The following is a 55,526-nucleotide window of genomic DNA, read 5'->3' as shown; positions in this document are numbered from 1 at the left end:
AATTTCCACGATCATCTGGAGCCGCTGCGCGAGGCCGGCATCGATGTCGAGATTCTCGACACGGCGCGGCTGAAGGAGCTCGGCATGAATGCGATCCTGGTCGTCGGCTCCGGCTCGGCGCGACCGCCGCGCGTCGCCGTCCTGCGCTATCGCGGCAAGGGCGCCCCCGCGCAGCCGCTGGCTTTCGTCGGCAAGGGCGTCTGCTTCGATTCCGGCGGCCTGTGCATCAAGCGCGGCGAGCAGATGTTCGACATGAAGGCCGACATGGGCGGCGCGGCCGCAGTGGTCGGCCTGCTGATCGCGCTCGCCCGGCAAGGCAGCCCCGTGCATGCCGTCGGCGTGCTCGGCATTGCCGAGAACATGCCATCCGGCACCGCGCTCAAACCGCGCGATATCGTCACGACGGCGTCGGGCCAGACCGTGGAAGTGTTCGACACGGATGCGGAAGGTCGACTGATCCTGGCCGACTGCCTCTATTATGCCGCTTCGCGCTTCAATCCCTCGGTGATCGTCGATCTGGCGACGCTGACCTATTCGGTGATGCGGGGCCTCGGCTCGGTCTTCGCCGGACTTTTCAGCACCGACGACACCATCGCCTCGCGCATGATCGCGGCGGGGGAAAAGGTCGGCGAGCGGTTCTGGCAACTGCCGCTCGACCGTGCCTATGACGAGGGGCTGCAATCGCCCTTCGCCGACATCCGTCACCACGCCAAGGACATGGAAGACGGCGATGCGCCTTATGCCGCGGCCTTCCTGCGCAATTTCACCGAGGACCGCCCCTGGGTGCATCTCGACATAGCCGGCAAGGAAATGGCCGACAAGGACCGGCCGCTGGGCCGGGAGGGCGCCACGGCCTTCGGCGTGCAGATGCTGGAAGAATGGGTGCAGTCCGGCCGGACGGCGAACTAGGCGGCAACGAGATGTCTTCAACCACTGAGGGAGCCGGGATGCCGTCCGAGATCGTCAGCAAGGAAGGGCGGGCCGGGTTCGGCGCCTATGAAACCTGGTACCGGGTCAGCGGCGCGCTCGATGCCGGCAAGGCCCCAGTCGTGATCCTGCATGGCGGGCCGGGTGCTGCCCATAATTACGTCGATGCCTATAAGCTTCTTGCCCGAGGCGGCCGCGCCGTCATCCACTACGACCAGTTGGGCTGCGGCAATTCCACCTTGCTGCCGGAAAAAGGTGCCGATTTCTGGACGCCCCAACTCTTCATCGACGAACTGGAAAATCTCGTCGACCATCTCGGCATCCGCGGCGGCTTCCATGTGCTGGGGCAAAGTTGGGGCGGCATGCTGGGCGCCGAATACGGCGTGACCCGGCCGAAGGGCCTGAAGTCGCTGACCATCGCCAACTCGCCGGCGTCCATGAAGCTTTGGGTCGAGGAAGCCAACCGGCTGCGCGCCGGTCTGCCCAGGGAAGTCCAGGAGACGCTGACGAAGCACGAGCAGGCCGGCACGACGGACGATCCGGCCTACCAGGAAGCGACGATGCGGTTCTACGAACGGCATGTCTGCCGGGTCGTGCCTTTCCCGCCCGAGGTGACGGAGACTTTCGCCCAGATCGTGCGCAATCCGACCGTCTACAATGTGATGAACGGCCCGAACGAATTCCACGTCATCGGCACGCTGAAGAGCTGGAGCGTCATCAACCGCCTGCCGGCCATCGAGGTTCCGACACTCCTCATCTCCGGCCGGCACGACGAAGCCACACCCGCGACCGTGCAGCCCTTCAAAGACGGCATTAAGGGATCGCGCTGGCAGATATTCGAGCATTCCAGCCACATGCCGCATGTCGAGGAGCAGGAACTCTGCATGCGTGTGGTGGGAGACTTCCTGGACGACAATGACAACAGAAAAGGGGAATGACGATATGAAGAAACTGCTTTTGGCGGCATCGGCCGCGGCATTGCTGGCCGGCTCGTGGCTGGCTCCGGCGCATGCCGAATATCTCAAGGAACACCGCGGCGGCACCATTCGCCTTCTCGCCCGATCGGCGGCCGGAACGCTCGATCCGCATATCAACTACACGGACCAGGGCTGGCAGATGTACCAGCCGATCTATGACGGCCTGGTCGCCTTCCGCAAAGCCGAGGGCGTCGAGGGTTTCTCCATCGTTCCCGACTTGGCCGAGGCGCTGCCCACGGTTAGCAATGACGGCAAGGCTTTCACCTTCAAGCTGCGCAAGGGCATCAAGTTCTCCAACGGCCAGGACCTCGGTGTGAAGGACGTCGTCGCCTCCTTCCAGCGCATCTTCAAGATTTCCGGGCCGACCTCGGGCACCTTCTATGCCGGTATCGTCGGCGCCGACAAATGCCTGGCCGACACCAAGAGCTGCACGCTGGAAGGCGGTGTCGTCGCCGACGAGACGGCCGGCACGATCACTCTCAATCTCACCAAGCCGGACGCCGAGATCCTCTACAAGCTTGCCTTGCCGCACGCCGTGATCATGCCGGCCGACACGCCGGCCGAGGACATGGGCTCCAAGCCGATCCCCAGCACCGGCCCCTACATGATCTCGGCCTTCGATCCCAACAAGGGCATGACGGTTTCCCGCAACCCCAATTTCAAGCAGTGGAGCGAGGAAGCCCAGCCGGACGGCTATCCGGATGTCGTGCAGTATGATTTCGGCCTGTCGGAAGAGGCGGCCGTGACGGCGATCCAGAACGGCGAAGCCGACTGGATGTTCGACGCGCTGCCCAGCGACCGCCTCGGCGAGCTCGGCAGCAAATCCATGGACCAGCTGCACATCTCGCCGCTTTCGGCCTGGTGGTACGCGCCGCTGAACACCCGCATGGCTCCATTCGACAATGAAAAGGCGCGCCAGGCCGTCGCCTATGCGGTCGACCGCAACACGCTGGTCAAGCTGTTCGGCGGCAAGGTGCTGGCTTCGCCGGTCTGCCAGGTCCTGCCTCCGGACTTCCCCGGGCACGAGGACTATTGCCCCTTCACCAAGAACCCGGGCGCCAAATGGTCGGCTCCCGATGTCGACAAGGCCAAGCAACTCGTCGAGGAATCGGGCACCAAGGGCCAGAAGGTGACCATCATTGTCGAGGATACCGCCATCTCGCGGTCGATCGGGGTCTATCTGCAGAGCGTGCTGACCAACATCGGCTACGTCGCCGACGTCAAGCCGATCTCGTCCAACCTGCAGTTCACCTATATCCAGAACACCAACAACAAAGTGCAGATGTCCGTCACCCAATGGTACAAGGACTATCCGGCGGCGTCGGACTTCCTGAACATCCTGTTCAGCTGCGCTTCCTATCGCGAAGGTTCGGACGCCTCGATCAACATTTCCGGCTTCTGCGACAAGGATATCGACGCCCAGATGCAGAAGGCGCTGGACCTCGGCGTGACCGATCAGAAGGCGGCCGACAAATTGTGGGCGGCAATCGACAAGCAGGTCACCGACAAGGCGCCGGCGGTCGGCCTCTTCACGCCGAAGCGGCTTGATTTCGTCAGCAAGCGGATCGGCAATTTCAAGTTCAACCCGCAGTTCAACTGGATTATCACCCAGTCCTGGGTGCAGTAAGGGGCCTGGGTGCAGTAAGGGGCCTGGGTCCAGTAACGAACCGCGGAATCACATATCGTGTCCAGCCAAGTCGCCGCCATGCCGCGCAAGACGCGAGGGCCCTGGGCCGTCGCGTTTGCGAAGCTGGCAACGGACAGGGCCGCCATGGCGTCCCTGGCCGTGTTCCTCATCATCGTTCTCGCCTGTTTCAGCGCGCCGCTCTACGCGAAATGGGCGGGCACGGATCCGTTCGCCTCGACGCTCGACGCCGTCATCCAGATCGACGGCGCCGACGTTCCGGTGATGGAGCAGTCGACCGAGGGACTGGGGCTTGGCTACACGCCGATCGGTCCGACCTGGCGGCTCGGCAATTATTTCCTCGGCGCCGACAGCCAGGGGCGGGACGTCATGGCAAGGTTGCTCTATGGCGGCTTGAACTCGCTTTTGATCTCGGGCGCGGCCACCATCTTCACGCTGATTGTCGGCACGATGGCGGGACTGATCGCGGGTTATTTCGGCGGCATCACCGACACGGTGCTGTCGCGCTTGCTCGACGTGCTCTGGGCGTTTCCGATCTATCTGCTGGCGATCTCGCTTTCCATCGTCACAATCGCGCAAGGCATCGCGATCGGACCGATCGAGATCCAATCTGGCAGTCTATGGCTGCCGATCATCATCATAGGCATCGTCTATATACCCTATGTGGCGCGGCCGATCCGCGGCCAGGTCCTGGCGCTGCGCCACAGCGAGTTCGTGTTCGCCGCGATCAATCTCGGCGTGCCGGGCTGGCGCATCCTGTGGCGCGACATCCTGCCCAACATCACCACCACGCTGATCGTCTTCGTGCCGCTGATGATGGCGCTGAACATGCTGACGGAATCGGCACTTTCGTTCCTGTCGATCGGCGTGCAGCCGCCGGCCGCGAGCTGGGGCACCATCATCCAGGACGGGCAGGCGCTGCTCTATACGCGACCGCTGGTGGCGCTGGTGCCCGGGCTGGCGATCGCCCTTTCCGTCATGGCGCTCAACGTCTTCGGCGACGGCCTGCGCGATGCGCTCGACCCGCGCTCCAAGGTCCGGCTGGGGCGCGACTGATGTTTTACGCGATCCTTCGTCGTTTCGGTCAGATGCTGTTCGTGATGTTCGGCATCTCGGTCATCGTCTTCCTGATCTTCTTCGCCACGCCCGGCGCCGATCCCGCCGCGCGAATCGCCGGCCGCAACGCTTCTCCGGAAGTGCTGGCTGCGGTGCGCCACAGCTTTGGCTTCGACCAGCCGCTCTACGTGCAATACACGCGCATGATGGAGAAGATCTTCATCACCGGCGACCTGACCTCCTTCGTCAACCGCGGCTGGAAGGTTGTGCCGGCCGTCATGGATTCGATCCCGGTGACGCTCTCGCTGGTGTTCGGCGCCGCGGTCCTGTGGGTGGTCGTCTCCATCATCATCGGCATTGTCGCCGCGGCCACCCGCGACAGCTGGCTGGACAAGCTTCTGATGGCGCTGGGCCTGCTCGGCATTTCCATGCCGGTCTACTGGCTGGGCGAGGTAATGAACCTGATCACCCAGAGCCGCTATCACGACAGCTGGGCATTCTCCTGGGTGCCGCCGCTTGGCTACAAGAATTTTTCCGACGATCCCAAGGGCTGGTTCCTGACGCTGGTCATCCCATGGATCACGCTGGCCGTCCTCTATATCGGCATCTACGGACGCGTGCTGCGCGCGGCCATCATCGAATCCATGCAGGAGGATTATATCCGCACTGCCCGCGCCAAGGGCCTGTCGGAGACCCGTATCCTGTTTCGCCATGCGCTGCGCACGTCGCTCATCGCCTTCGTCACGCTGTTCGGTCTCGACTTCGGCGCGCTGGTGGGCGGCTCGGCCTTGCTGACCGAGGTCGTGTTCGGCCTGCACGGCATCGGCAAGCTCACCTATGACGCGCTGCAGAATCTCGATTTGCCGATGATCATGGCGACGGTCATGTATGCGTCCATGTTCGTGGTGATCGCCAGTGCGGTGGTCGATTTCGTCTACATCCTTCTCGATCCGCGCCTGAGGGCATCATGATACTGTCGGTGCGCGATCTCAAAGTCTCCTTCCGCACGCATGACGGGCCGGTGCGGGCCATCGACGGCGTTTCCTTCGACCTGGAGGAAAGCGAGATCCTCGGCGTCGTCGGCGAATCCGGCTCCGGCAAGACGGTGTCGCTGCTCGCCGTGATGGGGCTCATTACCGACCCGAACGCCACCATCGAAGGTTCGATCCGCTACAAGGGCCGCGAACTGGTGGGACTGCCGCCGCGCGAGTTGAGGCGCCTGCGCGGCAACGAGATCGCGATGATCTTCCAGGACCCGATGACAGCGCTGACGCCGGTCTACACGATCGGCTGGCAGATCGCCGAGCAGATCCGGGCGCATCGTGGTGTCAGCAAGTCCAAGGCGATGGAGCGCGTCGAAGAGCTGTTGGCGGAGGTGAATTTCCCCAACCCGCACGAGGCGATGTCGCGCTATCCGCACCAGCTTTCCGGCGGCATGCGGCAGCGGGCGGTGATCGCGATGGCCTTGTCCTGCGATCCGGCGCTGCTGGTGGCCGACGAGCCGACCACCGCGCTCGATGTCACCGTGCAGGCCGGCATTCTCGACCTTGTGCGCAAATTGCGGGCGAAGCACAAGTCGGCGGTGGTCTTCATAACGCATGACATGGGCGTGGTCTCCGAGCTCGCCGACCGGGTGATGGTCATGTATGCCGGCCGCGTTGTCGAGCGCGGCACCCGCACTGAGCTGTTTTCCGATCCGCGACATCCTTATACGCGCGCGCTGCTCGGCTCGATCCCGCCGCTGACCGGCGACAAACCGCGCCGCCTGCCGGCGATCCCCGGCTCGCCGCCTTCCTTGCTGCGGCTGCCGGAAGGCTGCGCCTTCGGCCCGCGCTGTCCGGTCCGCTACGAGCCTTGCGAGGCTGGCAAGCCAGGTCTCGGCGCGAGCGCGCACGCCGCTGCGTGCTTTCGGGTGGCACAGGCATGAGCGAGTTGATGACAGACACAGACCGACCGATCCTCGAGACGCGTTCGCTGGCAAAACGCTTTTCGATCGGCAGCCGCTTTTCCGCCGAGGGCAGGCGGACGGTCCATGCGGTGGACAACGTCTCGCTGAGCGTGCGGCGCGGCGAGACTGTCGGCCTTGTCGGCGAATCCGGATGCGGCAAGTCCACGCTGGCGCGCTGCCTGGTTCGGCTCTACGACATCACCGGCGGCAAGCTTCTGTTCGAAGGCGACGACATCACCTCGAAATCGCTGTCCGAGCTCAGGCCGCTGCGGCGGCGCTTGCAAATGGTCTTCCAGGATCCCTCGGCTTCGCTCAATCCGCGCCGGCGCGTCGGCGATCTCGTCGCCGAGCCGCTGCGTATCCATGGCAAGGTTTCGGCGCGTGAGATCACCGCGCGGGTGGCGGAGCTGTTTGAGCTGGTCGGGCTGTTGCCGGACCATATGATGCGCTATCCGCACGAATTCTCCGGCGGGCAGCGCCAGCGCGTCGGCATCGCGCGGGCGATCGCGTTGAACCCAGACCTTGTCGTGCTGGACGAGCCGGTCTCCGCGCTCGACGTGTCGGTGCAGGCCCAGATCGTCAACCTGCTCGCCGATCTGCAGGAGAAGCTGAGGCTCACCTATATCTTCATCGCCCACGATCTCTCCGTGGTGCGCCAGGTCTCGACCCGCATCGCGGTCATGTATCTGGGCTCGATCGTCGAGGAGGGCCCGGCGGAAGAGGTCTTTGCGAAACCCGCCCATCCCTACAGCCAGGCGTTGATCTCGGCGGTTCCCGTCGTCGAGACGACGCCTGCGGGCGCGCGCAAGCGCATCATCCTCACCGGCGACGTGCCGAGCCCGCTGGAGCCTCCGTCCGGATGCCGCTTCCATCCGCGATGCCCGATCGCGGCGGACCGGTGCCGTTCTGAGCGGCCGGAACTGAAGGAATATCGTCCGGGCCGCAAAGTGGCCTGCCACTTCCCGACTTTGACCTGAACCGTCTTGTAGCGGGTGGCGGACGCGGGCTGCCGGAACCGCGCCGGATCAGTTCTTGGCGATGGCGCCGACTTCGACCGAATCGACCCGCTTCAGGCTCATGCCGATCACCGGCACCAGCTGATTGTCGACGCGCACGGCCACCGTCACGGTCATCGAATTGCCGTCGGGCACGCGCGCCTGCATGACACCGTTCAACTGCTTGCGGTTGATGGTGAAAACGACCTTCTGGGCGTCGACGACATTGCCGCCGACAATGTCCATGCCACTTTCGGTCGAGCCGCCCATGAAGGTGCCCCGATAGCCATCGCGGCCCTTGCGCTCGACGCTGGCCGACATCTTCTGCGTGAACACGCCGACCCTGCAGCCGCCGTCAAGTGTCATGCCGAGCTTGCTGGCGGGCGTCGAGCCATTGAAGTCGCAGGTAAATTTGGTGCCTTTGTACTTGCCGGCGATGATTTCGCCGGGGCCGACCCATCTGCCTTCGACGGAGCGGAAAAACTGCTTGTCCGGCTCTGCGCCAAGAGCCTTTTCGACGAGGCCGAGCGGCGCGGCGATCGCAATGGCGGCAGGCAGGACGCAGGACAGGATCACGCTTCTCATCGACGACACCCGGCACGAAAGAGTCTATTCTTGGGACCGGACCGACCATGCAGAAGATTGGTTAATGCTTCGTCACCCGCGGCGGGTCACGCGTTTACCTTATCGATCGTCCTGGCTGTTCTTTCGTGCCGCGAACGACGTCAGCGCCGAGAGGAAATCACCGAGGCCCGGGCGCTTCACGGCGATGAACGGCAAGGGGCGTGCCGTTTCCATCGCCGCGATGCCGATGCGCGCCGTCATCATGCCGTTGACGACGCCTTCGCCGAGTTTTGCCGAGAGTTTTGCGGCAAGCCCATGGCCGACGATCTGCTGCACGAAACTGTCGCCAACCGCGATCGAGCCGGTCACCGCCAGATGCGCGAGCACGCCGCGCGCCAGCCGGAAGAAGCCGAGCGTGCCTGGGCGGCCGCCATAGAGCTCGGACAGGCGCCGGATCAGCCGCCCGGCCTCGAACACGACATAGGCAATGTCGACCAGCGCGCGCGGGCTGACCGCCGTTATAAGGGACACGCGTTTCGCCGCCTCCAGAATCATGACTTTGGCGCGGGCATCGAGAGGCGACAGGATCTCGGTCTCGGCCAGCCGCACCAGATTGGCGCCATCGATGATCTCGCCGCGCAATTCGGCCAGCGAACGGCGGCCGGCGGCGGTCTCGGGTTTTGCGGCGACGAAAGCCGAGAGCTCGTCGACCAAGGCGCGCGCCGCCTTGGGGTCGTCGCGCGCCACAGCATCCAGAGCCTGTTTCTGCATTTTTTCGACTTCGGCAAGGCGGGCGATGGCGAGGAATTCGCGGATGAGGATGACGAGCAGCGAGAGCAGCGCGATCGCCGCCATGCCGGCCGCCAGCCAGCCGAGCCATTCGGCGCGTGCGAACAGGTCGCGAATCAGCTGGTCGGCCCAAAGGCCGACCGCCAGCGAGACGAGCACACCGAGAGCGCCGAAGAACAGCCGGGACAATAGCGAGCGCTTTCTCGGCGCTGTCGCCGGCGGCGGGACCGCGGCCTCGATATCCGGCTCGTCGAAGACGTCGACTTCCGAGGGGATCACGACCGCTACATCAGCCCTCGCGGCACGTGGTCGGCGCGCCGGCGGCTCCTCGGCGGCGCTGTTTCGCTGTGGTTGCGGCGGCGCCTCGGTCTCAGGCTCGATGCGGAAGGCCGCCGGTTTGCGGGGCGCGGTCATGCCAGATGATCTCCGATCAGGAACTGCAGCGCGCGGTCGAGCCGGATATGCGGCAAGGACAGCGTGACGCCTTCGGCGGTGCGTTCAAGCTTCGGCGGGCGGAAACGCACGAAGCGGATCGCCGGTTCGGCGCTGTCCACCTGCGATCCGGAAACGTCGAAGACGGCATCCACCTTTTCCGGCAAATCGCCCGGGAAAATGGCGGTTTCGGCCTTTCCGTCGAATGTCTCGCCGTTGATCGTCTCGCTTTTCAGCGGCGTGCCGATGATGACGGGGAGTGTCTCTCGCCCCCGCTTCACCGTGCCTTCGCGGGTCGAGCGAACCGCCGCCATGGCGACGACATCGACGGCGGCACCGCTGAAATTCGCCCGCGCGGCGGCCCGGTCGGTCAGCCGGCGCACGATCGCCTGCAGCCGGTCATGGCTCTCGTGGTGCAAATGGTCCGCCTTGGTCGCGGCCACCAGGATGCGGTCGATGCGGCGCGAGAAGAAGTCGGTCAGGAAATTGCCCCGTCCGGGCCGGAAGCAGGACAGGATCTCAGTCACCGCGCGCTCCAGATCGGCCATCGCGGCCGGGCCGGCATTGAGCGCCTGCATGGCGTCGATCAGCACGATTTGCCGGTCGAGGCGGGCGATGTGCTCGCGAAAGAACGGTTTGACGACATGCGTCTTATAGGCCTCGTAGCGGCGCTCCATCATCGCCCGTAGCGATCCGGAGCGCGGCCGGCCTTGCGACAGCGTCATCAGCGGCGCGAAGGTGAGCGCCGGCGAGCCTTCGAGATCGCCCGGCATCAGGAAGCGGCCTGGCGGCAGCGTCGACAGCGCGCGGTCGTCGAGCTTGCACGCCTTGAGATAGGCGGCAAAGCTTTCGGCCAATCGCCGGGCGGTCATCTCGTCGGCTTCGGCATCTGGATCGATGGTGGAGGCCAACTCACGCCAGGCCTGCGACAGGTCGCAGCGGACGGGCAGGGCGGCCAACTCGACCGCCTCGCGCGAAAAATCGGCGAAAGATTTGCCGAGCAGCGGCAGGTCGAGCAGCCATTCGCCGGGATAATCGACGATGTCGACCGACAGTTTTCCGGCGGAAAACAGACGATTCCAGCCGGAAGCCGACTCATATTCGATGGTGAGCCGGAGCTCGGAGATAGCGCGGGTCGAGTCCGGCCAGACGCGCTCGTTCACCAAAGCCGCGACATGATCTTCATATTGGAACCGCGGAACGGCATCGTCCGGCTGCTCCTCGAGGAAGGCGCGGGCGATGCGGCCGGATTTCTGCGCCTCGAACAGCGGCAGGCGACCGCCATGGATGAGATTGTGGACGAGGGCGGAGATGAACACCGTCTTGCCGGCGCGCGACAGGCCGGTGACGCCAAGGCGCATTGACGGAGAGAAGAGCCCGGCGGCGCGGCCCGACAACGTGTCGAGCGCAATCCTCGCCTCGTCGGTAAAACTGGTCAGCGATGATGCCAAATCAGGCCTCTGGTTGCGCGTCAGCGCCCGATATAGGCCCTGGACCGCGCGTTTGAAATGGCTTCAGAGATCGGCCGGCGTGAGAAAAGCTTCGAGATAGCCATTGCCCTGGGCCGCTTCGGCAAGGTTGCCGGGAAAGCGCACCACGGCAAGGCCGGAGGTCGGAAAACCGTGATTCATCATGCCGCGCGCCGCCTGGTCGCCATTTCCGGACACCGCCATGGCCAGATCTTCGGTCATGGGGTTGTGGCCGATCACCAGAAGCTGGCCAGCGTCCCGATTTTTGCGGATGATCTCCAGATAGCCGGCCGCATCCTCGCTGTAGAGCGTGTCGAAGAACAGCACCCGGCCGGTGTCGGTGCGCCCCGCCAGGCCTTCCAGCGTCTGCCTAGCCCGCTTGGCGCTGGAGCAAAGGGTGACGTCCGGCACATAGTTGCGGGCCCGCATGGCCTCTCCGATCGCTTCGGCATCGGCCATGCCCGATTCGTCGAGCGGGCGGTCGAAATCGCGCATGCCGGGCAGCGCCCAGCCGGCTTTGGCATGCCGCAACAGATAAAGTCTGCTCAACCGGACCCCCATGGCGCTGCCTTCGTGACAAAGCGCGATTAGTCACCAGAACGATGTCATGCACAATGGTCGGCCGGCAACTGCAACGAATCATGTGCGAATTCGTTTTCTGCCGTTGAACAACGTTGTCGCCGGAGTTGCCGATGCAAGACTAACAATTGCGTGAAACTGTCGCCGATAGCGCTTGTGCAGGCTCTTTTCCCCGAATATATAGGCGCCAAATTTTGGGGTTGTTGGGTGAGTCGAATGAACGATATCGTTACCGCCAATTACGTACCCTCCGAAGACGAGCCGTTCATGAACGAACGGCAAAAATCGTACTTCCGTCAAAAGCTTATCACCTGGAAGAACGACATTCTGCGCGAAGCGCGCGAAACCCTAGAAATCCTGCAGCAGGAAAACGCCAATCATCCCGACCTAGCCGATCGCGCCTCCTCCGAAACAGACCGTGCCATCGAATTGCGCGCCCGTGATCGCCAACGCAAGCTCATCTCGAAAATCGACTCCGCGCTCCAGCGCATCGACGAAGGCACCTACGGCTATTGCGAGGAGACCGGGGAGCCGATCGCTCTGAAGCGGCTTGATGCGCGTCCGATCGCGACGTTGTCGATCGAGGCGCAGGAGCGCCATGAACGCCGCGAGAAGGTCTATCGCGACGACTGACGCGATCCAACAGGCAGGAACATCAAAAATGGCCGGAATTCCGGCCATTTTTGTTTTCAGCGCTCGCATTGTCTTTGCCGACAAAGGCGCGAAAGGCTCGTTTGCGCCGGTGGCCGGTCAGCGCTTGTGGCTGCCCAACTCGCCAAGCAGCTTGGTCATCTCGTCATCGAGCGAAGGCTTGGCCGCGGGCTTGCTGGGTGCCGGCTGGGAGTGCGTCTCGTCGAGAGAGGTCTCGAGCTCGTGCATCAGCGTGTCGTCGATGGAATCGTTCGGGGGCGGCGGCGCATATCGGGTGCTGCCGTTCGTCGTTCCGTAGCCCGGCAGCGGCATAACCTTCGCCGTCGGCTGGCTAGGCGCCGCCGGCTTGGGCGCGGGTGTGGGCGCCGGCGCGCGCGGACGTGCGACGGCAGGCTGGGCGGCAGGCGGCGGCGCCGGCCGGGCGGGGGCGGGTGCGGACGCCGGTTGCGGCGCGCGCGGGCGTTGCGCAACTCCTGTCTGCTGCTGACCGGCGTCGCCCGTCAATGCCGGGCGGCGCAGCGCCGCCAGCCTGATGTCGCGCTCGACCACGACATCGGTCGGCCCGCCGATCAGGATCAGATGCTCGATGTCGTCGCGGCGCACCAGGACAAGCCGGCGATGGCTGTCGACAGCGGTGGCATCCATCACGGCAAGCCGCGTCTTGCGGTTCCTGCCGCCGGCGACGAAGGTGCCGAACGTCAGGTTGCGGACCACCTTGATGGCGAGCAGGACGACAACCAGCATGATGAGAGCCGCTACCGTCCACAAGATTGCAGCGACATAACCCGGGCCCGCTACATTATCCAGCCACTGCATCGGTGCACCCCAATCGCCATCTTTGAAGTCAGGGAACACTAGACCGTTGGGACCAGCGACCGCAAGTTCACATCATCCATCGTGAACAGTTTGAAACATGAATCGTTGATTTTATCGGACATTTGCCGCCGAGGCCTTTTCCGCTACAGGAGAATGTGATTCAACCGGCCGTCCGTGTCCGTCGGACACCGGAATCACGAGCAGGGGGAACATGGCCAAGGAAGCGCGCGGCGATTTCTATCCGGTACCGATCGTCGACCAGAACACGCGTCCGGGCGCCGTCACTAGGCTCATCGTCTTCATCGTCGTCTTGACCGGCGCCGCGATCGTCTTCGGACTTTTCCGCGAGCGCCTCGGCGATCCTTTCCTGCTCGGCATGCTCGGCGTGCTCGCCATGATCGGCGTCGGCTTCCTGTTCGCGACCGCGATCGGCTTCGTGCAGATCGCACCGCGGTCGACCGGCGACGAATTGTCAAAAGCCTTCGTCGACTCCATGTCGCAGGGCCTGCTGGTCACCGACACCAAGGGCCGCGTCGTCTACGCCAACCGCGCCTATGCCGACATGACGGGTGCCGCCTCGGCCGCCGATCTCAAGACCGTCGAAGGGCTGTTGTCGGATGTTCCCGAGGCCTCGATGACGATCTACCGGCTGGCGTCGGGCCTGCGCGACGGCCAGGCTGGCGACGGCGAGTTCCGGCTGGCGCAGTCGATCAAACCAGGCGCTGAGCCGGGCGCGCGCTGGTACCGCGCTCGCGCACGCGCCTTCAGCATGCCCGGGCAAAGATTGCCGATGCTGGCCTGGCAGCTGGCTGACATCTCGCAGGAACGGGCGGAGCAGGAACGTTTCTTCCTCGACCTGCAGAAAGCCATAGACCATCTGGACCATGCCCCGGCCGGATTCTTCTCGGCCGACCAAGAAGGCCGCGTCACCTATATCAACGCCACGCTCGCCGAGTGGCTGGGCATCGATCTTGCCTCCTTCACGCCGGGCGCTATCACGCTGCCGGAAATCATCGCCGGCGACGGCATGGCGCTGGTCCGCTCGGTCAAGGCCGACCCCGGTACCACCCGCAACGCCGTCATCGACCTCGATCTCACCACGATGAGCGGCCAGGCGCTGCCGGTGCGCTTCATGCACCGGGTATCGGCAAGCCGCGAAGGCGTGAACGGCCCGACCCGCACGATCGTGCTCAACCGCACCCAGGGCGAGGACGCTTCCGCGGAGCTGCGGGCCTCCGAGGTTCGCTTCACCCGCTTCTTCAACTCGACGCCGATGGCCATTGCCGGCGTCGATGCGAACGGGCGCATCCTGCGCACCAACGCGCCGTTCCTGCAGCTGTTTTCGTCCGTGGTCGACCGCGACGCCGTCGACCGGCGGGTGCGCTTCGAAACGATCGTTCACGAACGCGACCGGCCGGCATTCGCTGCCGCCTTCGAGAAGGCGCGGCAGCGGCAGGCCAATATCGAGCCGATCGATTCCGTCCTGCCCGGCAATGAGGAGCGCCACATCCGCTTCTACGTCAATGCCGTCGCCGACAGCGCGGGCAGCGAAGGCGCCGAGGAGGCGGCGATCGTCTACGCGGTCGAGACCACCGAGCAGAAGGCGCTCGAGGGCCAGATGGCGCAGAGCCAGAAGATGCAGGCGGTCGGCCAGCTCGCCGGCGGTATCGCGCACGACTTCAACAACGTGCTGACCGCCATCATCATGGCGTCCGACCTTCTCTTGACCAACCACCGGCCGTCGGACCCGTCCTTCCCCGACATCATGAACATCAAGCAGAACGCCAACCGGGCGGCCTCGCTCGTGCGGCAATTGCTCGCCTTCTCGCGCAAGCAGACGCTGCGGCCGGAAGTGCTCAACCTGACCGATGTTCTGGCCGATCTCAGGATGCTGCTCGCGCGCCTCGTCGGCAACGACATCAAGCTGAAGATCGACCACGGCCGCGACCTGTGGCCGGTCAAGGTCGATATCGGCCAGTTCGAGCAGGTGGTGGTCAATCTCGCCGTCAATGCGCGCGATGCCATGCCGAGCGGCGGCGATCTCACCGTGCGCACCCGCAACGTCACCGCCGACGAGTGCAAATCCTTCGCCTACCGCGAATTGACGCCGGCCGACTATGTGCTCGTCGACGTCGAGGACACCGGCAGCGGCATTGAGCCCGAGGTGCTGAAAAAGATCTTCGAGCCCTTCTTCACAACCAAAGAGGTGGGCAAGGGCACCGGCCTCGGCCTGTCGATGGTCTACGGCATCATCAAGCAGACCGGCGGCTTCATCTTCTGCGATTCCGAAGTCGGCAAGGGCACGGTGTTCCGTATCTTCCTGCCGCGCCACATCGCCGAGGTGAAGAAGCAGGCCGAGCCTGGCGAGGCGCCGTCGACAGCGGCGACTGCTCCGGCCAAGACCGCCGATACCGCAAAAGATCTTTCCGGCTCCGCCACGGTGCTTCTGGTCGAGGACGAAGATGCCGTGCGCATGGGCGGCGTCAGGGCGCTGACCTCGCGCGGCTATACCGTGCACGAGGCGTCGTCCGGCGTCGAGGCGCTCGAAGTGTTCGAGGCGCTCGGCGGCAAGGTCGATATCGTGGTGTCCGACGTGGTGATGCCGGAGATGGACGGGCCGACATTGCTCGGCGAGCTGCGCAAACGCCAGCCGGACATCAAGTTCGTGTTCGTTTCGGGCTATGCCGAGGACGCGTTTGCGAAGAACCTGCCGGCCGAGGCGCATTTCGGTTTCCTGCCGAAACCGTTCTCGCTCAAGCAACTGGCGACGATCGTCAAGGACGTGCTGGAATCCTAGGGCGTTCAGCGCTTCCTTGGATTGCTCTAAATAAGCCAGAGCTTGCGCATTGCGGCAGTCCTGCCATGATGGTCGCCGGATGGGTCTATCAGGGGTGGTAGCGCGTGACGCCGCATATCGAGGCGGGCCGGGGGGACTATGCCGAAACGGTGCTGTTGCCGGGCGATCCCGAGCGCGCGCAATGGATGGCGGAGATGTTTCTCGAGGCGCCGCGCTGCGTGAACCGCCGAAGGGGCGCGCTGGGCTTCACCGGCCGGTTCCGCGGCAAGCCGGTCAGCATCCAGGCGACCGGGATAGGGGCGCCGTCTTTCCTGATTTATGCCTTTGAGCTGATGGAGTATTACGGCGTCAAAACGCTGATCCGCACCGGCACATGCGGCGGCTTGTCGGAAGACGTGCCTTTGCGCGGCGTCGCCATCTCCAGCGAGGTGCGGGCCGAGAGTGCAATCAGCGGGCAAGTGTTCGGGCTTTACCAGCCGGCGGGGCCGGACCCGGCGCTGCATGCGCGGGCGCTGCAATGCGCCGCCGATCTCGGTATCGCCTGCAGCGCCGGACTGACGATCTGCAGCGACGTCTTCCACCATCCCGATGGCCGCGCTCGGTTTGACCAGCCGATGGCGCTGGGGGCGTTGGCCGTCGATATGGAAACCAGCGCGCTCTATCGGATTGCGGCACAGTTCGGCGCTCGAGCGCTGTCGCTGCTGACCGTCGTCGACCATGTCGCCACCGGCGAGCTGATCGACGATTCGGAGCGCCAGGCGCTTTTCACCGACATGACCCGGCTGGCGCTCGAAGTCGCAGTCGAGAGCAGTTAGGCGGCTTCCTGCTTCAATGCGGCCTGGTCTTCGGCGCTGGGCCGATGGCCGCGCAAATAGAGCGCGCACGTCGTGCGCAGCATGGAAGCGAAGTTCGGGATCTGGCCGTTGATCTCGATCGCCTCGTCATACAGCTTCGAGATGAATTTCGGCGTCGTCAGTCCCTGGCTGTCGGCGATCTCGTCAAGCAGACCCCAGAACGTCGCCTCGAGCTGGATGCTGGTCGAATGGCCGTCGATGCGGATCGACCTGTTGATCTGCCGGTAGCCTTCCGGGTCCTGCCCGGCGAAGACTCTGCACATCGGTACCTCCCGTTGTTGTTTGTCTTGGGCGCCGATTCAGTTGGCTGGCGCCTTTTTGAACACTGCCTGCGTTGGTCATTTTCGATCCGATAGCCGCCGACGGCAATCGGACTTTCGTCCTTAGAATTGGAGCGACACTAGCCGTTTTCCTGCTCTACGCGTGGTAATCGGCTGCCACCACCATTTTTCGCCGGGGCGCATAATCGGCTTCGAAAGCATGAGAGCTCCCGGAGTCCGATTTGGCGAAGACGATCCATTCCATGATCAGGGTTCTCGACGAAGCGCGCTCCGTCGACTTCTACAACAAGGCCTTCGGCCTCGAGGTCGCCCAGCGGCTCGATTTCGAGACCTTCACGCTCGTCTATCTCAGCAATGCCAGTTCGCCCTTCGAGGTGGAGCTGACCGTCAACAAGGGACGTACCGAGCCCTACGCGCTTGGCGACGGCTACGGCCATCTCGCCGTCTCGGTCGCCGATCTCGACAGCGAACACGACCGGATCGGCGCGCTCGGTCTCAACCCGAAGAAGATCGTCGAGTTCAATCACGACGGGGCGCTGATCGCCCGCTTCTTCTTTATCGAGGATCCAGACGGCTACAAGATCGAGGTCCTGCAGCGGGGAGGGCGCTTCCAATAAGGGATACGCCGCGGAGAGGCGCGGCGCCAGCAACGGCACTCTCAGGGGTGCGAACAGCAAGCAGGGAGGAAATCATGGTTACAGTCTACGAGAAGAAACCGGGTTACGAGAGGAAAGCCGGACTATCTAGGCGCGAGCTTCTGAAACGTGGCGGCGCGGGCGCGCTGCTCATCATCTCCGGCAGCGCCGTCATCAGCCCCGAACACGCCTGGGGTCTCGAAACCTCGGCGCTGAAGCCCGCAACGATGGCGACGCTGATCCAGGTGGCGCGCGACATCTACCCGCACGACCAGGTGCCGGACAAATATTACGCCATTGCCGTCAAGGGCCATGACGAGACGGCCGCCAAGGATCCTGCCCACAAGGAGCTGATCGAGAAAGGCATCGCCGAGCTCGACAAGAAGGCTGGCAAGGGCGGCTATCGCGGGCTTGGCTGGGAAGAGCAGCGGGTGGCGCTCCTCACCGGTATCGAGAAGACGCCGTTCTTCCAGGCGGTGCGCGGCGGTCTTGTCGTCAGTCTCTACAACCAGAAGGAGGTGTGGCCGATCTTCGGCTACGAAGGCGAGTCCTACTCCAAGGGCGGCTATATCGCGCGCGGCTTCAACGACATCGAGTGGCTGTAGGCCGCTCTGTCACGAACCGCTTTTCGACAGATTTCATGGGAGGAAACCATGGCAGCACAATTTGATCTCAACAACGACGGCGTGGTCGTCATCATCGGCTCGGGCGCGGGCGGCGGCACGCTCGGCAACGAGCTCGCCCAGAAAGGCATCGACGTCGTCATCCTCGAGGCGGGCGCACGCCACGAATATGAGGACTTCATCAATGACGAGTGGGAGTCGTTCGCCCAGCTCGCCTGGAAGGACAAGCGCACCACTTCGGGCGACTGGCGCGTGGCCAAGGATTTTCCGAACCTGCCGGCCTGGATCGTCAAGTCGGTCGGCGGTTCGACCACGCACTGGGCCGGCGCCTCGCTGCGCTTCCAGGAGCACGAATTCAAGGCGGCCACGACCTACGGCAAGGTCAAGGACGCCAACCTCCTCGACTGGCCGGTGACGCTGGCCGAGATGGAGCCGTATTACGCCAAGGCCGAAGCCAAGATGGGTGTCACCGGCACCAACAATTGGCCGCGGCTGCCGGGCAACAACAATTTCAAGGTGCTCAAGGCCGGCGCCGACAAGCTCGGCTACAAGGAATGCCATACCGGCAACATGGCCATCAATTCGGTGGAGCGCGACGACCGCAATTCCTGCCAGCAAACCGGCTTCTGCTTCCAGGGCTGCAAATGGGGCGCCAAATGGTCGACGCTCTACACCGAGATCCCGAAAGGCGAGGCGACCGGGCATCTGGAGGTGCGGCCGAACTCGATGGCAATCAAGATCAATCATGACGCTTCAGGCAAGGTGACCGGCGTCGTCTATGCCGACAAGGACGGCAAGCTGCAGGAGCAGAAAGCCCGCATCGTCGCCGTCGCCGGCAATTCGATCGAGAGTCCGCGCCTGCTGCTCAACTCGGAATCATCGAAATTCCCGCACGGGCTCGCCAACTCGTCGGGACAGGTAGGCAAGAACTACATGCGCCACACCACCGGCTCGGTCTATGCCATTTTCGACAAGCCGGTGCATATGTATCGCGGCACCACCATGGCCGGCATCATCCGCGACGAGGCGCGCCACGATCCGTCGCGCGGCTTCGTCGGCGGCTATGAGATGGAGACGCTGTCGCTCGGCCTGCCATTCATGGCGGCCTTCCTTAATCCCGGCGGCTGGGGCCGCTCCTTCACCACGGCGCTCGACCATTACGACCATATGGCGGGCCTGTGGATCGTCGGCGAGGATATGCCGCGCGAAGAGAACCGCATCACGCTGCACAAGGACGAGACGGACGAGCACGGCATGCCGATCGCCGACGTCCATTTCGATGACCATCCGAACGACGAGGCCATGCGCAACCATGCCTACAGCCAGGGTCAGGCGCTCTATGCCGCGGTCGGCGCGACCAGGACCTTCCCGACGCCGCCTTATCCTTCGACCCACAATCTCGGCACCAACCGGATGAGCGAAAAGCCGGAGGACGGCGTCGTCAACAAGCACGGCCAGTCGCACGATATCAAGAACCTGTTCATCTCAGACGGCAGCCAGTTCACCACGGGTGCGGCGGAGAACCCGACGCTGACCATCGTGACGCTGGCGATCCGCCAGGCTGACTACATCGCCGCCCAGATGTCGGCGAAAACGATCTGACCTCCCGACTGCCTGCTGGCGCGGGACCCAAACGGGTTCCGCGCCTTTTTTATGCGGGCTATCTTTTGGTGCAGGTCGAGGCTGTGAAGGCGCCGTCCTGCTGTTTCATGATGATGTCGAACGAAGGACCGCTCGGGTCATCCAAGGTCGCCTGGGTCATCGAGATCGAATTGCCGCCGCTGGTGTAGCCGCCGAGCGGACCGAGCCAGGTGATCTCGCCATTGGGATTCATCTGGTAATTGTAAGGCGGCGGCGCGGCGCCGAAGGTAGCCGGGCCGCTGTAGAGGCTGCCTTTGATGGTGATGTCGCCGAGGTTGAAGAACAGGCCAAGCAGGTAGACCTCGCAGTGATAGATGCCGTCCGGCAGCTTGCCGTCGGCGAAATCGGCGCGGGCGCCGCCAGCGGCGGACACAAGAAGCAGGAAAGCCAGGATTGTTCGCAGGGCCATGACGTCGCTCGTTTGCACGGCGACATTGCCCCATTTCGCCATGAGCCCGCAACAGGGCCGACAAAGCTATCCTTGCCTACGTGGTGAAATCATAGGCATTTTTATAATTTGTGCAAAATCTAGGCAGAGGTGCGTAAACTTTTCTCAATCCTGCCGCGTTGCAGTAGAGGCGACAGTTGCACGGCTATCTATAACTGACTGTAATCACTGCATTATCCCGAAAAGCAGTTCAGCGCATTCCTATCTGGCACGTCGCTTGCACCGCTAATATTGCGATGCAAAACAACCAGCTTGGGAGTGTGTCATATGAGGGGTAACTTCGCGAAAATAACAAAAATCCTGTCCGCCGGCGTCGTCGCGGCTGGTCTGCTGGCGTCAGCTTCCGCCAAGGCGGCTGAAGACACGATCAAGGTCGGTATCCTCCATTCGCTGTCGGGGACCATGGCGATTTCGGAGACGACGCTGAAAGACGTCATGCTGATGCTGATCGACGAGCAAAACGCCAAGGGCGGCCTGCTCGGCAAGAAACTGGAAGCCGTGGTGGTCGATCCGGCGTCCAACTGGCCGCTCTTTGCCGAAAAGGCGCGCGAGCTGATCTCGAAGGACAAGGTCGCGGCCGTGTTCGGCTGCTGGACCTCGGTGTCGCGCAAATCGGTTCTGCCGGTGTTCTCGGAACTCGACAATATCCTGTTCTATCCCGTCCAGTATGAGGGCGAGGAGAGCGAGCGCAACGTCTTCTACACCGGTGCGGCGCCGAACCAGCAGGCCATTCCGGCCGTCGATTACCTGATGAGCGCCGATGGCGGCTCGGTGAAGCGCTGGGTGCTTGAAGGCACCGACTATGTCTATCCGCGCACCACCAACAAGATCCTCGAAGCCTATCTCAAGTCGAAGGGCGTGCCGGCCGAGGACATCATGGTCAACTACACGCCGTTCGGCTTCTCCGACTGGCAGACCGAGGTCTCGGCGATCAAGAAATTCGGCTCGGCCGGCAAGAAGACGGCCGTGGTGTCGACCGTCAACGGCGACGCCAACGTGCCGTTCTACAAGGAGCTCGGCAACCAGGGCGTCAAGGCCGAAGACATTCCGGTCATGGCCTTCTCGGTCGGCGAGGAAGAGCTGGCCGGCCTCGACACCGGCCCTCTGGTCGGCCATCTCGCCGCCTGGAACTACTTCGAAAGCGTCGACACGCCGGAGAACAAGAAGTTCATCGACAACTGGCACAAGTTCATCAAGAACGACAAGCGCACCACCAACGACCCGATGGAAGCCCATTATATCGGCTTCAACATGTGGGTGAAGGCTGTCGAGAAGGCCGGCACCACAGATCCGGACAAGGTCATCGACGCCATGGTCGGCGTTTCGGTGCCGAACCTGACCGGCGGCTATTCGACGATGATGCCCAACCACCACATCACCAAGCCGGTGCTGATCGGCGAGATCCAGGCCGACGGCCAATTCGAGACCGTTTCGCAAACGCCCGGCCTCGTCATGGGCGACGAATGGTCCGACTACCTGCCGGATTCCAAGGACCTGATCTCCGATTGGCGCGCGCCTCTGTCCTGCGGCAACTTCAACGTCGCCACCGGAAAGTGCGGCGGCAAGGGCACCAACTGATCCCGGTCCGTGATCCCAGGTCTCGGTCGCGGAGTGGCCCCGCGATCCGAGACCGCAGCCCGGGCAGGTTCCTGACCCGCCCGGGCAAGATCCCCGAAATCTAGTTTTGCGCAATTCCGGACGGAAAACCGCTTCACACTTTTCCTGGAATTGCTTGAGAAAGCTGCTTGAAGACGACAATGCTGCTGCTGCGCGCAATTGGTCTGATGTTGCTGCTGACGATGGCTGGACTGACGCCGTCGAAGGCGGCTGAGGCCGACCTTCGCGCATCGATCGGCAAATTCGCAGCTGCAACCGGCTTCTCGGCTACCGAGGCCGTCGTGCGCGAGCTTGCCGCGAGCGGCGATCCCGCCGTCGAGCGGCCGCTTTCGGCGCTGGCCGACGGCAATCTCTACATCCGCAAGGCCGATTCCCAGGTTTTTGTCGGCAAGGAGAGCGGCGACAGCATCGAGCTGCTCGATCCGCTGAGCGGCGAGAACGCCGCCGAAGCGGCCAAGGCCGACCTCACCAAGATCAAGGTCAATAACGGGCTGCGTCGTGTCATCCGCGACGCGCTGGGCACGCTGACCTTGCGCGCCAAGGACGCAAGCGTGCGTCTTGCCGCGGCAATGACGATGTTCAAGACGCCCGATACGGCCAACATCGAGCCGCTGGATGCCGCAATCGCTGCCGAAATCGATCCCGGCGTCAAGGCCTTGTTCGAGCAGGCGCGCGCGGCATCGGTTCTGGTTTCCGACAAGCCCGAAGCCGATAAGCTTGCGGCGATCTCGGTCGTCGCCGCTCGCGGCGACCGCGACGCGCTCTCGCTGCTCACCTTAGTTGAGGCGAACGCCCAGGGCGCGGTCAAGGAGGCGGCAGCCGCCGCGATCGGCAAGATCAACTCCAAGCTGGCTTTGTGGGATGCGGGTCAGAACATCTGGTACGGCATTTCGCTGGGATCGGTGCTGCTGCTTGCGGCGATCGGGCTTGCCATCACCTTCGGTGTCATGGGCGTCATCAACATGGCGCATGGCGAGATGGTGATGCTCGGCGCCTACACCACCTTCGTCGTCCAGCAAGTTATCCGCACCTCGTTTCCGGGCCTGTTCGACTGGTCGCTGGTGATCGCGCTGCCGCTCGCCTTCCTTGTCGCGGGGCTGGTCGGCCTTGCAATCGAACGCGGCATCATCCGCTTCCTCTATGGCCGCCCGCTGGAAACGCTTCTGGCCACCTGGGGCGTCTCGCTGGTCCTGCAGCAGGCGGTGCGCACCATCTTCGGGCCGACCAACCAGGAGGTCGGCAATCCGTCCTGGATGTCGGGTTCGTTCGATGTCGGCCAGCTGGCCATCACCTGGAACCGGCTGTGGATCTTGGTGTTCGCGCTCGCCGTGTTCGGTGTGCTGCTCTACGTCATGAAGCGCACGCCCTGGGGGCTGCAGATGCGCGCCGTCACCGCCAACCGCCGCATGGCCGCCTCGATGGGCATCAGGACGCCTTGGGTCGACGCGCTGACCTTTGCGTTGGGCTCGGGCATCGCCGGGATCGCGGGCGTGGCGCTCAGCCAGATCGACAATGTCTCGCCCAATCTCGGCCGCGGCTATATCATCGACAGTTTCATGGTCGTGGTCTTCGGCGGCGTCGGCAATCTGTGGGGGACGCTGGTCGGCGCCTTCTCGCTCGGCATCATCAACAAGTTCCTCGAGCCCTATGCCGGCGCGGTGCTCGGCAAGATCGTCGTTCTGGTGCTGATCATCCTGTTCATCCAGAAGCGTCCGCGCGGCCTGTTCGCGCTGAAGGGCAGGGCGGTGGAAGCATGATCGCGCAGCGCTTCCTTTCCGCCGATCGCCGCATCGGCATTGCCATCTTCGTCCTGCTGGCCGCCGCCATCATCGTGCCCCTGCTCGACCTGGCGGTCTCGCCGCAAAGCGCCTTCTACATCCCGCCTTACATCGTGGCGCTGATTGGCAAATATCTCTGCTACGCGCTGCTGGCGCTGGCGCTCGACCTGGTCTGGGGCTATTGCGGCATCCTTTCGCTCGGCCACGGCGCCTTCTTCGCGCTTGGCGGCTATGCGATGGGCATGTATCTGATGCGCCAGATCGGCTCGCGCGGCGTCTACGGCAATCCCATCCTGCCGGACTTCATGGTGTTCCTGAACTACAAGCAGCTGCCCTGGTTCTGGTACGGCTTCGATCATTTCTGGTTCGCGGCGCTCATGGTGCTGGCCGTGCCTGGCCTGCTCGCCTTCGTCTTCGGCTGGTTCGCCTTCCGCAGCCGCGTCACCGGCGTCTATCTTTCGATCATCACCCAGGCGATGACCTATGCGCTGCTGCTCGCCTTCTTCCGCAACGACATGGGTTTTGGCGGCAACAACGGCCTGACCGATTTCAAGGATATACTCGGCTTCAGCGTCCAGGCCGACGCGACGCGCTCGGCGCTGTTTGCGGCTAGCGCCGTGACGCTGGCGCTCGCCGTCTTCGTCACCGCTGCGATCGTGCGCTCAAAATACGGCAAGCTCCTGATGGCGGTGCGCGACGCCGAGAGCCGCACCCGTTTCCTCGGCTGGCGGGCGGAGAACGTCAAGCTGTTCGCCTTCACGGTCTCGGCTATCATGGCCGGCATCGCCGGCGCGCTTTACGTGCCGCAGGTCGGCATCATCAATCCCGGCGAATTCGAGCCGTCCAACTCGATCGAGGTGGTGATCTGGACCGCCGTCGGCGGGCGCGGCACCATTGTCGGCCCGATCCTCGGCGCGCTGCTGGTCAATGCCGGCAAATCCTGGTTCACCGGCGTGCTGCCGGAATTCTGGCTGTTCGCCCTGGGCGGCCTGTTCGTCGCCGTCACGCTGCTTTTGCCCAAAGGCATCGTGGGCATATGGGACGGCTGGCGCGGTCGGCCGAAGGCGCGGCGCTCAGCTTCGCTTGCGGCGGAAGCCGGCTTCGATCCGCAGGCGCCGGAGCCGAAGATCGTGCGCTCGGCGGCGACGACGCCCGGCGCCTGGTCTGCCACCGGCGCCGAGCCGCAGCCGGCGGAGTGAACGATCATGAGCAAGTCGAACACCATCCTTTATCTCGACGGCGTCTCGGTTTCCTTCGATGGCTTTCGCGCTATCAACAACCTGTCGCTGGTGCTCGACAAGGGCGAAATGCGCGCGATCATCGGGCCCAACGGCGCCGGCAAGACAACGATGATGGACATCGTCACCGGCAAGACGCGGCCGGACGAGGGCGAGGTGTTCTTCGACGGCGAGGTGGATCTCACGCGGCATGACGAGGCCGAGATCGCCATGATGGGCATTGGCCGCAAGTTCCAAAAGCCGACCGTCTTCGAGAGCCACAGCGTCGAGGACAATCTCATGCTGGCGCTAAAAGGGCCGCGCTCGATCTTTCCCGCGCTGTTCCATCGCCGTTCGGCGGCCGAGACGCGGCGCATCGACGATATCCTCGGCATCATCCGTCTCGGCGAGAAGCGCGGCGAGCTCGCCGCCAATCTCAGCCATGGCCAGAAGCAGTGGCTGGAGATCGGCATGCTCCTGGCGCAGGACCCAAAGCTTTTGCTCGTCGACGAGCCTGTCGCCGGCATGACCGATGCGGAAACCGAGGAGACCGCGCGTCTGCTCAAGGACATCGCCCGCGACCATTCGGTGATCGTCGTCGAGCACGACATGCATTTCGTGCGCGAGCTCGGCGTCAAGGTCACCTGCCTGCATGAGGGCTCGGTGCTGTCGGAAGGCACGCTCGATTTCGTTTCGGCCGACGAGCGCGTCGTCGAAGTCTATCTGGGGCGGTGAGCATGGTCTGGCGGGTTCCCTTCCACCGTTTCGATTTCACTTTCCTGAAGCGCTGGAGAAGGGGCTGATCATGCTCGAGGTCTCCAATGCCACGCTGCATTACGGCGCCGCCCAGGCGCTGCGCGGCGTTTCGCTAAAGGCGGGTGCCGGCAAGATCACTTGCGTGCTCGGCCGCAACGGCGTCGGCAAAACCAGTTTGATGAGATCGATCGTCGGCCATCACCGGCTGACGAGCGGAAGCGTTGCCTTCGAGGGGAAGGCGCTCGACCGGAGCGCGGCGTATGATCGCGCCCGGTCGGGCATCGCATTCGTGCCGCAGGGCAGGGAAGTCTTTCCGCTGCTCACGGTGCGCGAAAATCTGGAGTCCGGCTTCGCGCCGCTGCGGCGATCCGACCGCAACATTCCGGCCTATGTCTTCGAGCTGTTTCCGGTTTTGAAGCAGATGCTCGGCCGCCGCGGCGGCGATCTCTCCGGCGGCCAGCAGCAGCAACTTGCCATTGGGCGAGCGCTGGTGATGCGACCCAAGCTCCTGGTGCTCGACGAGCCGACCGAAGGCATCCAGCCCTCCATCATCAAGGATATCGGCCGCGCCATCCGCTATCTGCGCGACCAGGCGGGGATTGCCGTGCTTCTGGTCGAGCAATATCTCGACTTCTGCCGGGAACTTGCCGACGAGGTCAACATCATGGATCGGGGCCAGATCGTGCATACCGGTCCTGCAGAAGACCTCGACCGGGCGGATGTGCGGAAGTTTCTGACAGTCTAGAATCGTTTGCTCGACTTCGGTCGACATCGCGAGGCGCAGCAACCCCAGTATTTCTCTCCGCTGGCCAGGCCGAGCTCTGGCGCGTTGAATACCGCATGCTAGTCTTTTCTTGGCCTTGGTGAGTCGGCCGCTTTCCGTATCAGTTGCGAATGGGGGGAAGGCGCGGACTCCGTCCGCAAGTTCCACGCAAGCCAATCCACCTAGCTTTCCCCGCAGTGATTGTCGGTCAATGCGTCCAAAAAGAATTTTGCCAGGGGACGGCGATGGAACGTTTTGTCGAGGACTACCAAAAGCGGCGCCTCACCGAGCGCGTCGACATCATGACCGCGATCAACATCCTGATGTCGCAAGGCTATGACGAAGATCATCTCCTGGATGAGATCACCAAGGTTTTCTACGTCGATCTCGACGCCTTCAACGAAGTGATCTCACACCATTGAGAATTTGCAAGCGGCGCTAAAACTCAACCGGCGCGGCGAAAATCAAGGACGCGGTTGCGGCCGCCGCGCTTGGCGGCATAGAGCGCCTTGTCGGCGGCGCTGAGCACTTTGTCGAAGCTCATGCCATCCCTGCTGCCAAATGCGAAGCCCGCGCTGACCGTGCAGCGCAGCGGTCCGGTCTCGGTCTCGACCGTGCGCGCGGCGAACGCGGCCCGGACGCGTTCGGCCGTCGCCTGGGCTGTCTCGGGCAAAGTGCGCTTCAACACCATGGCAAATTCCTCGCCACCCATGCGGGCGACGGAGTCGTTCGGGCGCAGGTCAGCGGAAAGCACTTGGGCAAAGACCTTCAACACTTCGTCTCCCGCCGCGTGGCCGAATTGGTCGTTGATCGCCTTGAAGCCGTCGAGGTCGAACACCACCACCGCCGTGAAAGCGCTGACCGGCGTCTTGCCGTGCAGGTCGAACAACGCGCGGCGGTTGAGCAGCCCCGTCAGCACGTCGGTCTCGGCCTCATGCTTGTGGTGGCGCGCGAGTCGCCCCTGGTTGAGCGCCAGCGACAGCGCGCCGATGCCGGTCATCGAGGCGATGACTATGACCAAGCTCAGATCCTCCGCCCAGTTGCTCGGCGCGTGGCCGAGGATGAGCTTGCCGTCCCAAGCCAGCACGGCCGCGCAAAGCACGAAGGAAACAGCGGTCAATGAATAGAGCAGCGCCACGCCCACGAGTTGCGCCGGTGCCTCTTCGCGACCCTTCCAATATTCATGCGCGGTGCCGAATAGGAGCAGCGCGGCAAGGAAATTCTCAAGCATGAAGCCCAGACCGTCATAGCCGAGCGCCATTGGCGGTAACGCCAGCGCAAAGGAGATGGCAGTGCCAAGCGTGATGCGCGGCAGCGGCGAGCGGCCGGTCCGGAACTGGTGGGCGGCGCCCAGCATCACCGAGAAGCCGAACAGCAGCAGCGCCAGCGCCAGGATGCCGAGGACTGTTCCGGGCGCATCGATATAGGCGTCATAGACAAAAACCTCCGCCACCACCACCAGCACGCTGGTCGCCCATGTCAGCAGGAATCTGTCGGAACGGGCGGTCAGCCAGGTCCCGAACAGGGTGAGGCTGAGGCAGGCTGCGGAGAAGCCGACGGCCAGAAGCAATGAGTTGTAGTCGAGCAGCATGCACCCGTCCTTGCCGCCGCCGGGCTTCCGCAACCTGACGTAGGTCCATTAGTGCAGCAAGGAAGTATCGATTACGTTACGATAGGCAGTGAAGATGCCATAATTTCGCGGCGTCAGAGGACCGCCACCAACAACAGGAGGATGATGCCGACCCCCATCATCAGCAGACCCGGCCAATTCTGCGACAGGCCGAGGAAACCGAGGCCGCGCCGGCGTGGCTCAAGCGTCGGGCCAGGCGTTGTGAGGTTTGGCACCGGGCGATCCGAGGCTGCAGCTGCCGGATTGCTAAGTTTCCCGCGCCTGAGGACCGCGCCGGCCATGTACACGATGCCGGCGACGATGAGCAATGCCCCGATGAGGATGACAGCCATATCACCTCGCTTTCTTCGGGCTCCCAATGCCGGAGCCCGGGCCATTGTTCCGCACGCTCAACCGCTATGGAACCCGCTCCCGGCGAGAAAGGCAAAACGGTCGAGATGCCCCGTAAGTTCCGGCGGAGCTCGCCCCTTCAATCGGTCACCCGCTTCATCAGTGCCATGGCGCCGAACGGCGCGCGCACCTTGCCCTCGGTGATGAAGTAGACGAACACGTCGCGCGGCTTGACCGGCGCATCGGTCTTGGGATCGGCGCGCGGCAGGTCGGCGGGCTGCTTGCCTTGCGCCCAGGTCTTCACCCGTCCCGCCCATTCGTCGAGGCCTTTCGGCGTGTAGCAGTCAGGGTTGTCGTCGCTGCCGGTCTGCAGCCGCGCATAGACGAAGTCGCCGGTTACATCGGCGATCGCCGGATATTTTGCGTGGTCGGCATAGACGATCGCCGCGTTGTATTTTCGAGCGAGCGCCGGGAATTCGGGCACAACAAAACTGTCGTGCCGCACTTCGACCGCGTGACGCAGAGGCACACCGTCCTGCTTCTCGGGCAGCAGCTTCAGGAAGGCTTCGAAATCGTCCGCGTCGAATTTCTTGGTCGGCGCGAACTGCCACAGAATCGGGCCGAGCTTCTCGCCGAGCGCGGCAACGCCGGAGCCCAGGAAGCGCATCATCGATTCGCCGGCCTCGCCGAGCACCCTCCGGTTGGTGACGAAGCGGTTGCCTTTGAGCGAGAAGACGAAACCCTCCGGCGCTTCGTTGGCCCACTTGGCGAAAGTCGGTTCCTTGAAGCTGGAATAATAAGTGCCGTTGACCTCGATGGTCGGGACCTGCCGGCTGGCGTAGTGGAGTTGCTTGGCCTTGGCGAGCTTGTCCGGGTAGAAGGAGGTGTCCCAAGGCTCGAAAGTCCAGCCGCCCATGCCGGAGCGGATTTTTCCTTGGCTCATTATCGTCCTCCTCTGTTCAAATGTGATCAGGCGGCTCGGTCGACCGACTTCATCATGTCGACCAGGGTCCATCCTGGCCGGTGTGGGTTGGCGCGGCGACCCGTTTCCCGATAGCCGTAGGCGGAATAGAGCGCGATGTTCCGCTCCATCCGCGAATTGGTGTAAAGCCGCACCTCCGGCACGGCCCACAACCGCGCCTGCTCGTCGGCGAAGTTGAGCAGTTTGATGCCGAGTTTTTTACCTTGGAAGGCCGGCGCGACGGCGACGCTAAAGATCATGGCGTGGTCGGGATGCCGTTCGAGGACGATCAGCCCGGCCAGTCCTCCGTCCTCTTCGAGCAGCCAGACCTCGCCGCGCTCGATGCGCGGCGCGTAGTCTTCCGTCACCGGAATCGGCGGGGCGCCGAACAGAGCGGTGTAGGACGCATAGGCAGCCGTCGTCACCGCGGCAACGGCCGGAAGATCACCGGAAAGCGCTCTTCTAATTGTCATTCAAGCGCCCTTCCGACGAAATGCGCGCTCACTCCGCCGCTTCGCGTTTGCCTCCGGGGCGCCGCTCCAGCAGCTCCTTGAGGAACTGGCCTGTGTAGCTGCGCTTCTCGCGCACGATCGCTTCCGGCGTGCCGGACGCCACCAGCTCGCCGCCGCCGTCGCCGCCTTCGGGGCCGAGGTCCAGCACCCAGTCGGCGGTCTTGATAACTTCGAGATTGTGCTCGATCACCACCACCGTGTTGCCCTGGTCGACCAGCTCGTGCAGCACTTCGAGCAGCTTGGCGACGTCGTGGAAATGCAGGCCGGTGGTCGGCTCGTCGAGGATGTAGAGCGTCTTGCCGGTCGCCTTGCGCGACAATTCCTTGGCAAGCTTGATGCGCTGCGCCTCGCCGCCCGAGAGCGTCGTCGCCTGCTGGCCAATATGGATATAGCCGAGGCCGACCTGCTTCAGCGTCTCCAGCTTGTCGCGTACACCGGGCACCGCCGAGAAGAAGTCGACGCCTTCCTCGACCGTCATGTCGAGCACGTCGGCGATCGACTTGCCCTTGAACAGCACGTCGAGCGTCTCGCGGTTGTAGCGCTTGCCGTGGCAGACGTCGCAGGTAACATAGACATCGGGCAGGAAGTGCATCTCGATCTTGATGACGCCGTCGCCCTGGCAGGCCTCGCAGCGGCCGCCCTTGACGTTGAAGGAGAAGCGGCCCGGCTGATAGCCGCGCGCCTTGGCTTCGGGGAGGCCGGCGAACCAGTCGCGGATCGGCGTGAAGGCGCCGGTATAAGTCGCGGGGTTGGAGCGCGGCGTGCGGCCGATCGGCGACTGGTCGATGTCGATGACCTTGTCGAGGAATTCCAGGCCCTCGATGCGGTCGTGCTCGGCCGGATGCTCGCGCGAGCCCATGATGCGGCGCGAGGCCGCCTTGAACAGCGTCTCGATCAGGAAGGTCGATTTGCCGCCGCCGGACACGCCGGTGACCGCGGTGAAGGTGCCAAGCGGGATTTCCGCCGTCACATTCTTCAGATTGTTGCCGCGCGCGCCGACCACCTTGATGCGCCGGTTCTTCTTCGCCTCGCGCCGCACTGCGGGCGTTGCCACTTCGAGCTCGCCCGACAAATATTTGCCGGTGATCGAGGCAGGTGTGGCCATGATCTGCTGCGGCGTGCCTTGCGCGATGATCTGGCCGCCATGGATGCCGGCCGCCGGGCCGATGTCGACGACATAGTCGGCATGCAGGATGGCGTCCTCGTCATGCTCGACGACGATCACCGTGTTGCCGATGTCGCGCAGGTGCTTGAGCGTATCGAGCAGGCGCGCATTGTCGCGCTGATGCAAGCCGATCGACGGCTCGTCCAGCACATAGAGCACGCCGGTGAGGCCGGAGCCGATCTGCGAAGCGAGCCGGATGCGCTGGCTCTCGCCGCCCGACAGCGTGCCGGAATTGCGCGACAAGGTCAGATAGTCGAGGCCGACATCGTTGAGGAAGCGCAGCCGCTCGCGGATTTCCTTCAGCACGCGGACCGCGATCTCGTTCTGCTTGTCGTTCAACTGCGCCGGCAGGTCGGTGAACCACTGGTCGGCCTTGCGGATCGACATCTCCGTGACTTCACCGATATGCTTGCCGCCGATCTTCACCGCCAGCGCTTCCGGCTTCAGGCGGTAGCCGTTGCAGGCGGGGCAGGGGGTGGCCGACATGAAGCGCTCGATCTCCTCGCGCATCCAGGCGGATTCAGTTTCCTTCCAGCGCCGGTCGAGATTGGGGATGACGCCCTCGAAGGTCTTGGTCGTCTTGTAGGAGCGCAGGCCGTCATCATACTGGAAGGTGATCTCGCGCTCGCCCGTGCCGCGCAACACGGCTTCTTTGGCCTCGGCGCTCAAATCCTTGAACTTGTCGCCGAGCTTGAAACCATAGACCTTGCCCAGCGCTTCCAGCGTCTGCGCGTAATAGGGCGAGGTCGATTTCGCCCACGGGCTGATGGCGCCGTCGCGCAGCGACACGTTCTCGTCCGGCACGACGAGGTTGGGATCGATGGCGCGCTGGCTGCCGAGGCCGTCGCAGGTCGGGCAGGCGCCGAACGGGTTGTTGAAGGAGAACAGCCTGGGCTCGATCTCCGGAATGGTGAAGCCAGACACCGGGCAGGCGAATTTCTCCGAGAACAGGATGCGCTCATGCGTCTCGTTTTTCGACTTGTTGACCGAATCCTCGCCGGTCTGGCTGGCGTCGAGCGGCTTGTCGGCGAATTCGGCCACGGCAAGACCTTCGGCAAGCTTCAGCGCGGTCTCGATCGAGTCCGCGAGCCGCGTGGCCAGGTCGCCGCGCACGACGATGCGGTCGACGACGACGTCGATGTCGTGCCTGTATTTCTTGTCGAGCGCCGGCACGTCGGCGATCTCGTAGAAGACGCCGTCGACCTTGACGCGCTGGAAGCCCTTCTTCTGCAGTTCCAGCAGTTCCTTGCGGTACTCGCCCTTGCGGCCGCGCACGATCGGCGCCAGCAGGAACAGGCGCGTGCCCTCGTCCAGCGCCAGCACGCGGTCGACCATCTGCGAAACCGTCTGGCTTTCGATCGGCAGGCCGGTGGCCGGCGAATAGGGGATGCCGACACGCGCGAACAGCAGGCGCATGTAGTCGTAGATTTCGGTGACGGTGCCGACGGTCGAGCGCGGGTTGCGCGAGGTGGTCTTCTGCTCGATCGAGATGGCGGGCGACAGGCCGTCGATCTGGTCGACGTCCGGCTTCTGCATCATCTCGAGGAACTGGCGAGCATAGGCCGACAGGCTTTCGACATAGCGGCGCTGGCCCTCGGCATAGATGGTGTCGAAGGCAAGCGACGACTTGCCGGATCCGGACAGCCCGGTCATGACGATCAGGCTGTCGCGCGGCAGGTCGAGATCGACGTTCTTGAGATTGTGTTCGCGCGCCCCGCGAATGGAAAGGTATTTATGGTCGGCCATCGCCGGTCGCCGCCTCAGATCTGGAATTTGCTGGATTGGCGGGATTGTCCCGGCCATCCCCTATGTAGGTATTTTCACCGCCACGTCGAGAGACGCCACAATCTCGACGGGACAAGCCGATCATGGGTTTAACCGTCTTTCGCGCGACCGGGCAAGCGGAAAGAACAAAGGTCGAACACGCTCCTGACAAAGCGTTGTGGAAACAATCGCTCAAGCGTTGTGAGAACAATTGTCCAAGCGTTGTGGAAACAATCGCGGCCGAGCTACGCGCCGTTGGGTGTGCCGAAGCACTCGACTTACCTGCACGTAACCTCCAGACGATCACATTTTTCGGTAACCGACTATTCAACGGTTGACGTCCCGGGCCCAGGGGAGCAGTCTCAAACGCGTCAACGAAGCCGGCCGTCTTTCGATGGCCTCGCCGCCCAATAGGCGGTCTGCGAGACGCCGCAGGCGATAGCGATTTGCGCTTCGAACGACATTGTCGCAACGGACCCAGGAGCGGAGCATGACGCCACCGGACAGTCCCTTGAGGCTCCACACTGAGATGGAGCCGCGGCGGGCATAAGTGCCAGGGCAGACTTGAAACGCCGGCCCGACAAACCGTGACTTGCCGATTCTTAACAATCAGAGACGATAGTCGGATCGTCGGCTGAACGCCGCGTTGCATCCGAAACAGAACGCCGGCAGTCCACTCCCGGCTAAAATTGGATTATCAGATCCATGAAAGCCCCGTCCACCTGCGGAAGCAGTGGCGGGGCTTACATTTTGTGGTGTTCGCGTTTGACCCGCTCGCAATCAATGGTTCGGGATCCGAGCGCCGCCCGTGGCCATATCGATCGTTATGCTGCCACCGATCCTGACATCGGTGTCGCCGATCTTGAAGGAACCGTCGCTGCCGGCCGGTAGCGCGTCTGGTTCCGGCTGCGGCGCCGGCTTGGCGATGCGGTAGTCGCCGCTGACGCCAGGCAGTTTCTGCGCCGAACTGTCGTCGGCAAGGGCGGCGCCGGCCACCAGCGCGCCGGCAAGCGCGGCGAGGGCAACGCACAAGTGCCTGGATTGGAACGGATCGATCATGCGCGGACTATAGGGACGCGGCTAGGGCAATGCCAGACGCGCGGCGATCAATTTGCCGCGCGCCTGCCCGCAACGTCAGGCCGCTTTCTTGCGCGTGTCGTAGACGTGGTCGACAAGGCCCCAAGTCTTGGCTTCCGCGGCGCTCATGAAGTAATCGCGATCGAGCGTGCGCTCGACCTCCTCGTAGGTCCGGCCGCAATGCTTGGCGTAGAGCTCGGTCATATGCTGCTTGGTACGCACGATGTCCTCGGCATGGCGCTGGATGTCTGAGGCCTGGCCCTGAAAGCCGCCCAGCGGCTGATGCAGCACGATCCTTGTGTTGGGCAGCGCGATCCGCCGCCCCGGCGCGCCCGCCATCAGCAGGAAGGAGCCCATCGAGGCGGCAAAGCCCATGCAGACCGTCGACACCGGGCAGGAGATGTACTGCATCGTGTCGTAGATGGCGAAGCCGCTGGTCACCATGCCGCCCGGCGAGTTGATGTAGATCGAGATTTCCTTGTCGGGGTGGTCGGACTCCAGCGACAGAAGCTGCGCGCAGACCAGCGCCGAGACGTTGTCGTTGATCTCGCCGTTGATGAAGACGATGCGCTCGCGCAGCAGCCGCGAAAAAATGTCGAAGGAACGCTCGCCACGGCTCGATTGCTCGATGACCATCGGCACCAGATTGGCAATGCTCATGACGGGTTTCCTCGGTCCTCTTTTTGATCAGGCCGCGCGCAGCATCATGCAGGGCGCGTTGGCGGCGATCGGGTTCTTGCGCGCGTCGAGCGAAAGCCCGCAGCCGGCGCCGGAAACAGCGATAAGAGGCTGTGCGACCGGCACGAAGCTGTCATGCACGATGCTGAGATGTGTGCCGCCCGAGACCGTGCCGGCAAGCGTGAAGGTGACGACACTGTCGAAGGGTGGAAGTCCGCCGTCGTCAGCACCAGGTTTTTCGCGCCAGAAATAGCGCAGCAGCCTGCCGGGCTCGGCCTCGAGCACCTCGCATTCGATCGGCGCATCCGGTCCGGCAAAGGCGAAGCGGCTGCCGGCTTCCGGCTTGATGTCGTTCGGCATCATCCAGGCGGCGAGCAGTTCCGGCTCGGTCAGCGCCCGCCAGACCTTTTCCGGCGGCTCAGGGAGGTCGCATTCGAAGCTGAGCGGCGCTTCGTTGACAATCGGGTTTTCGGTTGCCGTCATTGGTCCATTCCCTTCAGAACCGTCTTCAACTTCTCGATGCGTTCCGGCCAGAAGGCGCGGTAGCGTTCGATCCAGCCGAGCAGCGGGTCGAGCCCTTGCGGATCGGCGCGATAATATGCGTTGCGGCCGGCGCGCCGCTCGACCACCAGGCCGGCGCCGCGCAATACGGCAAGGTGCTGCGAGACCGCCGGCTGGGACACCCTCATGCCGGCGCGCAGCTCGCTCACGCTCATCTCGCCAGCGGTCAGCCGCTCGTAAACCGCGCGTCGCGTCGGGTCGGCCAGAGCGCGGAAAATCTCTGCTTCGATCATGACAGAAGCATAAGTCGATACTTATCGATTTGGCAAGCTTCTATTTGATCGCCATATCAGAATGCACGTTCACTCCTGCCTTTGCTGACATTCCTTGACAGAAAGTGCAGCTATGACTAGAACGAAAAGAGAACAAAAACCTTGTGGGAAAGCCAGCCTTTTGCGGGCGGCGACGACCCGCAGGCTATAAGGTGAGCGACTTGAAATTTGTTTCGGATGAGCGCGGAGAAGTAAGATGGCGGGTAGCGTCAACAAGGTCATTCTGGTCGGCAATCTCGGAGCGGATCCTGAAATCCGCCGCCTGAATTCCGGTGATCCGGTCGTCAACATTCGCATCGCCACGTCGGAAAGCTGGCGCGACAAGAACTCGGGCGAGCGTAAGGAAAAGACCGAGTGGCATAACGTCGTCATTTTCAACGACCAGCTCGCCAAGGTGGCCGAGCAGTATTTGAAGAAGGGCATGAAGGTCTATGTCGAGGGTCAGCTGCAGACCCGCAAATGGCAGGACCAGACCGGTGCCGACAAATACACCACCGAGGTCGTGCTGCAGAAATTCCGAGGCGAGTTGCAGATGCTCGACGCGCGCGGCGAGGGCGGCGGCGGCCAGGTCGGCAATTATTCCGGTGGCGGCAACAGCCGAGGATCGGATTTCGGCCAGTCCAGCCCGAATGAAAGCTTCAACCGCGGCAGTGGCGGCTCCAGGGGCGGCGGTGGCGGCGGCTCGTCACGCGAGCTGGACGACGAGATCCCGTTCTAAGCGTCTCGAAACGGCCGTCTAAGGGGAAGGCGTGATGTCGCTCGGACCGCTTCTGTCGGCGCCGCCTCCCATTCCATGGCATGCATTCGCAGCCTTCGCCGCTTTGGCCATCGGCGGCGCCCAGCTGGCGCTGCCGAAAGGTACTGTGCGTCATCGTGTGCTGGGCTAAACCTGGGTGGCGTTGATGCTGGTCATCGCCATATCGAGCTTCTGGATCCAGCAGATCCGGCTCGTCGGTTCGTTCAGCCCGATCCATCTGTTGTCGATCCTGGTGCTGGTCACCGTGCCGCTGGCGGCCTGGTACGCGCACACGCATAAGGTAACCGCGCATCGCGGCGCCATGATCAAGCTCTATCTGTTCGCGCTGGTCGGCGCCGGCATCTTCACGCTGCTGCCGGCCGGATCATGCACGCCGTTGTGTTCGGCCAGTAAGGCGTGTTGATATTCAGGTGAGGCCGGCCTGACCTGAATATCAACACGCCTTGGCGGACGGCAATTTCTCAAGGAAGGTCAACGTGAAAGCACGCATCAAATGGGTCGAGGAACGCACCTTCGTCGGCGAGTCCGGCAGCGGCCACAAGGTCGTGCTGGGCACGGCGCACAGGCCGGAAGGCAAGACGCCGGGACCGAGCCCGATGGAACTGGTGCTGATCGGCACCGGCGGCTGCTCGGCCTATGATGTCGTGCACATCCTCGAGAAGGGCCGGGAGGCGGTCGAGGATTGCGTGGTCGAGCTCGACGCCGACCGAGCCGAAGCCGATCCAAAGGTGTTCACCCGCATCCACATGCATTTCATCGTCAAGGGCAGAGCCCTGTCGCACGACAAGGTGAAACGCGCGATCGATCTGTCGATCGAAAAATACTGCTCGGCTTCAGCCATGATGGCCAAGACGGCGACCATCACGCATGATTTCGAGGTGGTCGAGACGGCGGCGAAGTGAGGCAGTAGGCAGTACGATACTTGTTCAAGCGGCCACCAGCGCCTTGATGCCGTCCGCCACGAACTGAACGGCTAGCGCCGCGAGGATGACGCCGAGCAGACGGGTCAGGATCGAGCGGCCGGTCTGGCCGAGGATGCGGTCGATACGCTCGGACAGCACGAAAACCAGAAAGGTGATCACCAGGCAGATCGCTATGATGCCGACCAGCGCCGCCTGTGCGCCAAAACCCTGGAAGGAGCCCGACAGCAGCACGGTTGCCGAGATGGCGCCCGGACCGGCGATCAGCGGGATTGCCAGCGGGAAGGCGGCGATGTTGTGAATCATGTCCTTGGTGATGGCGACGTCGCCGATCTTCTCCTTACGGTCCTGGCGGCGCTCGAACACCATTTCGAAGGCGATGAAGAACAAGAGGAAGCCGCCGGCGACGCGGAAGGCCGGCAGCGTTATGCCGAACACCGACAGGATCGAGGCACCGGCAATCGCGAACAACGCCATGACCAGGAAGCCGATCACCGAGGCGCGGACCGAAACCTGCTGGCGCTCGTCACGGTTCATGCCGCGCGTCACGGCAAGGAACAGCGGCGCCAGTCCCGGCGGGTCGATGGTCACCAGGATGGTGACGAACGCGTTGAACAGGCTGTCGAAACTCGGCATCGCTGGTCCCCTCCCGCCGGGCGAAGCCCAGGTTTTGCAATTGGTAGAGCAAAGCCGCGGCGCTGGAAAGCGGAAGGAAATGGTGTGCGAAGCTGCGAAAGCAGGCGCGAAGGATCGGTACTTTCAATTCCTTGCGGCTTTTCGATCGCTATTGAGGTTCATTTAGGCGACGAGCCAGAAACTCGACCTCCATGCGCCAGGTCGCGCCGCCATCATGCGAGCGCTCGCCGAGCCAGCGAAACGAGTTTTCGGTGATGCGTGAAAAGCTCCAGCGCACAGACGCGCCGGTGCCGTCGGCACCGACCTGGACGATCGTGCCGTCCTCGGCGCGGCCGAGTTGGCGGCTGTAATACTGGTTGCGAGGGTCGCTCCAGAAGATGTGCCAGGCGTCGGCGCCCGGATCGTAGACACGCAATGTGGTGCCGTAGAAGGTCCATGCTCCGAGCGAAGTCTGGGCCCCGGTGTTCCGCGCGGGCAAGATCCAGACGTCCTGCACGGCGCGGCCTTCGAGAACCCAGCCGAAATGCACTTCGCCGCGACCCGTGAGCCTTGTGCCATCCTCGAGAATGCGTGTGGCATCGAACGTCCAGGCGCCGATGAAGCGGCCATAGAGTTTCAGCTTTTCGGCAAGGTCCGGTTTTGGGCCGTCGCTGTGAAGGGCCTCGGCAAAGGGATCGGTCATTGTTGCTGCCTCGTTTGTCAGGAGAAGGCCAGCAATAGCGGTATGGCAGGGTTCTGCGCTTGGGAAAAATTGCTATCTTTCAGCCATGACGACCGCGCAGAAGACTCTGGCTTCCGGACATGGCTGGCAGGTGTCCGACGTGGTGTGCACGGCCATCGCCGGCGACAAGCCATTCGAGGAAGAGCATTGCAGCTTTTGCGTCGCCGCCGTGACCAGGGGCGCGTTCCGCTACCGCACGCGCCAGGGGACGGCGATGCTGGCGCCGGGCGCCGTCCTGCTCGGCAATCCCGGGGCCTGCTATGAATGCGGGCATGAGCACGGTGCCGGCGACCGCTGCCTCTCCTTCCATTTTTCGCCGGCCTATCTGGAGCGCGTCCTGGCCGACCTGCCGGGTGTGAAACGGCTCGGCTTTGCCGATCCGCGCCTGCCGCCCTTGCCGGCGCTGGCGCCTCTGCTGGCCGAGGCGGAAGCGGCACGGGAAGCGGGCGACGGCGACGCATTCGAGGAACTCGGCCTGCGCATGGCCGGGGCGGTCGCCACGGCTGCGGCCGGCACTTCCACAGCTGGCCGGGCGCCCAGCCGCCGCGACCAGAAGCGCGTTGCCGAGGCGGTACGGCTGATCGAGCTCAACGCCGATCGACCATTGTCGCTTACCAAGCTCGCCGCCGGCGTGGCGACAAGCCCGTTTCACTTCCTGCGCACGTTCCGGCAGGTTGCCGGCATGACGCCCTATCAGTTCCTGCTGAGGACGAGGCTGCACCGCGCCGCGGTGCGTCTGCGCAGCTCGGGCGCGGCGATCTCGACGATCGCCTTCGATGTCGGCTTTAACGATCTGTCGACCTTCAACCGCCGGTTCCGGCGCGAGATGGGACAAGCTCCCGGCGCCTATCGCGCCAGACGGACCAGAGGGCGCTGACGCCGGCTGAAGCGAAATCGACCTTGGCCATATCGTCGCAATCAGCGATATCCATTTGAAATTGCCATCAAAATTGTCTCTGGAAAAGTCCGGCCGACATTGGAGTTTCGGCGAGGCTTCCTATATAAGCGGTGAGTGATTCCCGACTGGATTGTGACCTGATTTGACCGACCAGAAGACACCGCGCGGGCCGGACGGCGGCCCCACCGGCATCGAGCCGATTTCGATCATCGAGGAGATGCAGCGCTCCTATCTCGATTACGCCATGAGCGTGATCGTCAGCCGTGCGCTGCCCGACGTGCGCGACGGCCTGAAGCCGGTGCATCGCCGCATCCTCTATGCCTCGCATGAGAGCGGCTACCATTGGAACCGTAAATATGTGAAATCGGCCCGCCCGGTCGCCGACGTGATGGGTAAATACCATCCGCATGGCGATGCCTCGATCTATGACGCGCTGGTGCGCATGGCGCAGGACTGGTCGCTGCGCGTGCCGCTGATCGACGGTCAGGGCAATTTCGGCTCGATCGACGGCGATCCGCCGGCGGCGATGCGCTACACCGAGTCCAGGCTGACCAAGGTCGCGCATGAGCTCTTGGAGGACATCGACAAGGAAACCGTCGATTTCCAGGATACTTACGATGCGTCCGGCAGCGAGCCCAAGGTACTGCCGGCCCGTTTCCCGAACCTTCTGGTCAATGGCTCCGGCGGTATCGCCGTCGGCATGGCCACCAACATCCCACCGCACAATCTCGTCGAGGTCTGCAACGGCGCCATCGCTCTCATCGACAATCCGGCGATCGACCTGACGGCGCTGATGGAGATCGTGCCCGGTCCGGATTTCCCGACCGGCGGCATCGTGCTTGGCCGTTCGGGCATCTACAATGCCTATTCGACGGGCCGCGGCTCGATCGTCATGCGCGGCCGCGTCGAGATAGAGCAACGCGGCAATGACCGCGAATCCATCGTCGTCACCGAGATTCCTTATCAGGTGAACAAGGCCTCGATGATCGAGAAGATGGCCGAGCTGGTGCGCGACAAGCGCATCGAGGGCATTTCCGACATCCGCGACGAGAGCGACCGCCAGGGCTACCGCGTCGTCGTGGAGTTGAAGCGCGACGCCGTAGCCGACGTTGTCCTCAACCAGCTCTACCGTTTCACGCCGCTGCAAACCTCGTTCGGCGCCAATATGGTGGCGCTCAACGGCGGCAAGCCGGAAGTGCTGACGCTGATCGACATGCTGAAGGCCTTTGTCGGCTTCCGCGAGGAAGTCGTCAGCCGTCGCACGAAGTATCTGCTGCGCAAGGCGCGCGAGCGGGCGCATGTGTTGGTCGGTCTGGCGATTGCGGTCGCCAATATCGACGAGGTGATCAAGCTGATCCGCACAGCTCCGGATCCGCAGACGGCGCGCGAGCAGTTGATGGAGCGGCGCTGGCCGTCACACGACGTCGCTCCGCTGATCCAGCTGATCGACGATCCGCGCCATCGCATCAACGAGGACGGCACCTATAATCTGTCCGAGGAACAGGCGCGCGCCATTCTTGACCTGCGCCTGCAGCGCCTGACCGCGCTCGGCCGCGACGAGATCGCCGACGAATTGAACCAGATCGGCGCTGAAATCGTCGATTTCCTTGATATTTTGTCATCGCGCGCGCGTATCCAGCAGATCGTCAAGGACGAGCTGGTCGCGGTCCGCGACGAGTTCGGCACACCGCGCCGCACCGAGCTGACCGACGGCGGTTCGGATATGGAAGACGAGGACCTGATCCAGCGCGAGGACATGGTCGTCACCGTCAGCCATTCCGGCTACATCAAGCGCGTGCCGCTTTCACTCTACCGGGCGCAGCGCCGCGGGGGCAAAGGCCGCTCCGGCATGTCGACCAAGGAAGAGGATTTCGTCACCCGCCTGTTCGTCGCCAACACGCACACGCCGGTGCTGTTCTTCTCATCGCGCGGCATCGTCTACAAGGAAAAGGTCTGGCGGCTGCCGATCGGCAACCCGCAATCGCGCGGCAAGGCGCTGATCAACATGCTGCCACTCGAGCAGGGCGAGCGCATTACGACGATCATGCCGCTGCCGGAGGACGAAACCAGCTGGGGCGAGCTCGATGTGATGTTCGCGACCACGCGCGGCACCGTGCGCCGCAACAAGCTGTCCGACTTCGTCCAGGTCAACCGCAACGGCAAGATCGCCATGAAGCTGGAGGAAGAGGGCGACGAGATCCTCGGCGTCGAGACCTGCACCGACAATGACGATGTGCTTCTGACCGCGAATTCCGGCCAGTGCATCCGTTTCCGGGTCTCCGATGTGCGTGTGTTCCAGAGCCGCAATTCCGTCGGCGTGCGCGGCATAACCATGGCCGAGACCGACCGCATCATCTCGATGTCCATCATCGAGAACGTCGATGCGTCGCCCGCAGAGCGCGCGGCCTATCTGAAGCGCGCCGCGGCGGAGCGCAGGCTTGCCGCCGGCGGAGCCGGCGAGGAAGAGGAGATCGCGCTCACCAATGAGGAAATCGGCGAGGAAGCCGAGCTTTCCGAGGAGCGCTACGAGTTCCTCAAGGCGCATGAGAAGCTTGTGCTCACGGTGACCGAATATGGCTACGGCAAGCGCTCGTCGTCCTACGATTTCCGGCTGACGGGCCGCGGCGGCAAAGGTATCCGCGCCACCGATGTGTCGAAGGTAGCCGAGATCGGCCGGTTGGTCGCGACTTTCCCGGTCGGCAATGACGATCAGATCATGCTGGTTTCGGACGGCGGCACGGTCATCCGCGTGCCGGTCAACGGCATACGCTTCGCCAGCCGGGCCACTAAGGGCGTGACGATCTTCAACACGGCCGAAGGCGAGAAGGTTGTATCGGTGGAGCGGATTTCGGAACCGCAGTCGGACGAAGAGGCCGAAGACGTGGCTTCGAGCGAGACCGGCACCGACGACATGGGCGAAGGCGAATAGGTTCAAGCTTCACCGGCCTCTCTGGCCGGTGCGATCATGATCAGTGGCGACGGTAGACGTTGCGATGGACGAAACCATCGAGCCGCTTGGTATTGGCCTTGACGCGCACTCGCGCTGCTTCCTGATGCAACCCGAATGCGGTCGCGATCAGCATCACAATGGTCATTGCAGTGGCAAGCATATAGATCAGCATTTGCGTGTTCTCCTGGGCGTACAACGATGAGGTGGGGATTTGGTTTCACCTCTTGAAGCGGCAACCTAGTGAACGCTGCGTGAAATGTTCGTGATTGTCGCATTCATCTGTCGTTCATCGGAGCGAAAGGGTTCACGGGCAGAGCGTTTCACCGTTTCACGGAAACGGCAAACCGCTCTGCCTCCTCGTTTGGGCGCAACTCCGAACGGAAAACCCCTGACACTTTTCCTGGAATTGCCCCAGGCAATCGATGGGATTTGCCTTTGTTCGCGAGGCTCGCTAAAGCGTTTCTCCGTTTCAAGGAAACGGCGAAACGCTGTATCTTTTGTTTTGCGCAATTCCGGACGGAAAACCGCTCACACTTTTCCTGGAATTGCTCTAGAAGCCTGCCATGACCGAACGCACCGCCCTCTACGCCGGCTCTTTCGACCCGCTGACCAATGGCCATCTCGATGTGCTTAAAGCGTCGCTGGCGGTGGCCGATACCGTCTATGCGGCGATCGGCATTCATCCGGGCAAGAAGCCGTTGTTTTCCTTCGAGGAACGCGTTGAGTTGATCGAGGCCGCAACCAAGGCCGAATTCGGTCGCGACAGCGATCGTATCAAGGTCGTGTCCTTCGACGGGCTGGTCATCGACGCGGCCCGCAAGCACGGCGCCTCGATCATGATCCGGGGGCTGCGCGACGGCACCGACCTCGATTACGAAATGCAGATGGCCGGCATGAACGAGACGATGGCGCCGGAATTGCAGACGGTTTTTCTGCCCGCCAGCCCTTCGGTGCGCACCATTACCGCCACACTTGTGCGCCAGATTGCGTCGATGGGCGGCGATATCCGCCCGTTCGTGCCTGCGGCCGTTGCCGGCGCGCTCGCCGCCAAGTTCACCAAATAGGTTTTCCCGGAGATACCCATGCAGCTGAAGAAGCTCGCTTCGTTCCTTGTCGTGGTTGCCGGCCTTTTCGTGGCGTCCTTGCCGGCCGTCGCCGCCGACAATGAAAACACCATGATCATCACGCTCAAGGATGGCGACGTGACCATCGCGTTGCGTCCCGATCTGGCGCCCAAGCATGTCGCGCAGATCAAGAAACTGGTGCGCGACGGCGCCTACGACAACGTCGCCTTCCACCGCGTCATCGACGGCTTCATGGCGCAGACCGGCGACGTCAAATTCGGCAACATGAAGAAGGGGTTCAACCCCGAAGCAGTCGGCACCGGCGGCTCCGATCTTCCCGACCTGCCGGCCGAGTTCTCGCAGAGCGAGCAGTTCGCGCGCGGCGTGGTCGGCATGGCCCGCTCGCAGGACCCGAACTCGGCCAACTCGCAATTCTTCATCATGTTCGCGCCGGCGCCGAACCTCGACGGCCAGTACACCATCGTCGGCAAGGTGGTCGGCGGCATGGATCTCGTCGACAAGATCAAGAAGGGCGACGAGGCCGACAACGGCACGGTCACCGACCCCGACCGCATGATCAAGGTCCGCATCGCCGCCGACAGCAAGTAACTCCCTCAATTTTCAAAGGATTTTCCGACATGGCTGAGATCAAGGACCGCGAGAACGCGCTCATCATGGAAACGACCAAGGGCCCGGTCGTCATCGAAATGTATCCCGAGCTTGCGCCCGGCCATGTTGCGCGCATTAAAGAGCTGGCGCGCGAAGGCGCCTATGACGGCGTGGTGTTCCACCGCGTCATCGACGGCTTCATGGCGCAGACCGGCGACGTCAAGTTCGGCAATTCGAGCAAGCCCACTTATGCGCCGTCGCGCGCGGGTATGGGCGGCTCCGACAAGCCGGACCTCAAGGCCGAGTTCTCCAACGCCAATCACGGCCGCGGCGCCTGCTCGATGGCTAGGGCCCAGAACCCGAACTCGGCGAACTCGCAGTTCTTCATCTGCTTCGACGACGCGGCCTTCCTCAACCGCCAGTACACGGTTTGGGGCCAGGTCATCGAAGGCATGGAGAATGTCGACAAGATCAAGCGCGGCGAGCCGGTGCAGGATCCCGACAAGATCGTGTCGCTGAAAGTCGCGGCAGACGTCAAGTAAAGGCGGAACGATGATGGGCGCTGTCTGGTCTCTGCTCGGCATCCTGTCCGGCGCCTTCATCGCCATCCAGGCGCCGATCAATTCGCAATTGGCTAAGGGCCTCGGCCTTCCGGTCGCGGCCGCCGCCGTTTCCTTCCTGTCCGGTGCCATCGTGCTTGGCATCATCTCGATTTCGGTGGTGAAGCTGCAGGGCATCTCGCTCGACTGGAAGGCGCCGGCGCCCTGGCTGTTCGTCGCCGGCGGCATGCTCGGCGGCTTCTATGTGACGCTGTCGACGATCCTCACGCCACGCATCGGCGCTGCGGCGTTGATGGCCTTCCTCGTTGCCGGCCAACTGATCGCCGGCATGCTGATCGACCGCGCCGGCTTCCTTGGCGTGGCGGTACGCGAAATCTCGCTTGGCCGCGTCGCCGGCGCTGTGCTGCTCTTGGCCGGAGCGCTGCTGGTGCGGCTAACCTGAGCGTCGGCTGTTTCGTTCGACGGCAATTGCTCGCAAGGCGCGGCAACAAGACGGTGGCGAGAGCGCGGCGATCAGGTTATTGCCGCAGGCATGAAAGTGGACCTCTTCGATTTCGATCTTCCCGAAGACCGCATCGCGCTCAGGCCGGCCGAGCCGCGCGACAGCGCTCGGCTGCTGGTGGTGAAGCCGGGCGCCGGTTTCGAGGACCGGACAGTCCGGGACCTGCCGGCGCTGCTCAAGGCCGGGGACGTGCTGGTGTTCAACGACACCAAGGTCATCCCGGCGCAATTGAAGGGCATCAGGCTGCGCGGCGAAGCGGCGGCGCAGGTCGAGGCGACGCTGCACATGCGCACCGGCCCCGACCGCTGGCTGGCCTTCATGCGGCCGGGCAAGCGCATCGCCGCCGGCGACCGCATCCAGTTCGGCCATGACGGCAGTTCCTGCTTTCTGGGCCGGCTCGACGCCACGGTGCTTGAAAAAGGCGAGGGCGGCGAAGCGCTGCTCGGCTTCGATCTGTCGGGCGCCTTTCTCGACGAGGCGCTGCATGCCGTCGGGCATATCCCGCTGCCGCCCTACATTGCGTCGAAGCGCGAGGACGACGAGCGCGACCGCGCCGATTATCAGACGATCTATGCGCGCGAGGAAGGCGCGGTCGCCGCGCCTACCGCCGGCCTGCATTTCACCCCGGAGCTGTTCGCGGCGCTCGACGCCAAGGGCATCGAGCGCCGCTTCGTCACGCTGCATGTCGGCGCCGGCACCTTTTTACCGGTGAAGGCCGACGACACGACCGACCACAAGATGCATGCCGAGACCGGCTCGGTAAGCCCGGAGACGGCGGCGGCGCTCAACGCGGCCAAGGCGCGGGGAGGGCGGATCATCTGCGTCGGCACGACATCGCTGCGGCTCTTGGAGAGCGCGGCGCGTGACGACGGCAGGATCGAGCCCTGGTCCGGACCCACCGACATCTTCATCACGCCCGGCTATCGCTTCCGTACGGCCGACATGCTGATGACCAATTTCCATCTGCCGCGCTCGACGCTGTTCATGCTGGTCTCGGCCTTCAGCGGGCTGGAGATGATGCGCTCGGCCTATGCGCATGCAATCGAGAACCGCTACAGGTTCTACTCCTATGGAGACGCAAGCCTGCTTTTTCGTGCGGAGACGAGCAATGGACGATGACCTCGACAGCATGGACCGCGATACGCTGATCGCGCAGGTGAAGAAACTGCGCGCCGGTATCCGCGCACATCGCGACGCGACGGGGCATGATCTGTGCTGGCATCATCCTGACCTCTGGGAGCTTTTGCCGGAAAGGACCGAGCCGGCGATTGCCGTGCCGCCATGGCCGAAATTCATGCGCGGCTGCATCCGTTACCGGCAGTCGCTCGACGAGCAGGCGCCCGGCGCGCCGGAGCACGACAAGGAGTTCAATGGCTGAGACTTTTTCATTCGAGGTGCTTGCCACCGATGGCAAGGCGCGGCGCGGCCTGGTCTCGATGCCGCGCGGCGAGATCCGCACGCCGGCCTTCATGCCGGTCGGCACCGGCGGCACCGTCAAGACCATGTATATGGACCAGGTGCGCGGGGTCGGCGCCGACATCATCCTCGGCAACACCTACCATCTGATGCTGCGACCAGGCGCCGAGCGCGTGGCCAGACTCGGCGGCCTGCATGAGTTCGCGCGCTGGCCGCATCCGATCCTGACCGACAGCGGCGGCTTTCAGGTCATGTCGCTGTCGAAGCTCAGGAAGCTGACCGAACAGGGCGTCACCTTCCGCTCGCATATCGACGGCGCGCCCTACGAGATGTCGCCGGAGCGATCGATCGAAATCCAGGGACTGCTCGATTCCGACATCCAGATGCAGCTCGATGAATGCACGGCGCTGCCGGCCAAGCCCGAGGAGATCGAGCGCGCCATGGAATTGTCGCTGCGCTGGGCAGAGCGCTGCAAGGCGGCGTTCGGCGACCAGCCAGGCAAGGCGATGTTCGGCATCGTCCAGGGCGGCGACAGCGCGGCCTTGCGCGTGCGCTCCGCCCAGGCGCTGAAAGCGATGGATCTGAAAGGCTATGCGGTCGGTGGGCTCGCGGTCGGCGAGCCGCAGCCGGTGATGCTGGAGATGCTCGACATCACCTGCCCGGAGCTGCCGGCCGACAGACCGCGCTACCTGATGGGCGTCGGCACGCCGGACGATATCCTGAAATCGGTGGCGCGCGGCATCGACATGTTCGACTGCGTGATGCCGACCCGCGCCGGCCGCCATGGCCTTGCCTACACGCGCCGCGGCAAGGTCAATCTCAGGAACGCCCGCCATGCCGACGATCCGCGCCCGCTCGACGAGGAAAGCGACTGCCCGGCCGCGCGCGATTATTCGCGCGCCTACCTGCATCACCTGGTGCGCTCGCAGGAAGCGCTCGGCGCCATGCTGCTCACCTGGAACAACCTGTCTTATTATCAGAGGCTGATGCAGGACGTCCGAGCAGCCATCGGGGCGCAGGCTTTCGAAGCGCGCGCCGCCGAGATTACCGAAGGCTGGGCGCGGGGCGATATCCCGGTCCTTTGATCGGGGAAGCGTCGGAAAACCTTTCATAAATCAGATCAAGAGTAAGTATGCCTTGCCATATCGAGGCAAGGGGTGGCACGACTTTGGTAAAGATGGACGCGTCGATCGTCGACCATAAAGTAGCAAGCGCTGATGTTTACCGGTCGGGTTCGGCGGCGACCCAGCAATGGAGTTACAGTCTATTACTTGTAATTTCAGGGGTCGTGCTTGTCGGCCTTATCTTGCGCCTGCTCGGCGCGCGCGGGGATCTCTGGCACGACGAGATCTGGAGCATTACGCTGCTGAAGCCGCTGACGTCGATCGACCAGATATTCTGGCGTGTGAACCACGACAACAATCACTTTCTCAACTCGATATACCAGTATGTCGTCGGGCCCGATGCCGCGCCGCTGGTCCAGCGCGGCTTCTCGATAACGCTCAGCGGATGCACCGTCATTGCAGCCGCGGCGATATCGCGCGGACGTTGGGCAATGATTGGGTCGGCGTTGCTGTTTGCGTTGAGTTATCCGATGGTTCACTACGGCTCGGAGGCGCGTGGCTATGCCGGCCTGGCGCTGTTCACACTCGTTGCGGTGGCTCTTCTGGAGCGCTGGTTCGACAAGCGGGGCGCGTACGGCGTCGCTCTTGCTGCCGCAATTCTGCTTGGCTTCCTTTCCCACCTGACAATGGTCGAGACGGTGGTGGTGCTAACGGCCTGGACGGCGTGGCTGAGCTGGCGAGGCAGCCGCAGTCTGATTGTCGTCAACAAGGAGGTCGTCCAGGCCTTTCTGCCTGCTTTCCTTGCCGTGCTTCCGCTTGCCGCGGCAATGCTTGTAGGCGCGCGATTGTTCAGCTTCAATATCGGCGGTTTTTCCTCTTTCTCGCTCGAGAAATTCGCCGCCGGCTATGGCGGAATGATCCGCTATCTTTTCGGTCTACCGGACTGGATCGGCGACTGGACGTGCGTCGCGGTGACCTGCATCCTGGTCTTGGCACATGCAGGGGTCTCGCGCGATCGCCGGGCCAGCCTTTGTGCCATCGGCATCGTCGGGCTGCCCGCCCTGATGGCGGCGGCGCATCTGCCGAATGTTGAATTCCCGCGCTATTTCATTGTCAGCGGAACCTTGTTGCTGCTTTGGGCCGGAGACTTGATCGGACGTGGCTTCGACGCCGGCGGTAAGAGAAGGCTTTTTGCCGCCGGGATGCTCGTTCTTGTGGTGGGCGGCAACGCGGCGTTGCTGGCCCATTTCTATGAGCATGGGCGTGGTTCCTATTCCGGGATGGTGGACGAGATGACAAAGAGCGGCGCTGCCACATATGCCACCAACGCCGATTTCCGCACCGGCATGGTGGTCGATTATTTCGCTGCGCGCATCGGCCGTCAGGCATCGCTCGTCACCCAGGACAAGATTTGCGCCGGACGCGCGGACTGGCTGATTCTCGAAGGCGATACCCAAAAACAGCCGGAGCGCGTGGACTTCGATTGCGCACTTGCCTACGGACGAGTCGGAGCCTCGACCTTCTGGGGCCTCTCCGGTCTGGGCTGGACACTGTATAGCCGCCGAGATTGAGCGGTCATGCGGGGCGGGCTCAGGTACTGACCGAAGTCGAGGCGCGCAGGCTGCAGCCGGTGATCTTGAAGCTGCCGTCCGCTTGCTGCTGCAGCGTGTAGACTGCCTCATAATCCTTGCCGTCGGGCCCGACGATCAGCACCTGCTGGACGATTGAGCCGGGTCCGGTCTGCTCGACCTCGCCGAAGGAATAGGACCGGGGCTTGCGCACCGGCGCGTAGCCATTCGTCACCATGTTCATGAAGGTGTCGACGGTCGGAAAGATCTGCTTCACGTTAGGCGCGGCGAAGCTGTAGGCGGTGGCGCCGTCATCGGCGACGAAGGCCTTCAACTGGCTGTCGATGACCGTCTGCGCGGCCTTGATCTCGGCCTCGCCGGCAAAAGCAAGCGAGGCTATCAACATCGGAACAAGAGCAAGTGCGAACAAAGCGCGGCGCATGGCCTGCCTCCCCGGAATTCGCTTTGGCGAATGCAATCTAACATACGCATCGCGCCATGGCGTGGTTTCACCGGGATGCGAAGATTTCACCATTTCAGCGTCGGGAAGCGGGATCAGGTACTCTTCGAGGTGCGCGGCGCGGGAAGCTTGAAAGCCGGGCAGCAGTCTGCCACAAGGGCCGCTTATTCATGAAGCAGGCTGGCAGGACCGGGCAATGAAGGCATTTTTCGTGCAGATCAAGTGCGACCTGGGCAAGTCCTATGAGGTCGCCAGCGCGCTCGCCGATGCCGAGATCGCCTCCGAGATCTACTCGACCGCGGGCAATTACGACCTGCTTGCCAAATTCTATATCGACGACGAGGAAGACGTCGGCCATTTCGTCAACGAGCGGGTGCAGATTCTGCCTGGAATCAAGGACACCTTCACCATTGTGACCTTCCGGGCGTTCTGACCGGGCCTGTCTGTGCCCCGCCGGGAAGCAGGAGCTGACCCGGTCCAGCCGCTCATGCCTGAAATTTAGGCAATTTGCATGGAGTGGCCGTCGCGGCTCCCTAAATCACCGATTGCGCTTGATTTTCTCCGGCGAGGCCAGTGAAATGGTCTCAGAGGGGAGTACGCGATTGGCAGCGTTCGACGAAATGCTTCCGGAAGTTTCCGGACTGAGAAGACCTTATGAGGCTTACGATCGCTGGCTGAAGGAGCAGGACCCAGCCAGGCTTACCCAGAAAATGCAGGATGCCGAGCGCGTCTTCCGCAAGACCGGCATTACCTTTGCCGTCTATGGCGAGCAGGAAGCTTCCGAGCGGCTGATCCCTTTCGACATCGTCCCGCGCATCCTCTCCGGCCAGGAATGGCGCCGGCTGACGCAAGGCATCGAGCAGCGCGTGCAAGCGCTGAACGCCTTTCTCGATGATATCTATCACCGCCAGGAGATCCTGCGTGCCGGGCGCGTGCCGAGGGAACTTGTCGCGAAGAACGAGGCGTTCCTGCCGGAGATGATCGGGGTCAGGCCGCCGGCCGGCGTCTACACCCACATTATCGGCGTCGACATCGTCCGCATTTCTGAGAACGAATTTTACGTGCTGGAGGACAATGCCCGCACGCCGTCCGGCGTCTCCTACATGCTGGAGAACCGCGAGACGATGATGCAGCTCTTTCCGGAGCTGTTCCAGAAGATCAAGGTGCGGCCGGTCGAGAACTACCCGCAACTCCTGCGCCAGTCGCTGGCCGCGGTGCGGCCGCAAAGCAGCAAGGGCGCGCCAACCATCGCGGTGCTGACGCCGGGCTCGTACAACTCGGCCTATTTCGAGCATGCGTTCCTTGCCGACCAGATGGGCGTGCAACTCGTCGAAGGGCAGGACCTACGTGTCGTCGACGGCCATGTGGCGATGCGTACGACCGAAGGTTACAAGCAGATCGACGTGCTCTACCGGCGCGTCGACGACAACTTCCTCGATCCGCTGACCTTCCGGCCGGATTCCGCGCTCGGCGTGCCCGGCATCATGGATGTCTACCGCGCCGGCAACATCACCATCGCCAACGCGCCGGGAACCGGCATCGCCGACGACAAGGCGATCTATTCCTACATGCCGGAGATCGTCGAGTTCTACACCGGCCGCAAGGCGATCCTCGGCAACATCCCGACCTGGCGCTGTTCGGAGCCCGACAGCCTCAAATATGTGCTCGAGCACATCCACGAGCTCGTCATCAAGGAAGTGCACGGCTCCGGCGGCTACGGCATGCTGGTCGGCCCGGCGGCGACCAAGAAGGAATGCCAGGACTTTGCAAAAAAGCTGCAGGCGAAGCCCTCGAACTACATCGCCCAGCCGACCCTGGCGCTGTCGACCTGCCCGATCCTGACCGAGAAGGGCCTGTCGCCGCGCCATGTCGATCTCAGGCCGTACGTGCTGGTTTCGGATCGTATCCAGATCGTGCCCGGCGGCTTGACGCGCGTCGCGCTCAAAGAGGGGTCCCTGGTAGTCAATTCCTCACAAGGCGGCGGGACGAAAGACACCTGGGTGTTGGATGACTGAGGCGATCAGGGCGACGCAACAATTATGAAACGTATTCTTCCCTATTCGCTATTCGCTACTCCCTATTCGCTAGCCCTAGGGGCCTGACATGCTTCTTGGCCGCACCGCAAACGGTCTCTATTGGATGAACCGCTATATCGAGCGGGCCGAAAACATGGCGCGCCTGGTCGATGCGGGATTGCGCATGGCGCTGACGCGCACCCAGAGCGCTTCGGAGGAATGGAACTCGGTCCTGCTCAGCGCCGGCTCGGACATCGCCTTCAGCCAGAAGTACCAGGACTATACAGCCGCCAACGTCTCGGACTTCCTGCTACGCGACACCTTGAACCCGTCGAGCACGATGTCGTCGATCGAGACGGCGCGCAACAATGCCCGCATGGTGCGCACGGCGCTGACCCGCGAGACCTGGGAAAGCATCAACGAAGCCTGGATGTCGCTGAAGCGCATGCTGGCAAGGCCGATCGACGAACGCGACCTGCCGACGGTCCTCGATGCCATCAAGCGCGAGACGGCGCTGATCCGCGGTTCCTTCTACGGCACCATGCTGCGCAATGAGATTTTCGATTTCTCGCAGCTCGGCACCTATGTCGAACGCGCCGACAACACGGCGCGCATCCTCGACGTGAAATACTATGTGCTGCTGCCGTCGCTGTCCTGGGTCGGCTCGACGCTCGACAACTATCAGTGGGAATCGATCCTGCGCTCGGTGTCGGCGCACCGTTCCTATCGCTGGGTTTATGAAGCCGACTACAAGCCGACGAATATCGCCGACTATCTGATCCTCAACGTGCGCATGCCGCGCTCGCTGACTTTCTGCTACCGCTTCCTCGGCGAGCATTTGAAATTCCTCGCCGACGATTACGGTGAACGCCATGCTTGCCATGGCACGGCCGAGAAGATCCAGGCGCTGCTCAAGAGGGGTTCGATCAAGGACATATTCGATCATGGCCTGCACGAGTTCCTGGCCGAGTTCATTCGCGACAACACCAGGCTGGGCGACGAGATCGCCCAGGACTACCGGTTCTATTGAGCACAGCCGAGGCGAGCGTTATGCGGCTCAAGATCACCCATCGTAACGAGTACCGCTACGATCAGCCGGTGCAGTATCTGCTGCAGCGGCTGCGCCTTTGGCCTTCCAGCGGGCGCACGCAGACCGTCGGCTCCTGGGCGATCAAGGTCGAAGGCGCGCGTGAGGAGGTGCGCTTCACCGACCATTTCGGCAACGAGACGCGGCTGGTGAGCGCCGAGAGCGGCCAGAATTCGATCACCGTCGAGGCAGCCGGAGACGTGACCACGCATGACACGGCGGGCGTGACGGGTCCGCATCAGGGCTTTGCTCCGCTCTGGCTGTTCGGACAGCAGACGCCACTCACCGCCGCCGGCGAGGGCATACGTGAACTGGCCGGCACGCTGGGCCAGGGCACCGAGATCGAGCGACTGCACCGGCTGATGGACGCTATCGGCGAACGCGTCGCCTACAGGCCGGGCACGACCAGCGTTGTGACGCCGGCGGAGGAGGCGCTCGCGTTGAAGTCCGGTGTCTGCCAGGACCACAGCCACATCTTCATCGCCGCCGCCGTCGCCCTCGGCTTTCCCGCACGCTATGTCAGCGGCTACCTGATGATGGATGCGGCCGTCGAGCAGGCGGCAAGCCATGCCTGGGCCGAGGCCTATGTCGTGGGACTCGGATGGGTTGCCTTCGACCCGGCGAACGGTATCTCTCCCGACGAACGCTATGTGCGGGTGGCGACGGGGCGCGACTATCGCGATGCCTCGCCGGTGTCGGGAATACTGCTCGGACAGGCGCAAGAGAAGCTTGCCGTCACCGTCACGGTAGAGCAGTAATCTGCGCCGGAATCGCTAGCAGAAGAGCAATCATGACCTATTGCGTCGGCCTCAAGATCGATAGCGGGCTCGTGTTCATGTCGGACACGCGCACCAATGCCGGCATGGATTCGATCTCGACCTTCAAGAAGATGCATGTGTGGGAACAGCCCGGCGAGCGCGTCATCGTGCTGATGTCGGCGGGCAACCTTGCCACGACGCAGGCCGTTGTCAGCCTGCTCGACGAGCGTAACAAGGCGGTCAGCGACCGTCATCCGAAGCTGCTCGAAACTCCCTCCATGTACCAGACGGTGCGGCTGGTCGGCGATACAGTGAAGGAAGTGATAGAGCATGCCTCGCCGAATGGCGACAAGGCGGATTCCTACTTCAATGCCTCCTTCATCCTCGGCGGCCAGATCAAGGGCAGCCCGCCCAGACTGTTCATGATCTATCCGGAAGGCAACTTCATCGAGTCGACCGACGACACGCCTTTCTTCCAGATCGGCGAGACGAAATACGGCAAGCCGATCATCATCCGTGCCTATGATCGGGCAATGAGCCTGGCCGAAACGGTGAAGCTGCTTCTGGTGTCGTTCGACTCGACGCTGAAATCCAACCTCTCGGTCGGGCTGCCGCTCGATCTGCTGTTCCTGGAACAGGATGCGCTCAGTGTGGGGCTGAACCGGCGGATCGGCCATGATGATCCTTACTACCGAACCATATCGGACGGCTGGTCCAACGCGCTGAAAATCGCTTTTTCAAATCTGCCGGACTTTCCGGGATAGGGCTTTCGGAAAGCGGTTCGGTCGGCCAGCTATCTTCGGCGGCCGCTGGGAGAGAGAATATGGACGAGGAGGAATTCCGCGATTGGTCGAGGCGGGCGGCCGACTGGGGCGCCGACTATCGCGCCAACCTGCGCGACCGTCCGGTGCGGCCGGCGATCGCGCCGGGCGAGATTTTCAGAAGCATCGAGGCGTCGCCGCCCGAAATGCCGGAGCCGATGGACAGGATCTTCGCCGACTTCGAAGAAAAGATCGTGCCGGGCATGACGCATTGGCAGCATCCGCGCTTCTTCGCCTATTTTCCCGCCAATGCAGCGCCGGTTTCGGTGGTGGCCGAATATCTGGTCTCTGCGATGGCCGCGCAATGCATGCTGTGGCAGACCTCGCCGGCGGCGACCGAACTCGAAACGCGCATCGTCGACTGGATGCGCCAGGCCCTCGGCCTGCCCGTGGGCTTTTCCGGCGTCATCCAGGATTCGGCTTCCTCGGCGACGCTTGCGGCGGTGCTCACCATGCGCGAGCGGGCGCTCGACTGGCAGGGCAACAAAAAGGGGCTGGCCGGGCAGGCGAAGCTACGCGTCTATTCCTCCGACCAGGTCCATACCTCGATCGACCGAGCCATCTGGGTCTCCGGCATCGGCGAGGACAACCTTGTCCGTATCCCGGTCGCCGGACGTTTTCGCGCCATGGATACGCACGCGCTCGAGGCCGCGATCGTTGCCGATCGCAAGGCCGGCCTGCTGCCAGCCGGCATCATCGCCTGCGTCGGCGGCACCAGCACCGGCGGCACGGACGACATCGCGGCGGTGGCCGCGGTCGCTCAGCGGCACGGGCTTTACCTCCATGTCGACGCCGCCTGGGCAGGGTCGGCGATGATCTGCCCGGAATACCGGCATTTCTGGGCCGGCGTCGAAGGCGCCGATTCCATTGTCTTCAATCCGCACAAGTGGCTCGGCGCGCAGTTCGATTGCTCGATCCAGTTCGTGCGCCAGCCGGAAGATCTGGTGCGCACGCTGGCCATCAAGCCGGAGTTTCTGAAGACGCTGGGTCATGACGGCATCATCAACTATTCGGAATGGTCGGTGCCGCTCGGCCGCCGCTTCCGCGCCCTGAAACTTTGGTTCCTGCTGCGCGCCCATGGCCTCGAGGGCCTGCGCACCATGATCCGCAACCATGTCGCCTGGAGCGCAGGGCTTGCCGCGCGCCTTGCCGGGGAAGAGGATTTCGAGCTCGTCAGCGAGCCAATGCTTTCGCTGTTCTCGTTCCGGCACCGCACGGTGGCAGGCGCCGACCCTGACGAGCACAACCTCCGCCTCGTCGACGCCATCAACACCAACGGCCGCATTTACCTGACTCAAACGCGGGTCGATGGGCGCGTGGCGATCCGCTTTCAGGCGGGGCAGTTCGAGTCGACGGCGGCAGATGTCGATGCGGCGTTCGACGTCATAACCGAGATTGCGCGGCGCTTATCCTGAGGCAGCAGACCTGTTCCACACTGGTTTGCCTTTTTCAATCAGGCGATTTTCGTTAGCCGGCTTATACCTTTTCTTCGCTTTCGTTTTCCGATATAGA

Annotated in this window: 57 protein-coding genes and 1 pseudogene (1 of these 58 only partly in view); 38 read left to right on the top strand and 20 right to left on the bottom strand. The window is 63.3% G+C overall.

The genetic code is table 11. The annotated features are described in order from the left end of the window. The 7 genes from LB552_RS01080 to LB552_RS01050 all read left to right on the top strand — a co-directional run. Positions 1-909 carry the 3' portion of a leucyl aminopeptidase gene (locus tag LB552_RS01080; protein ID WP_224601324.1) on the top strand. It extends 606 nt beyond the left edge of the window, so the window shows 909 of its 1,515 coding nt (coding positions 607-1,515); the start codon falls outside the window, past its left edge; its stop codon occupies positions 907-909. 38 nt (positions 910-947) lie between these two features. Then, on the top strand, positions 948-1,865 hold the full coding sequence (locus tag LB552_RS01075) for a proline iminopeptidase-family hydrolase (RefSeq protein WP_224544423.1): 918 nt from the start codon (positions 948-950) through the stop codon (positions 1,863-1,865). A gap of 4 nt (positions 1,866-1,869) precedes the next feature. After that, complete coding sequence (locus LB552_RS01070) at positions 1,870-3,531, top strand: ABC transporter substrate-binding protein (protein WP_224601323.1); 1,662 nt, start codon at positions 1,870-1,872, stop codon at positions 3,529-3,531. Positions 3,532-3,609: 78 nt separating this feature from the next. Continuing rightward, positions 3,610-4,605, top strand: coding sequence for an ABC transporter permease (locus tag LB552_RS01065; protein ID WP_263481441.1), 996 nt, complete (start codon positions 3,610-3,612; stop codon positions 4,603-4,605). Further along, complete coding sequence (locus LB552_RS01060) at positions 4,605-5,576, top strand: ABC transporter permease (RefSeq protein WP_224601320.1); 972 nt, start codon at positions 4,605-4,607, stop codon at positions 5,574-5,576. Before LB552_RS01065 ends, LB552_RS01060 begins: the two co-directional genes overlap by 1 nt. After that, a complete protein-coding gene (locus LB552_RS01055; protein ID WP_224601318.1) occupies positions 5,573-6,532 on the top strand; it encodes an ABC transporter ATP-binding protein in 960 nt (319 codons plus the stop codon). Before LB552_RS01060 ends, LB552_RS01055 begins: the two co-directional genes overlap by 4 nt. Positions 6,533-6,540: 8 nt before the next feature. Further along, positions 6,541-7,530: an ABC transporter ATP-binding protein gene (locus LB552_RS01050; protein ID WP_224601316.1), complete on the top strand. Its 990-nt coding sequence runs from the start codon at positions 6,541-6,543 to the stop codon at positions 7,528-7,530. Positions 7,531-7,578: 48 nt separating this feature from the next. Here LB552_RS01050 and LB552_RS01045 read toward each other — a convergent pair whose 3' ends face one another. The 4 genes from LB552_RS01045 to LB552_RS01030 form a co-directional block, all read right to left on the bottom strand. Beyond that, positions 7,579-8,133 carry a hypothetical protein gene (locus tag LB552_RS01045; RefSeq protein ID WP_224601314.1) on the bottom strand — a complete coding sequence of 185 codons (555 nt, stop codon included), beginning with the start codon at positions 8,131-8,133 and terminating at the stop codon, positions 7,579-7,581. A 99-nt stretch (positions 8,134-8,232) separates the two neighbouring features. Further along, positions 8,233-9,315 (bottom strand): YcjF family protein, encoded by a 1,083-nt coding sequence (locus LB552_RS01040; protein WP_224601312.1) that lies wholly within the window; start codon positions 9,313-9,315, stop codon positions 8,233-8,235. Further along, positions 9,312-10,784, bottom strand: coding sequence for a YcjX family protein (locus LB552_RS01035; RefSeq protein WP_140841149.1), 1,473 nt, complete (start codon positions 10,782-10,784; stop codon positions 9,312-9,314). The genes LB552_RS01040 and LB552_RS01035 overlap by 4 nt, the downstream gene beginning before the upstream one ends. A 63-nt stretch (positions 10,785-10,847) precedes the next feature. After that, on the bottom strand, positions 10,848-11,351 hold the full coding sequence (locus tag LB552_RS01030) for a SixA phosphatase family protein (RefSeq protein WP_140841151.1): 504 nt from the start codon (positions 11,349-11,351) through the stop codon (positions 10,848-10,850). A gap of 246 nt (positions 11,352-11,597) precedes the next feature. Between LB552_RS01030 and dksA the strand changes: the two genes are divergently transcribed. Further along, the gene (dksA, locus tag LB552_RS01025) at positions 11,598-12,014 is read left to right on the top strand and encodes an RNA polymerase-binding protein DksA (protein ID WP_095765270.1); all 417 of its coding nucleotides are present in this window, start codon (positions 11,598-11,600) and stop codon (positions 12,012-12,014) included. Positions 12,015-12,131: 117 nt separating this feature from the next. Here the strand turns inward: dksA and LB552_RS01020 are convergent, their stop codons facing one another. Continuing rightward, positions 12,132-12,848 (bottom strand): flagellar biosynthetic protein FliO, encoded by a 717-nt coding sequence (locus LB552_RS01020; RefSeq protein ID WP_224601310.1) that lies wholly within the window; start codon positions 12,846-12,848, stop codon positions 12,132-12,134. Positions 12,849-13,059: 211 nt separating this feature from the next. Here LB552_RS01020 and cckA point away from each other — a divergent pair, with 211 nt between their 5' ends. Together cckA and LB552_RS01010 are read left to right on the top strand one after the other, a co-directional pair. Further along, positions 13,060-15,645: a cell cycle histidine kinase CckA gene (gene cckA, locus LB552_RS01015; RefSeq protein WP_140841155.1), complete on the top strand. Its 2,586-nt coding sequence runs from the start codon at positions 13,060-13,062 to the stop codon at positions 15,643-15,645. 104 nt (positions 15,646-15,749) lie between these two features. Then, a complete protein-coding gene (locus LB552_RS01010) occupies positions 15,750-16,460 on the top strand; it encodes a DeoD-type purine-nucleoside phosphorylase (protein WP_224601308.1) in 711 nt (236 codons plus the stop codon). On the opposite strand, the gene LB552_RS01005 is transcribed toward LB552_RS01010, so the two are convergent. Next, entirely contained in the window at positions 16,457-16,762 is a 306-nt protein-coding gene (locus tag LB552_RS01005) for a ribbon-helix-helix domain-containing protein (protein ID WP_095765274.1), read from the bottom strand. The two genes, LB552_RS01010 and LB552_RS01005, sit on opposite strands and share 4 nt — an antisense overlap. Before the next feature lie 239 nt (positions 16,763-17,001). Between LB552_RS01005 and LB552_RS01000 the strand changes: the two genes are divergently transcribed. The 3 genes from LB552_RS01000 to LB552_RS00990 all read left to right on the top strand — a co-directional run bounded on the left by LB552_RS01000 (position 17,002) and on the right by LB552_RS00990 (position 19,640). Next, positions 17,002-17,397 (top strand): VOC family protein, encoded by a 396-nt coding sequence (locus LB552_RS01000; protein ID WP_224601306.1) that lies wholly within the window; start codon positions 17,002-17,004, stop codon positions 17,395-17,397. A 74-nt stretch (positions 17,398-17,471) separates the two neighbouring features. Continuing rightward, positions 17,472-18,020, top strand: a complete 549-nt coding sequence (locus tag LB552_RS00995) for a gluconate 2-dehydrogenase subunit 3 family protein (protein WP_224601304.1) — start codon at positions 17,472-17,474, stop codon at positions 18,018-18,020. Between the two features lie 48 nt (positions 18,021-18,068). Next, the gene (locus tag LB552_RS00990; RefSeq protein ID WP_224601302.1) at positions 18,069-19,640 is read left to right on the top strand and encodes a GMC family oxidoreductase; all 1,572 of its coding nucleotides are present in this window, start codon (positions 18,069-18,071) and stop codon (positions 19,638-19,640) included. A gap of 58 nt (positions 19,641-19,698) precedes the next feature. On the opposite strand, the gene LB552_RS00985 is transcribed toward LB552_RS00990, so the two are convergent. After that, positions 19,699-20,088: a hypothetical protein gene (locus tag LB552_RS00985; protein ID WP_224601300.1), complete on the bottom strand. Its 390-nt coding sequence runs from the start codon at positions 20,086-20,088 to the stop codon at positions 19,699-19,701. 306 nt (positions 20,089-20,394) lie between these two features. On the opposite strand from LB552_RS00985, the gene urtA reads away from it, so the two are divergent. The 6 genes from urtA (at position 20,395) to LB552_RS00955 (ending at position 26,680) form a co-directional block, all read left to right on the top strand. Then, the gene (gene urtA / locus LB552_RS00980; protein ID WP_224511994.1) at positions 20,395-21,705 is read left to right on the top strand and encodes an urea ABC transporter substrate-binding protein; all 1,311 of its coding nucleotides are present in this window, start codon (positions 20,395-20,397) and stop codon (positions 21,703-21,705) included. 179 nt (positions 21,706-21,884) lie between these two features. Then, complete coding sequence (gene urtB / locus LB552_RS00975) at positions 21,885-23,501, top strand: urea ABC transporter permease subunit UrtB (protein WP_224601298.1); 1,617 nt, start codon at positions 21,885-21,887, stop codon at positions 23,499-23,501. Further along, positions 23,498-24,721: an urea ABC transporter permease subunit UrtC gene (gene urtC, locus LB552_RS00970; protein ID WP_224601296.1), complete on the top strand. Its 1,224-nt coding sequence runs from the start codon at positions 23,498-23,500 to the stop codon at positions 24,719-24,721. The genes urtB and urtC overlap by 4 nt, the downstream gene beginning before the upstream one ends. Before the next feature lie 6 nt (positions 24,722-24,727). Next, entirely contained in the window at positions 24,728-25,474 is a 747-nt protein-coding gene (gene urtD / locus LB552_RS00965) for an urea ABC transporter ATP-binding protein UrtD (RefSeq protein ID WP_224601294.1), read from the top strand. 70 nt (positions 25,475-25,544) lie between these two features. Continuing rightward, on the top strand, positions 25,545-26,240 hold the full coding sequence (gene urtE / locus LB552_RS00960; RefSeq protein ID WP_224582545.1) for an urea ABC transporter ATP-binding subunit UrtE: 696 nt from the start codon (positions 25,545-25,547) through the stop codon (positions 26,238-26,240). 263 nt (positions 26,241-26,503) lie between these two features. Then, positions 26,504-26,680, top strand: a complete 177-nt coding sequence (locus LB552_RS00955; RefSeq protein ID WP_095765283.1) for a hypothetical protein — start codon at positions 26,504-26,506, stop codon at positions 26,678-26,680. 23 nt (positions 26,681-26,703) lie between these two features. Here the strand turns inward: LB552_RS00955 and LB552_RS00950 are convergent, their stop codons facing one another. The 9 genes from LB552_RS00950 to LB552_RS00910 form a co-directional block, all read right to left on the bottom strand. Next, complete coding sequence (locus LB552_RS00950; RefSeq protein ID WP_224601292.1) at positions 26,704-27,849, bottom strand: GGDEF domain-containing protein; 1,146 nt, start codon at positions 27,847-27,849, stop codon at positions 26,704-26,706. 113 nt (positions 27,850-27,962) lie between these two features. Then, the gene (locus tag LB552_RS00945; protein WP_224601290.1) at positions 27,963-28,220 is read right to left on the bottom strand and encodes a hypothetical protein; all 258 of its coding nucleotides are present in this window, start codon (positions 28,218-28,220) and stop codon (positions 27,963-27,965) included. Between the two features lie 137 nt (positions 28,221-28,357). Continuing rightward, positions 28,358-29,161 (bottom strand): DUF72 domain-containing protein, encoded by an 804-nt coding sequence (locus LB552_RS00940; protein ID WP_263481426.1) that lies wholly within the window; start codon positions 29,159-29,161, stop codon positions 28,358-28,360. A gap of 26 nt (positions 29,162-29,187) precedes the next feature. Next, complete coding sequence (locus LB552_RS00935; protein WP_224601288.1) at positions 29,188-29,652, bottom strand: GNAT family N-acetyltransferase; 465 nt, start codon at positions 29,650-29,652, stop codon at positions 29,188-29,190. Positions 29,653-29,680: 28 nt separating this feature from the next. After that, positions 29,681-32,602 carry an excinuclease ABC subunit UvrA gene (gene uvrA, locus LB552_RS00930; RefSeq protein ID WP_224601286.1) on the bottom strand — a complete coding sequence of 974 codons (2,922 nt, stop codon included), beginning with the start codon at positions 32,600-32,602 and terminating at the stop codon, positions 29,681-29,683. 798 nt (positions 32,603-33,400) lie between these two features. Continuing rightward, the gene (locus LB552_RS00925) at positions 33,401-33,679 is read right to left on the bottom strand and encodes a hypothetical protein (RefSeq protein WP_224544440.1); all 279 of its coding nucleotides are present in this window, start codon (positions 33,677-33,679) and stop codon (positions 33,401-33,403) included. Between the two features lie 75 nt (positions 33,680-33,754). Then, positions 33,755-34,357 (bottom strand): ATP-dependent Clp protease proteolytic subunit, encoded by a 603-nt coding sequence (locus LB552_RS00920; protein WP_224601284.1) that lies wholly within the window; start codon positions 34,355-34,357, stop codon positions 33,755-33,757. A 27-nt stretch (positions 34,358-34,384) separates the two neighbouring features. Next, complete coding sequence (locus tag LB552_RS00915) at positions 34,385-34,858, bottom strand: SRPBCC family protein (RefSeq protein ID WP_224601282.1); 474 nt, start codon at positions 34,856-34,858, stop codon at positions 34,385-34,387. Then, the gene (locus tag LB552_RS00910) at positions 34,855-35,169 is read right to left on the bottom strand and encodes an ArsR/SmtB family transcription factor (protein ID WP_095765290.1); all 315 of its coding nucleotides are present in this window, start codon (positions 35,167-35,169) and stop codon (positions 34,855-34,857) included. The genes LB552_RS00915 and LB552_RS00910 overlap by 4 nt, the downstream gene beginning before the upstream one ends. A 235-nt stretch (positions 35,170-35,404) precedes the next feature. On the opposite strand from LB552_RS00910, the gene LB552_RS00905 reads away from it, so the two are divergent. From LB552_RS00905 to LB552_RS00895, 3 genes and pseudogenes are all read left to right on the top strand, one after another. Beyond that, entirely contained in the window at positions 35,405-35,926 is a 522-nt protein-coding gene (locus tag LB552_RS00905) for a single-stranded DNA-binding protein (protein WP_095765291.1), read from the top strand. Between the two features lie 34 nt (positions 35,927-35,960). Continuing rightward, a pseudogene (locus tag LB552_RS00900) lies at positions 35,961-36,358 on the top strand (DUF2306 domain-containing protein). A gap of 83 nt (positions 36,359-36,441) precedes the next feature. Next, a complete protein-coding gene (locus LB552_RS00895; RefSeq protein WP_140841187.1) occupies positions 36,442-36,867 on the top strand; it encodes an OsmC family protein in 426 nt (141 codons plus the stop codon). 24 nt (positions 36,868-36,891) lie between these two features. Here LB552_RS00895 and LB552_RS00890 read toward each other — a convergent pair whose 3' ends face one another. Next, the gene (locus LB552_RS00890; RefSeq protein ID WP_224601280.1) at positions 36,892-37,521 is read right to left on the bottom strand and encodes a MarC family protein; all 630 of its coding nucleotides are present in this window, start codon (positions 37,519-37,521) and stop codon (positions 36,892-36,894) included. A 148-nt stretch (positions 37,522-37,669) separates the two neighbouring features. Continuing rightward, on the bottom strand, positions 37,670-38,203 hold the full coding sequence (locus LB552_RS00885) for a hypothetical protein (protein ID WP_224601278.1): 534 nt from the start codon (positions 38,201-38,203) through the stop codon (positions 37,670-37,672). An 85-nt stretch (positions 38,204-38,288) separates the two neighbouring features. Here LB552_RS00885 and LB552_RS00880 point away from each other — a divergent pair, with 85 nt between their 5' ends. Together LB552_RS00880 and gyrA are read left to right on the top strand one after the other, a co-directional pair. Continuing rightward, positions 38,289-39,119, top strand: coding sequence for an AraC family transcriptional regulator (locus tag LB552_RS00880; RefSeq protein ID WP_224601276.1), 831 nt, complete (start codon positions 38,289-38,291; stop codon positions 39,117-39,119). Positions 39,120-39,282: 163 nt separating this feature from the next. Beyond that, complete coding sequence (gyrA, locus tag LB552_RS00875; RefSeq protein ID WP_224544444.1) at positions 39,283-42,069, top strand: DNA gyrase subunit A; 2,787 nt, start codon at positions 39,283-39,285, stop codon at positions 42,067-42,069. A 40-nt stretch (positions 42,070-42,109) separates the two neighbouring features. Here the strand turns inward: gyrA and LB552_RS00870 are convergent, their stop codons facing one another. Continuing rightward, a complete protein-coding gene (locus LB552_RS00870) occupies positions 42,110-42,262 on the bottom strand; it encodes a hypothetical protein (protein WP_224601274.1) in 153 nt (50 codons plus the stop codon). A 391-nt stretch (positions 42,263-42,653) separates the two neighbouring features. On the opposite strand from LB552_RS00870, the gene coaD reads away from it, so the two are divergent. From coaD to LB552_RS00830, 8 genes are all read left to right on the top strand, one after another. Next, positions 42,654-43,154, top strand: a complete 501-nt coding sequence (coaD, locus tag LB552_RS00865; RefSeq protein WP_140696281.1) for a pantetheine-phosphate adenylyltransferase — start codon at positions 42,654-42,656, stop codon at positions 43,152-43,154. A gap of 18 nt (positions 43,155-43,172) precedes the next feature. Further along, a complete protein-coding gene (locus tag LB552_RS00860; protein ID WP_224601273.1) occupies positions 43,173-43,763 on the top strand; it encodes a peptidylprolyl isomerase in 591 nt (196 codons plus the stop codon). A gap of 29 nt (positions 43,764-43,792) precedes the next feature. Beyond that, complete coding sequence (locus LB552_RS00855; RefSeq protein ID WP_095765300.1) at positions 43,793-44,305, top strand: peptidylprolyl isomerase; 513 nt, start codon at positions 43,793-43,795, stop codon at positions 44,303-44,305. 10 nt (positions 44,306-44,315) lie between these two features. After that, positions 44,316-44,765 (top strand): DMT family transporter, encoded by a 450-nt coding sequence (locus LB552_RS00850; RefSeq protein ID WP_224601271.1) that lies wholly within the window; start codon positions 44,316-44,318, stop codon positions 44,763-44,765. A gap of 90 nt (positions 44,766-44,855) precedes the next feature. After that, entirely contained in the window at positions 44,856-45,944 is a 1,089-nt protein-coding gene (gene queA / locus LB552_RS00845; RefSeq protein ID WP_224601269.1) for a tRNA preQ1(34) S-adenosylmethionine ribosyltransferase-isomerase QueA, read from the top strand. Further along, positions 45,934-46,203, top strand: coding sequence for a hypothetical protein (locus LB552_RS00840; RefSeq protein ID WP_095765303.1), 270 nt, complete (start codon positions 45,934-45,936; stop codon positions 46,201-46,203). The genes queA and LB552_RS00840 overlap by 11 nt, the downstream gene beginning before the upstream one ends. Next, the gene (gene tgt / locus LB552_RS00835; protein ID WP_095765304.1) at positions 46,196-47,326 is read left to right on the top strand and encodes a tRNA guanosine(34) transglycosylase Tgt; all 1,131 of its coding nucleotides are present in this window, start codon (positions 46,196-46,198) and stop codon (positions 47,324-47,326) included. Before LB552_RS00840 ends, tgt begins: the two co-directional genes overlap by 8 nt. Positions 47,327-47,418: 92 nt before the next feature. Continuing rightward, complete coding sequence (locus LB552_RS00830; protein WP_224601267.1) at positions 47,419-48,876, top strand: hypothetical protein; 1,458 nt, start codon at positions 47,419-47,421, stop codon at positions 48,874-48,876. Between the two features lie 19 nt (positions 48,877-48,895). Here the strand turns inward: LB552_RS00830 and LB552_RS00825 are convergent, their stop codons facing one another. Further along, positions 48,896-49,315, bottom strand: coding sequence for a DUF4864 domain-containing protein (locus tag LB552_RS00825; RefSeq protein ID WP_224601266.1), 420 nt, complete (start codon positions 49,313-49,315; stop codon positions 48,896-48,898). A 214-nt stretch (positions 49,316-49,529) separates the two neighbouring features. Here LB552_RS00825 and LB552_RS00820 point away from each other — a divergent pair, with 214 nt between their 5' ends. The 6 genes from LB552_RS00820 to LB552_RS00795 all read left to right on the top strand — a co-directional run bounded on the left by LB552_RS00820 (position 49,530) and on the right by LB552_RS00795 (position 55,429). Continuing rightward, positions 49,530-49,766 carry an Lrp/AsnC ligand binding domain-containing protein gene (locus LB552_RS00820; RefSeq protein WP_040995065.1) on the top strand — a complete coding sequence of 79 codons (237 nt, stop codon included), beginning with the start codon at positions 49,530-49,532 and terminating at the stop codon, positions 49,764-49,766. A gap of 169 nt (positions 49,767-49,935) precedes the next feature. Beyond that, complete coding sequence (locus LB552_RS00815; protein ID WP_224601264.1) at positions 49,936-51,348, top strand: circularly permuted type 2 ATP-grasp protein; 1,413 nt, start codon at positions 49,936-49,938, stop codon at positions 51,346-51,348. An 88-nt stretch (positions 51,349-51,436) separates the two neighbouring features. Continuing rightward, positions 51,437-52,378, top strand: coding sequence for an alpha-E domain-containing protein (locus LB552_RS00810; protein ID WP_224601262.1), 942 nt, complete (start codon positions 51,437-51,439; stop codon positions 52,376-52,378). 20 nt (positions 52,379-52,398) lie between these two features. Then, positions 52,399-53,193: a transglutaminase domain-containing protein gene (locus LB552_RS00805; RefSeq protein ID WP_224601261.1), complete on the top strand. Its 795-nt coding sequence runs from the start codon at positions 52,399-52,401 to the stop codon at positions 53,191-53,193. A 32-nt stretch (positions 53,194-53,225) separates the two neighbouring features. Then, a complete protein-coding gene (locus tag LB552_RS00800; protein WP_095765311.1) occupies positions 53,226-53,957 on the top strand; it encodes a peptidase in 732 nt (243 codons plus the stop codon). Between the two features lie 59 nt (positions 53,958-54,016). Next, entirely contained in the window at positions 54,017-55,429 is a 1,413-nt protein-coding gene (locus LB552_RS00795; RefSeq protein ID WP_224601259.1) for a pyridoxal phosphate-dependent decarboxylase family protein, read from the top strand. Positions 55,430-55,526 lie beyond the last annotated feature (97 nt).

The sequence above is a fragment of the Mesorhizobium sp. CA7 genome (genome assembly GCF_020165015.1).
Lineage (GTDB): Bacteria > Pseudomonadota > Alphaproteobacteria > Rhizobiales > Rhizobiaceae > Mesorhizobium.
This window is presented reverse-complemented; position numbering and strand designations above follow the sequence as displayed.

What these genes read in the sequence shown, in the direction of transcription:
- urtB (WP_224601298.1), top strand. Translation starts at nt 21,885, where the DNA reads ATGCTGCTGCTGCGCGCAATTGGTCTGATGTTGCTGCTGACGATGGCT.
- LB552_RS01065 (WP_263481441.1), top strand. Translation starts at nt 3,610, where the DNA reads ATGCCGCGCAAGACGCGAGGGCCCTGGGCCGTCGCGTTTGCGAAGCTG.
- LB552_RS00890 (WP_224601280.1), bottom strand. Translation starts at nt 37,521, where the DNA reads ATGCCGAGTTTCGACAGCCTGTTCAACGCGTTCGTCACCATCCTGGTG.
- LB552_RS01050 (WP_224601316.1), top strand. Translation starts at nt 6,541, where the DNA reads ATGACAGACACAGACCGACCGATCCTCGAGACGCGTTCGCTGGCAAAA.
- LB552_RS00920 (WP_224601284.1), bottom strand. Translation starts at nt 34,357, where the DNA reads ATGAGCATTGCCAATCTGGTGCCGATGGTCATCGAGCAATCGAGCCGT.
- LB552_RS00805 (WP_224601261.1), top strand. Translation starts at nt 52,399, where the DNA reads ATGCGGCTCAAGATCACCCATCGTAACGAGTACCGCTACGATCAGCCG.
- LB552_RS01070 (WP_224601323.1), top strand. Translation starts at nt 1,870, where the DNA reads ATGAAGAAACTGCTTTTGGCGGCATCGGCCGCGGCATTGCTGGCCGGC.
- urtD (WP_224601294.1), top strand. Translation starts at nt 24,728, where the DNA reads ATGAGCAAGTCGAACACCATCCTTTATCTCGACGGCGTCTCGGTTTCC.
- cckA (WP_140841155.1), top strand. Translation starts at nt 13,060, where the DNA reads ATGGCCAAGGAAGCGCGCGGCGATTTCTATCCGGTACCGATCGTCGAC.
- dksA (WP_095765270.1), top strand. Translation starts at nt 11,598, where the DNA reads ATGAACGATATCGTTACCGCCAATTACGTACCCTCCGAAGACGAGCCG.
- LB552_RS00825 (WP_224601266.1), bottom strand. Translation starts at nt 49,315, where the DNA reads ATGCGCCGCGCTTTGTTCGCACTTGCTCTTGTTCCGATGTTGATAGCC.
- LB552_RS00820 (WP_040995065.1), top strand. Translation starts at nt 49,530, where the DNA reads ATGAAGGCATTTTTCGTGCAGATCAAGTGCGACCTGGGCAAGTCCTAT.
- LB552_RS00855 (WP_095765300.1), top strand. Translation starts at nt 43,793, where the DNA reads ATGGCTGAGATCAAGGACCGCGAGAACGCGCTCATCATGGAAACGACC.
- LB552_RS00850 (WP_224601271.1), top strand. Translation starts at nt 44,316, where the DNA reads ATGATGGGCGCTGTCTGGTCTCTGCTCGGCATCCTGTCCGGCGCCTTC.
- LB552_RS00990 (WP_224601302.1), top strand. Translation starts at nt 18,069, where the DNA reads ATGGCAGCACAATTTGATCTCAACAACGACGGCGTGGTCGTCATCATC.
- LB552_RS00885 (WP_224601278.1), bottom strand. Translation starts at nt 38,203, where the DNA reads ATGACCGATCCCTTTGCCGAGGCCCTTCACAGCGACGGCCCAAAACCG.
- coaD (WP_140696281.1), top strand. Translation starts at nt 42,654, where the DNA reads ATGACCGAACGCACCGCCCTCTACGCCGGCTCTTTCGACCCGCTGACC.
- LB552_RS00910 (WP_095765290.1), bottom strand. Translation starts at nt 35,169, where the DNA reads ATGATCGAAGCAGAGATTTTCCGCGCTCTGGCCGACCCGACGCGACGC.
- LB552_RS01055 (WP_224601318.1), top strand. Translation starts at nt 5,573, where the DNA reads ATGATACTGTCGGTGCGCGATCTCAAAGTCTCCTTCCGCACGCATGAC.
- LB552_RS00905 (WP_095765291.1), top strand. Translation starts at nt 35,405, where the DNA reads ATGGCGGGTAGCGTCAACAAGGTCATTCTGGTCGGCAATCTCGGAGCG.
- LB552_RS00860 (WP_224601273.1), top strand. Translation starts at nt 43,173, where the DNA reads ATGCAGCTGAAGAAGCTCGCTTCGTTCCTTGTCGTGGTTGCCGGCCTT.
- LB552_RS00840 (WP_095765303.1), top strand. Translation starts at nt 45,934, where the DNA reads ATGGACGATGACCTCGACAGCATGGACCGCGATACGCTGATCGCGCAG.
- tgt (WP_095765304.1), top strand. Translation starts at nt 46,196, where the DNA reads ATGGCTGAGACTTTTTCATTCGAGGTGCTTGCCACCGATGGCAAGGCG.
- LB552_RS00995 (WP_224601304.1), top strand. Translation starts at nt 17,472, where the DNA reads ATGGTTACAGTCTACGAGAAGAAACCGGGTTACGAGAGGAAAGCCGGA.
- LB552_RS00940 (WP_263481426.1), bottom strand. Translation starts at nt 29,161, where the DNA reads ATGAGCCAAGGAAAAATCCGCTCCGGCATGGGCGGCTGGACTTTCGAG.
- LB552_RS00950 (WP_224601292.1), bottom strand. Translation starts at nt 27,849, where the DNA reads ATGCTGCTCGACTACAACTCATTGCTTCTGGCCGTCGGCTTCTCCGCA.
- LB552_RS01005 (WP_095765274.1), bottom strand. Translation starts at nt 16,762, where the DNA reads ATGTGCAGAGTCTTCGCCGGGCAGGACCCGGAAGGCTACCGGCAGATC.
- urtA (WP_224511994.1), top strand. Translation starts at nt 20,395, where the DNA reads ATGAGGGGTAACTTCGCGAAAATAACAAAAATCCTGTCCGCCGGCGTC.
- LB552_RS00800 (WP_095765311.1), top strand. Translation starts at nt 53,226, where the DNA reads ATGACCTATTGCGTCGGCCTCAAGATCGATAGCGGGCTCGTGTTCATG.
- LB552_RS01040 (WP_224601312.1), bottom strand. Translation starts at nt 9,315, where the DNA reads ATGACCGCGCCCCGCAAACCGGCGGCCTTCCGCATCGAGCCTGAGACC.
- LB552_RS00985 (WP_224601300.1), bottom strand. Translation starts at nt 20,088, where the DNA reads ATGGCCCTGCGAACAATCCTGGCTTTCCTGCTTCTTGTGTCCGCCGCT.
- LB552_RS00830 (WP_224601267.1), top strand. Translation starts at nt 47,419, where the DNA reads ATGGACGCGTCGATCGTCGACCATAAAGTAGCAAGCGCTGATGTTTAC.
- LB552_RS00810 (WP_224601262.1), top strand. Translation starts at nt 51,437, where the DNA reads ATGCTTCTTGGCCGCACCGCAAACGGTCTCTATTGGATGAACCGCTAT.
- LB552_RS00870 (WP_224601274.1), bottom strand. Translation starts at nt 42,262, where the DNA reads ATGCTGATCTATATGCTTGCCACTGCAATGACCATTGTGATGCTGATC.
- LB552_RS01020 (WP_224601310.1), bottom strand. Translation starts at nt 12,848, where the DNA reads ATGCAGTGGCTGGATAATGTAGCGGGCCCGGGTTATGTCGCTGCAATC.
- LB552_RS00880 (WP_224601276.1), top strand. Translation starts at nt 38,289, where the DNA reads ATGACGACCGCGCAGAAGACTCTGGCTTCCGGACATGGCTGGCAGGTG.
- LB552_RS01045 (WP_224601314.1), bottom strand. Translation starts at nt 8,133, where the DNA reads ATGAGAAGCGTGATCCTGTCCTGCGTCCTGCCTGCCGCCATTGCGATC.
- LB552_RS00945 (WP_224601290.1), bottom strand. Translation starts at nt 28,220, where the DNA reads ATGGCTGTCATCCTCATCGGGGCATTGCTCATCGTCGCCGGCATCGTG.
- LB552_RS01060 (WP_224601320.1), top strand. Translation starts at nt 4,605, where the DNA reads ATGTTTTACGCGATCCTTCGTCGTTTCGGTCAGATGCTGTTCGTGATG.
- LB552_RS00925 (WP_224544440.1), bottom strand. Translation starts at nt 33,679, where the DNA reads ATGATCGATCCGTTCCAATCCAGGCACTTGTGCGTTGCCCTCGCCGCG.
- queA (WP_224601269.1), top strand. Translation starts at nt 44,856, where the DNA reads ATGAAAGTGGACCTCTTCGATTTCGATCTTCCCGAAGACCGCATCGCG.
- urtE (WP_224582545.1), top strand. Translation starts at nt 25,545, where the DNA reads ATGCTCGAGGTCTCCAATGCCACGCTGCATTACGGCGCCGCCCAGGCG.
- LB552_RS00935 (WP_224601288.1), bottom strand. Translation starts at nt 29,652, where the DNA reads ATGACAATTAGAAGAGCGCTTTCCGGTGATCTTCCGGCCGTTGCCGCG.
- LB552_RS00915 (WP_224601282.1), bottom strand. Translation starts at nt 34,858, where the DNA reads ATGACGGCAACCGAAAACCCGATTGTCAACGAAGCGCCGCTCAGCTTC.
- uvrA (WP_224601286.1), bottom strand. Translation starts at nt 32,602, where the DNA reads ATGGCCGACCATAAATACCTTTCCATTCGCGGGGCGCGCGAACACAAT.
- LB552_RS01075 (WP_224544423.1), top strand. Translation starts at nt 948, where the DNA reads ATGCCGTCCGAGATCGTCAGCAAGGAAGGGCGGGCCGGGTTCGGCGCC.
- urtC (WP_224601296.1), top strand. Translation starts at nt 23,498, where the DNA reads ATGATCGCGCAGCGCTTCCTTTCCGCCGATCGCCGCATCGGCATTGCC.
- LB552_RS00955 (WP_095765283.1), top strand. Translation starts at nt 26,504, where the DNA reads ATGGAACGTTTTGTCGAGGACTACCAAAAGCGGCGCCTCACCGAGCGC.
- LB552_RS00795 (WP_224601259.1), top strand. Translation starts at nt 54,017, where the DNA reads ATGGACGAGGAGGAATTCCGCGATTGGTCGAGGCGGGCGGCCGACTGG.